Genomic DNA, 57,671 nt, shown 5'->3' with positions numbered 1-57,671 from the left:
AGCGGCACCACCGAATTTTACGTGGCCGACCCCGAGGATCCGGTGATTCAGACCTGGGAGCGGATTTTCCCGGCCCTGTTCAAGCCCATGTCGCAGATGCCCGGCGACCTGCGCCAGCACATTCGCTATCCGGAAGATCTGTTTCTGATCCAGGCGGACATCTATCGCACCTACCACATGACCGACCCCCAGGTGTTTTACAACCGCGAGGATCTGTGGGGATTTCCGCGTGAGAACTACGGCGACCAGGTCATCGCGATGCAGCCTTACTACGTAATCATGCGGCTGCCGAGAGAGACCACCGCCGAATACATCCTGATGCTGCCGATGGTGCCGCAGGGGCGTGACAATATGATCTCGTGGCTCGCAGCGCGCTGCGACGGGGACGACTACGGCCATCTCTTCGAATACGCATTTTCCAAAGATCGATTGTTTTACGGGCCCTATCAGATCCAGGCGCGTATCAACCAGAACCCCGAAATCTCTCGGCAGTTGTCGCTGTGGAACCAGATGGGCTCCAAGGTAGTCTTCGGAAACCTTATCGTCATTCCGATCCAGGACTCGCTGCTATACGTCGAGCCGCTCTATATTCGTGCGGAGAATGGACAACTTCCCGAATTGCAGAGAGTGATCGCGTCGTACAGCGATCGCGTGGTAATGGGCGAGACGCTCGAGGCTACCCTGCAGGCGCTGTTTATCGCAGCACCGGCCCCTGCAGCGCCGGTGCTCGCCATGGCCGTGGCGCCCGCTACGGTGGCGGGCGCGCCGGCGGGGGCCAATCTCCAGTCTGCTTCGCAGCACTACAATCGTGCCATGGATGCTTTGCGGGCGGGGAACTGGACCGCGTTCGGCGCAGAGATGCAGACGCTCGGACAAGAGCTGGGGCAGCCCGCGCCTCAGCTGAATCACTAGAGTTGCGGGTGTGCTTGAAGGATCGGTCAGATGTTTTGACAAACACCGGGTGCGAGACTTAAATGGTGAGCACACGGTCTGAACTACCGTTCAGGAGGGTTCCGCGATGAAGCGAACCGGAGTGCATCATTTGGGATTGGCCACACTCGACATCGATCGCACCATTGAGTTCTACACCAAGAAGCTCGGTTGGGAAGTCGCCTGGGCGGACATTATCGAGACCGGTAAAGAGGGCAAGATCAAACACGTCTTTCTCAACACGGGCGACGGTTCGCTGGTCGCCTTCATGTGCCCGGAGAAGGTCCCGGGACTTCCCGCGGAGTGGGCGACCGATATCAACAGCGCGCAGGGCCTGCCGGGCGCGTTCTATCACTTTGCCTTCTGGTGCGACGACATGAAGGCGCTGGAAGAAAAGCGCGCGATGTTAAAGGAGCGCGGGGTCGATGTGACGCCAGTGGTCGACCACGAATGGTGCCGCTCGATTTACTTCCGCGATCCCAACGGGCTGCTGCTGGAGTATTGCGCGACCATGCGCGAGTTTACCGCCGACGACAAGATCATGAAGCATCATGACCAGCCCGGGCCGATGGTCACCGATCCGGAGGACGCCAAGAAGGTTCACCAGATGCTGATGGGTCCGCAGCAGCCTAAGGCCGCGCAACGGACGCCCGTATAGACGCGGCGCGTGGCTCTCATCGAGGCTTGCCAAAGCGGTCGGAGGTTGCTGCCGGCCGCTCTTTTTTTTCCGGGGGCGATCGCTGATACTCATGCCGCCCGAAACCAAGATTGGAGTGTTCCCATGGCAGAGTTCGGACTTTTTGAAGCGATCAACACCGCAAGAGCGCTACGCAGGTTTAAACCGGATCCCGTGCCGGACGAAGTGATCACCAAGATTCTCGAGGCGGGAATTCGAGCGCCGTCGGGGAGTAACGAACAAACCTGGCTGTTCGTGGTGGTCAAGGACCCCGACCAACGCCGGAAGCTTGGCGAGGTCTATCGCAAGGGAGGCGGAATCCTGATGGCCTTGTACGCCGACCGGGTCAAGCCCGCGCACATGGAGCAGAAGCAGTACGACAAGCTGATGGCGTCGGCCACCTACTTGATCGATCACATGGCCGAGGCGCCGGTGCTGCTGCTGGCCTGCCTGCAGCCAGGACAGGTCGGCGGGCAGCCGGCGAAGCTGCCGCCGGAGGCGGCAGCGGCGATGCGCAACCTGGCGCGGATGGGGGGATCGAGCATTTATCCGGCGGTGCAGAATATCATCCTCGCCTGCCGCGCTTTCGGACTGGGTACGGTGCTGACCACCATCCACATGTTCTACGAAGACGAGGTTAAGGCGATCGTTGGGTTGCCTGCCGAGGTACAGACCTACGCGCTGCTGCCCATCGGCTACCCGCGCGACAAGTTCGGCCCTATCCGGCGTCGTCCGGTCGGCGAGGTGGTCTGCCTCGACCGCTACGGCAATCGCTGGAAGGGGTAAGCTATTTTTCTGAGGCCAGGTCCCCACGCACTCGCGATGCGGTCTTCCTGACCGCATCGCGTTGCGCGATCAGAGCGGCGAGCTCCACGGGGTCGACGTGACCGCCGAGCCGGTATTCGTCTGCAGAATGGACGAACGCGGCGTACTGCTCAAGCAGGGTGCTGAAATCACGATAGGATAGTCGTTGGGCTCGGCTGCGCCGCATTGCCCTAAAGGCCTCGGCCTTGTTGAGTGCATAGTAGAACTCGCCCATCTCCTCCGAGGAAATCTGGCGGTCGTCCACCTTGAAACCCGCACCGCAGTAATCAGCCAGTTTCTCGGCGAGCCCGCTTAGCAGGTCGACGGTGGCCGCCATTTCCTTCCGATAACTGGTCGAGTAGCAGGCGGCGACCAGCGCCAGCGTCCCGGCCAGCATCAGATAGAAAACGGGCCGGCCAAGAGCGCCGGCCCGCGTGCTATCGGTCATGCGCCAACGATCCGCTCAGCCAAGGTTCTGCTTGAAGAACGCGATGGTCTTGGCAAAGGCTTCCTTGGCGTGCTGCGGATGATGCGACGGGCGATCGTCGCACATGAAACCGTGGTCGGCGTCGGCATACAGGACCACGTCCGCGGTCTTCCCTGAATTCTTCAGCGCGTCGCGGAACTTGTCGACCTCGGTCAGCGGTATGAACGCATCCTTGCCGCCAAAGAACGCGAGCACCGGGGCTTTGAGACCTTCCACGTAGGCGATTGGCGGTTTTTCGCTGGGCTGCCGAGAGCTCACCATCCCGCCGCCGTAGTAGGGCGCGGTTGCTTTCACGTCGGCATTGCGGCAGGCAGTAAGGAAACAGACCCGTCCTCCCATGCAGAATCCCACCGTGCCAAACGCTGGCTTTGCCTCCTTGAGGGTCTTTAGGTAGTTGATCGCTCCGGTCATGTCCGCGACGACCTGATCGTCGTTGAGCGATCCCATCAGGCGAAAGGCGCCCGGCAGATCGTTGTACGCGACCACGTTGTTGGGTTGGCGGAAGTAGAGATTCGGGGCAATTGCCACGAAGCCTTCAGCCGCGAAACGCCCGGTGATGTTCTTGATGTGATCGTTGAGCCCAAATGCCTCCATCACGACGACTAGACTCGGATAGGGACCGCCCGACGCCGGACGTGCCAGATGACAAGGCATTTTCTCGCTCCCGACGCTGACTTCCTGCGAGACGATTTCCATCGCAATACCTCCTGAATGATTGCCCGTACCGCGCACGATTGCCGGCGGCCAATGCGCCGGATGCGCAGGTAAGCCCCACGACGTGAGGCCGTCTTCCTATCTCGCATACAAGTTGCCGCTGCTCAAGCGCACGTCTCGCGCATCGCTATCACTAACCGCTAGCATACGGCGCGGTGCTGCGATGGGTGCTGGTGGATGATCCCTCTGCGTGACAGCTCGACGAAACGCCGCTTCACGCCGATCAACACGCTGCTAATTCTCGCGAACCTGGCGGTGTTTGCCTACGAATTCTCGCTCGGTGGGCAAGTCGAAGGTTTTGTGCGGCGCTATGCGATGATTCCCGCCCAGGTCGGCGCGTCGCTCGATGTATTTCACTGGGGAGCGGGGCCGGACGCACCGAGCGCGGGCCTGCGACCCATGCTGACGCTCGTCACCTCCATGTTTGTGCACGGCGGAGTTCTGCACGTCGCAGGCAATATGCTCTACCTGTTCATTTTTGGGGCCGGCGTCGAATGGCGCCTGGGAAGCCTACGATTTTTGGGTTTCTACCTCGCGGCCGGAATTGCCGCCGCGGTGGCGACCATTTCGATCGCCCCCCAATCGGAGATTCCAGTTATCGGCGCATCGGGGGCGATCGCGGGGGTATTGGGCGCCTATTTCATCTTCTATCCGCGTGGCCGTATCACAACCATCCTGCCGGTGTTCATTTTTATTCAGGTGATCGAGGTTCCCGCGGTCATCTACCTGCTGCTTTGGTTCGCGGTGCAACTCTACGCGGGCCTGATGGGCGGGTCACAGGGGGCTCCTGCGGGAGGGGTTGCCTGGTGGGCGCATATCGGTGGATTCCTGTTCGGCATCGCGCTCGGACCACTGCTGGCACGGAGAGAACCGTCTCGTCGGCGGGTTCGATGACCTGTGGATATCCTGTTCAAAACGGTTGGGATAAGATGTCAATTGATAAAAGACTCTTGAAGGCGACCCGTGGTTTGCGAATAATCCCGACCTTCTGAAATCGACGTGCGGGTCCGGAAGGTGGTGGTACGGTGGCGGCTGTTGCGGACGACATTCTAAGGCGCGTTCCCCCTCAAAATCTCGAAGCGGAGCAGTGTGTGCTCGGAGCGATCCTGCTCGACAACGAAGCGATCAACCACGCGCTCGAGATTCTGATTCCCGAGGATTTCTACCGCGACTCACACCGCGAAATTTATCGCGCGATGATCGAACTCACGGATCTGCCGTCGCCGGTCGACGCGATCACGCTGAAAGACTGGCTTAAGAAAAACGGCAAGCTGGAATCGATCGGTGGTCCTACCTACATCGCCGAGCTAGCCTCCATCGTTCCGACCGCCTCCAACATCACCTACTACGCGAGAATGGTGCGCGAGAAAGCCATCCTGCGCAGCCTGGCATCGGTCTCCACAGAAATCGCGGCCGGCGCGTACGAGGGCCCGCCCAACGTCGACGAGTACCTGGACGAGGCCGAGCATCGTGTTTTTGAAATTGCGGAACGGCGAATCCGGCCCTCGTTTCACTCGATGAAAGAAATCACCCCGATGTCGATCGCACTGATCGAGCGGTTGTACGAGCGCAAGGAACTGGTCACGGGGGTGCCGACCGGCTTCATCGACCTAGATCGGATAACCGCGGGGTTGCAACCATCGGAGCTGATTATTCTCGCCGCACGACCGTCGATGGGGAAAACCGCGATGGCCCTGAACATCGCCGCGCACGCGGCCATGTATGCAGATCCGCCGGTCGGAGTCGCCTTCTTTTCCCTCGAAATGGCCAAGGAGCAGCTCTCCTTGCGCATGCTGTGCGCCGACGCGCGGGTGGACAGCGCCAAGGTCCGGACCGGCTACCTAAAGCACGACGATTTTCCGAAGCTGATAAGCGCTGCCGACCGCCTAAGCCAGGCCACCATCCTCATCGATGATTCGACCGACATCACGCCGATTCAACTCAAGGCCAAGTGCCGCCGGCTCAAGCGCGACCGATCGTGTAATCTCGGACTCATCGTGGTGGACTACCTGCAGTTGATGCGCGCGTCACGGCCGGGCGAATCGCGCGAGAAGGAAATCTCGGAAATCTCGCGATCGTTCAAGGCGCTTGCCAAGGAGTTGGGAGTGCCGGTGCTCGCGCTTTCGCAGCTAAACCGGCAGGTCGAGACGCGACCCGACCGTCGACCCCTGCTCGCCGACCTGCGCGAATCGGGCGCCATCGAGCAGGACGCCGACGTAATCGGCTTTATCTATCGCGACGAGATGTACCATCGTGACACCAAAGAGCCGGGCGTTGCCGAAGTTATCGTGGCCAAGCAGCGTAACGGTCCCACCGACACCGCCAAGCTGACCTACCTAAGCCAGTACACAAGATTTGAGAACTACACGCCCGACGTGGGAGCGTTCGAGGATACCGGCGGGTAGTATCGCAAGGTCCCAGACCGGGGTTGTCGCCCGGCCGGATTGGCACGCATCATTCTGCCCCAAGCCCAATCTCATCGCATGCGCGTGAGACGACGCGACCCACTCCGCCATCGTGCTCCACCAGGACAGCTCTCACTATTTCCCCGGGTCGGGTTTTTGAACGGGAAGTGCTTCGCTGGTTTCGAGATCGAGGTTGCTTGGAGGATTCGCACATTCTGCCGGCTGCTCCGCGTCCGGGGGATGGGTCTCGATGCTTTCTACCGGACCTGCCTCAGCCTGTTCGACAGCGCGGTGGATTTCCTGGAATTCCTTCAGGTCGGGCAGGCCCTCGAGGTCTTTAAGTCCGAAGGTCTCCAGAAATTCCGGCGTCGTTGCGTAGATGATGGGCCTTCCCGGCGCTTCCTTACGACCGGCTATCTTGATCAGGCGTCGCTCCAGCAGAGTTTCGAGTACCCCACCGGAATCGACGCCGCGGAGGTGTTCCAGTTCGGGACGCGTTATCGGTTGGCGGTAGGCGATGATCGCGACGGTCTCCAGCAAAGGCCGGCTGAGGCGCGGCGGCCTCGCGGCGAGCAGCTTGCGAACGTAGGGGGCGTGTTCCTTCAAGGTGCGCAGTTGGTAGCCACCCGCGACTTCCTCGAGCCTGAGGCCGCGATTTTGCGCAGCGTACTCAGCGCTCATCGCGGTGAGCGCCTGCTGGATTTCGCCACGGGGCGGATCGTCGAGCGCAGCCTGCAGGCGCGCCAGGGAAACCGGCTCGCCGGCAGCGAATAGAAGACTTTCGAGAATCGATTTGAGGCGTTCCTCTTCCACCGGTGTTCCTTTAAAACTCGCCCGGTACCCTAACCCTGCACCGAGCTTGCGCGCCGAAAATCCCCTCCCGGACACCCGCTCTGCAATGGAGAGGCTGGAGACCGCCCCGGGGACACGACTCGTTTCGGGAGGAGCGAATCATGTGGCTTGCCCGACTTGTTGAACGCGACGTTCCAGCATGATCGGGCCGAAGCGAACTTCCTGCCACGCGCCAACTTCGCCGCGGCGCATCAGTTCGAGCAACGCCATGAACGTGGCGATGATGCGCGGGCGATCGCGTAAGTCCTCAAACAACTCGGTAAATTCGACGCGCGCGTGTTGTTCCAAGCGGGTCAGGATGGTTGGGATGCACTCGGCAATCGGGATGTCGCGCAATGTGATACCGCGCGGGGTCTTGTCGGCGAGGCGCTTTAGAACCGCACCCATGGCCTCGACCAGGTCGAACAGCGCCACGGTGAGGCGCGGTGGGTTGCCATCAGCTTCGGATGCCGGCTCGCCCGGCGCCGCAAAAACATCGCGACCCAGGATCGCGCGACCGCCGAGTTTCTCTCCGGCTTCGCGATAGCGTTGATATTCCAGAAGCCGTTCGACCAGATCGCGCTTGAGTCCCTCGGCGTCCTCGGTATCCGCCAGCTCGGGATGGGGCAGAAGTGAGAACGACTTGATCAGCAGCAGCGTCGCGGCCATCACCAGGTACTCGCCGGCGACATCGAGGTTCAATTGATCGAGCAATTCCAGATGGGCGAGGTATTGTTCGGTGATGATGCGCGCGGTTACCTCGTGGGGATCGAGTTCCGCCCGCTTCAGCAGGTGCAGCAGAAGGTCGAGCGGGCCTTCGTAGATAGGCAGCTTGAAGCGCGGGGTCGCTTCAGCTTCGGGCCGGGGTTGCGTCTCGCTCATAGCAGCATCCGGGCCAGCGTATTGATGATCGGGTTGATCACGGCTTCCACCGAGTCCGTATATAGCAGCACCAGCAGGATCAGAAATCCATAGGGTTCCGTCCGGGCGAAGGCGCGGGCGGCGGGCAGGGGAAGCAGGCCGGTGAGCACTCGTCCGCCGTCGAGCGGAAGGAGCGGAAACAGGTTGAATACCCCCAGAGCGATGTTGACCAGGACCGAGTACTTCATCATGTAGGCCAGCGGCACCACGATTGGCGCCTGCCACGGCCCACCGGCAAACCGCAAGATGCCGCGCAGCGCGAGCGCGCTCGCAATGGCCAGGGCGAAATTAGTCAGCGGTCCGGCCGCGGCCACCTCCATCATTCCGGTTCGTCCACTTCTCAGTCGCGAAAAATTGACCGGGACCGGTTTCGCATAACCAAACACAGGAAGATGCAGAAACATCAGGATGACCGGCAGGACGATCGTGCCGAAGGGATCGATATGTGAAATTGGGTTCAGAGTCAGGCGTCCGGCGCGAAGCGCGGTGTCGTCGCCCAGTCGCAGCGCGATAACCCCGTGCATCACCTCGTGCGCGATGATCGCGAACAGGATCGGCAACGCGGCGATGAGCAGGGAGGGAATGAAGTCAGCAAGCTTTTCCAATTTCAGTCGGCGTCCATGGCGGTCGCGCGGGTCGCGCGGGGGTGATAGGTGCGGTGAACCTTGCGCAGGTGGCTCCTGGACAGGTGTGTGTAGATCTGTGTGGTCGAGATATCGCTGTGGCCGAGCATCTCCTGCACCGCGCGCAGGTCGGCGCCGCCTTCAAGCAGGTGGGTCGCAAATGAATGGCGCAGTGTGTGCGGGCTCATCCAGCTGAGCCTGCGGTCGGTGGCTGCCCACGCTTTGAGCGCCTTGAAGAATCCCTGTCGCGTCATCGGCCCGCCCAGGCGGGTGATGAACAGCGCTTTGGTCCTGCGAGCTGGCTTCAGCGAGTCGCGGGGGCTGTTGTTGGTTGTGGCGCAACGCAACTCCTCCTCGCGACGCTTGAGGTATTCGGCGATTGCGTCTGCCGCAGACCGGCCCAGGGGAACCATTCGTTCCTTGCCGCCCTTGCCGGGGACGATCACCAGTCCGGCACGCAAATTGACGTGGGGCACCTGCACCCCGACCAGTTCCGACACGCGCAGGCCCGAACTGTAGGCGAGCTCCAGCATCGCGCGGTCACGGAGGCCGCGGATCATCGAGGTATCGATCGTCTCGAGTAGCGTCTCGATGTCGCGGCGCGACAGGGTCCGCGGCAGCTTGCGGCTCAAGGTGGTTAGCTTTCCTGACAGGAGCGGGTCACGGGTGATTACGCCGCGATCGACCATCTCGCGCGCGAGTCCGCGTACCGCCGAGAGATGGCGCCGCTGACTGGTCGGCGCAAAGCCCCGGTCGGCCAGCGATTCCAGGTATCGCGTGAGGACGCCACCGTCGAACTGGGGCGGCTCGATCCCGTGCACTCGGCAGAACTCCTGAAGGCTTCGCAAGTCGCGCGAGTATGCCTCGAGCGAGTGGGCGCTGAGCCCGCGCTCCACGCGCAGCCGCACCAGGTGGGCGTCGATGAGCGCGTCCCAGTTGGTTTGCGGGGTCCTGCGCGTGCTCAAGCGATGCTACCTTCGGCAGGATGCTGCTCCAGTTTTTCCAGCAGCGTGTCGCGCAACTCCCGCAACCGCGCCAGGTCGGTAACTTTTTCGCCGTTGCGGTCGCTGATGTAAAACACGTCGAGGGCTTGGTCGGCGTTGGTCGAAATCCGCGCCAGGTGAATCAGAAAGCCGAGCTTGAACAGCGTGTGCGTGATCGTGAATAGCAGGCCGACCCGATCTTGCGTGAACACATCGACCACCGTGAATTGTTCGGAGGTGCGGTTGTCGACGGTGACCTCGGTCCGCACGCGACGCACGAACTTGCTCTTGGCGGTGCGGACGTGGTGGGCCGACGCGACCAGCGCGCCGATCTCCTGCTGGCGCATGATCACCTGTTCCAGGTCGCGCTGGACGCGGTCCCAGCGATCTTCCTCCATCGCCATCGCGCCGGCGCCCATCAGGTGCGATACACGGAACACATCGAGCGCGACTCCCGAGGCGCGGGTCGTGATCCGCGCTGACAGGATGTTGAGGTTGTTGGCGGTAAGCACGCCCGCGATCATGGAAAAGAGGCCCGGCTGGTCGGGCGTGACGACCGTGAATTCGCTGAACTCCAGGTCCGGAAAATGACGAATGCGCGCAACCAGCGGGTGATCTCCGAGCGCGCGCGTGAGATCGAAATGCATCACGATGTCGGATTCCGGGACCGTGAAGAAGTAGCGCTCCGGCATCTCGGCGAGAAACGCTTCGATTTCCGCCTGTGGCGCGCCGGTCGGAGTAAGCTGCTCGCGGACGGTGCTCTTGACCGTAGTCAGGCGGCGCGCGGGGTCGACCGCCTCGCGATTGCCCTGTTCCATCAATTTCAGCGCGCGCATGTACAGATCGCTGAGCAGCATGTCGCGCCAGTTGTTGTAGACATTGGGTGCGACCGCGCGCATGTCCGCATAGGTCAGCAGATAGAGCGCCTTCAGCCGATCGATCGAACCCACGGTCCGCGCAAAATCATCGACCGTGCGCTCGTCGTCGATGTCACCCTTTTGCGCAACCTGTGACATCATCAGATGGTTGCGGACCAGGAACACCACCAGGTCGATCTCTTCGGGGTCGAGACCCAGGCGGCGCGACACGTCCGCGGTTAGCGTTGCGCCGCGCTCGTGATGGTCGTGACCATGGCCCTTGCCGATGTCGTGGAGCAGGAGGGCCAGGAACACCAGCGGCAGACAGTCGAGTTGGCGCGCCACTTCGGTCAGGAGCGGGGTCGCAACCTTAAATTCGCCGGTTCGCAAGCGCTCGAGCTCGCGCACCGCGACTAGCGAGTGACGGTCCACCGTATAGATGTGATACAGATCGTGGAGTACCCGCGCGTATAAATTTCCGAACTCGGGAATGATCGCACCGAGCACCCCGGAGCGATGCATAGCCTCGAGCGTATCGGCGACGCGCTCGCGCCCGGCGAGGATCTTCATCAGCGCAGCGCCGGTGGCGGGACTATTGCGCGCGGCCTCGTCGATCAGGCCCAGTTTGTCGCGCACCAGCTGATAGGCGCTGCCCGACAACTTGACGCCTTGCGCCTGGTAATCGGCATAGATGGCGATCAGGTTGAGCGGATCGCGGTCGAACAGCTCGGGATCGCCGATGGTCAGCAGGTTCTGCTGAATCACTACCCCGGGACGGATCTGCCGCAGCGGAGAGCGCCGGAAAAACCGACCGCTCGGTGGTCCTTCGACGACCCGCGCGATCAGCCCTTCCGCGAACTGATAGATGGTGGTGGCGTGCTGATAGTAGGTCTTCATCAGGGCGGATCCCGCCGGTTGACCCTCGACCGGCTTCAAGCCCATGAGTGACTCGATTCGTTCCTGCATCTCGAAGGTGAGCTGGTCGAAGTGTCGTCCAGTGAGAAAGTGCAGCGAGTTGCGAACCCGCCAGAGAAAATCGCGCGCCGCGCGGACTTCGGTCACCTCCTGGTCGGTGATGACTGCCTTCTGGACCAGCTCGCCCAGCGAGTGAACCTTGTATTTCACGGCCGCCAGCCACATGGCGGTGTGCAGATCGCGGAGACCGCCTTCACCCTCCTTGAGCTGAGGTTCGAGCAGATAAATCGAGTCGCCAAAGTGGGCATGTCGCTCGCGGCTTTCCTCGAGCTTGGCCTTGAAGAATTTCTGCTGGTTGCGGTTAAGAACCTCGGCCACCATCAGTTTGTCGAGCTCGGTGTAGAGCTTTTCGTCCCCACCCAGGAACCGCGCATCTATCAGCGCGGTCTTCTCCTTGAGATCCTCGTTGGCCAGGCGGACGCATTCACGCGCCGTGCGCAGGCCGTGTCCCACGGTCAAGCGCGCGTCCCAGAGCGCATGCAGGATAAGTTCGGTGACCACCTCTGCATACGGACCGCGTTTGTAGTCATGCAAAAAGAGTAGGTCGATATCGGATTGGGGATTCAATTCGGCGCGGCCGTAACCGCCGCGCGCCACGATGGTGATGCGCTGATTAAGCTTGGGAAAGCGGCGACTATACTCGGCATCGGCGTAACGGAACAGTGCGCGCAGCAGATCGTCGACCGATGCAGTGTACAGGCGGACGATCTCGGAACCGGAGGCACCACCCATGTGGAGCTGCCTAAGCTCCTCGCGGACCGCTTCCAGGTACAGACGCGCGGTCGCTCCGGGAGTTCGGATGGCTTCAAATGCCTGAACCAGCGCATCCTCGCCACGGAGGCGATTGAGAGCCGAGGCTGACTCGGGGGACAGGGAAGGGGTGCTCGCGCTCACAAGTTGCCTACCGCGACGTCGGCATTGAAGTAGTGAGTGATCGCGGTAGCGATACCGTCGGCGAGTACTTCCTGGTAAGAGGCCGATTCGAGGCGTTGCGCCTCGCCGAGGTTTGAAAGGAATCCGGTTTCGACTAGCACTGCCGGCATATGGGCGCCTACCAGCACGTAAAACGGTCCCATCTTGGCGCCGAGCGCATTCACGTTGGTTCCCAGTCCCGCGTCGAGGGTTGCGACCGCCTGCGCATCGACCATGCGCGCCAATGAGGCCGCCTCGTTGGCCTTATACTGCTGACGCAGGTCGGTCAGGATGTAGTTTAGGTTGGGTCCGGTGCCGGCGCCATAGGTGGCCGGCGCACCTGCGTTTTCCATCCGCGCGAGACGAATGGTCGCCCGATCGGTGGTGTTGTTCAGGTAGTAGACCTCGATGCCGCTGGTCATCGTGTTGGGGCTCCAATTCAGGTGAATCGAGACGAATAGATCGGCGCCTGCACGATTGGCAATTGCGGTGCGCTCCGGAAGCGGCACGAAGACGTCGTTCGTTCTTGTCATCTCCGCCCGCAACCCGCGCTCGGAAAGCGCGTGCTCAAGCCGCCTTGCAATCGCCAGCGCGAGATCCTTTTCCTGGACCCCCGACGCGGAACTGGTGCCGGGGTCATACCCGCCGTGCCCCGGATCGATCATTACCAGCGGATATTCAATCGCGGTCCCGCTACCCTCGGTCGCCAGGGCGAGCTGGCCTTGCGGCCTGGTGGGCGCAGAGATCGGTCGCTTTTCTTGCGAGGGCAAGGCGGATGCGACTTTCTGGGCCGCTGGTTGGAGCTCAGGGGCGTGCGGTTGGGTGGTCGGGGGAGGCGCGGAACGATCGTTATCGTTGCGCACCAGGATGGGAGCCGCGAGATTGGGTATTGTTCCGGCCGCGGCGAACCTCAGCACGATTTCGCGCTGCAAGCGCGCGATTGCATAGTCGGTTTTCCCCTCCACGTCGATCGCGATCTGGGCCTGCCCGCTTCCGATGTCGCGGATGCGCACGGTCGTGATCGGTGCGACTTCCTGACCGAACAGCGGGCGGGGAGGCAATTCCGTGGTGGTGGCGGAAAGGTCGAGTATTAATTCGCTGTGATGCGTGCGCAGGCTCCAGCTTGGCGCCGGCCCACGGAAGCCAAAGTGGAGCTCGACCGCGCCGCCGTGTTGCTCGACACGGGCGAAGGCGAGCGCTACCGCTGGGGTCGGGGCCGACGAGGTGGCACCGAGTGCGCACAGCACGACGGTCGTGCTCGCCACCATTATCCGTCCCACCGCCTTGCCCACTCCACTCATGACGAAAGTTTTATGCGAGGTTCAGGTCGAATCCTTTTTGATACGGGTTTTAAACGCCGCGAGGGTGGCCAGAGCTTCGACCGGAGTGATGCGATCGATGTCAAGTCCGCGCAGTTCATCGACGACGCGGCTCTCGCCCGGAGAGAAGAGGCTCATCTGCTGGCTGAGTCTCTCATGATGATGGGCGTGCGCCAATCGGGCCTGGCCCGAATCGTCGAATTCGCCTTGCTCGAGGTTGAAAAGAATCTCTCTGGCACGGCCGATAATCGAGTCGGGAAGACCCGCGAGCCGCGCCACTTCGATTCCGTAGCTGCGCGAGGCCGGCTGCTCGATGACCCGGCGAAGGAACAGCACCTCCCCGCCCCATTCGCGCACCGCCATGCTGAGATTCTTCACGCGCGGACGCTCGCGTGCAAGGTCGGTCAACTCGTGGAAATGGGTCGCGAACAGCACCTTGGCGCGGGTCGAGTCGTGCAGATACTCCGCAACCGCCCATGCGATCGCCAGCCCATCGAAGGTACTGGTCCCGCGACCCACTTCGTCCAGCAGTAGCAGACTGCGTTCGGTCAGTCCGCTGAGCAGGCGTGCGGTCTCGCTCATCTCCACCATGAAGGTGGATTCGCCGCGGCGCAGTTCATCGCGTGCCCCGATGCGGGTCATCACCCGGTCGACAACTCCGATCGAGGCCTTGGTCGCGGGAACGAAACTGCCCATGTGCGCCATGATCACGATCAGGGCGACCTGGCGCAGGTAGGTCGACTTGCCCGCCATGTTCGGCCCGGTGATGAGCAGGAGTTGTCGGGAATCCGGGTCGGCCTCAAGGTCGTTGGGGACGAATTCGCCCGTGCGCATGCCAGCCTCCAGCACCGGGTGGCGTCCATCGCGAATCCGGATGCGGCGGGTGGAGTTCATCGCGGGCCGCACGTAGCCGCGCCGCCGGGCAACCTTGGCCAGCGAGGCGAGCGCATCGAATTCTCCGACCGCCCGCGCGGTCTGCAGAATCGTCAAGCTTTCGGCCTGCAAGTCGCGCACAAGCTTGGTGAATAGCTGCAACTCCAATTCCTTCAGGCCCGATTCGGCGGAGAGAATCTTGCGCTCGAGTTCTTTGAGACCCGGGGTGGTGAAGCGCTCGGCGCCGACCAGCGTCTGTTTGCGCTCATAGTCCGACGGCGCGCGTTCGAGGTGCGCCTTGGTGATCTCGATGTAGTAGCCGAATACGTTGTTGTAGCGGACTTTGAGGGAGGAAATTCCGGTCCGTTCACGCTCGCTCGCTTCGAGCTTCGCAATTACCTCGCGTGCTCCCGAGGCGAGGCCGCGGAGTTCATCCACCTCGGCGCTAAACCCGCGCCGGATTACGTTTCCTTCGCGGGGATTGACGGGAGGTTCCTCGCTGATAGTCGCGTCGATTTCTTCTACCAGCTCCGGATTCGGTGAAATTCGCGCCGCAAGATGTTGGATAAAAGCGCTCCTGCGATCGGCCAGCCACTGGCGCAGGGTCGCGACCGCCCCGAGCGCTTGCGCAAGCCGCAGGCAGTCGCGGGGCGAGGCACGCATTGCCCCCACTCGTCCCGCCAGCCGCTCCAGGTCGCCGATTTGCTTGAGCGCATCGCTGACGGTGCCGCCGAGGTCGGCATCGAACAGCTCCTCGATAGCATCGTGGCGCGCGCCGATTTCATCGAGGGCGAGCAGCGGATAGGTGATCCAGGTTGCCAAAGTACGCGCGCCCGCAGCGGTTACGGTCTCATCGAGAATCGAGAGCAAAGAACCACGACGCGAGCCGTCGCTCGCCGCGACCAGTTCCAGGTGCCGTCGGGTGGTCTCGTCGACCATCATGTATCCCGCGGCGCGATAAAAGACCGGTGCGTTCAAATGGGCCAGGTCACGTCCAAAGTTCTCCTCGACGTAGCGCAGTGCTGCGGCGGCCGCTGCCGCCATCACGTCGTCCAAGCCGGTGACCGCTTCCTCGCCAAACCGCCGTGTCAGCGCGCCACGGTCTTCGAGCGGATCCGCGCCACGTTCCAGGGCGCTGACGGACGACCAGTCTTCAAGTAGTGGTTTAAGTTCGGGATGGGTCCCGACCAGCAGGATTTCGCGGGGGGCCAGGCGGGCGAGTTCCTCTTGCAGCGCCCGGAGGTGAGCGAGGCGGGTCATCAAAAACTCGCCGGTGGACACATCCAGCACGGCAACCCCGAACCCCTCGGCGCCATCGGGCGTGATCGCGGCGAGGTAGCTTTTCTCGCCCGCGATAAGGACGGTTTCTTCACCGACCGTGCCGGGCGTGATCACCCGCACGATCTGGCGCGGCATGATCCCGCGGGCTTTGCCGTCCAGAGCGCCCTGTTCGCAGATGGCGACCTTATGGCCCGCCTTGATTAGCTTGGCGATGTAGGGTTCGGAGGCGTGATAGGGAACGCCGCACAGCGGAACCCCGTCTTTGGAGCGCGAGGTGAGCTGGATGTCGAGGACGCGAGCTCCGACTTCCGCATCTTCAAAGAACATCTCGTAAAAGTCGCCGAGCCGGAAAAACAGGATGGCGTCAGGCACGCGCTGCTTGACCGACAAATACTGCACGATGAGCGGTGTCTGTTTGAAAGTCACTGGGGGTTGCGAGCCAGAATAGCCGCCCGGACCCATGCTGGCAAAATCGCGCTTTGCTCATTCGGGCGCGATTCATTAACATTTTTCTGTTGAGCAGGCGTTCGATCGTTCGTCTTTCTTTTCGCGGCGGACACCCGAGCGAGTGAGGCCAGGCCACAACCATTTTTTCTTGAGGAGATTGTTCTATGGGAGCAACACCTTCTGTCGAGAGTGCCGCTCGCGGCGCCAAGTCGAGCGGCGTGCTCGAATTTCTGAAAAGCGGTCCGAAGAAACTCCTGATCGGCGGCAAGTGGGTGTCGTCCAAGTCGGGCAAGACTTTTGAGACCCTTAACCCCGCCAACGAGGAAGTGCTGTGCCTCGTTGCGGAGGGCGACAAGGCGGACGTCGATGAGGCGGTAAAGCATGCTCGTAAGGCTTTCGAGCAGGGCAAATGGCCCTCGATGAACCCCCACGGCCGCACCCACATTCTGCTCAAGATAGCGGAGCTGATCGATCAACACGCCGAGGAACTTGCCGAGCTCGAGACGCTCGACAACGGCAAACCGATCTTCGAGTCCAAGAACATCGACATTCCCGGCGCGGCGGAGACCTTCCGCTACTACGCAGGGTGGGCCAGCAAAATCTACGGCGAGACCAACCCCTCGGAACCCGGGATGTTCAACTTCACGCTGCGCGAGCCGGTTGGAATCTGTGGACAGATCATCCCGTGGAATTTCCCCCTATTGATGGCGGCCTGGAAGATCGCACCCGCGCTCGCCTGCGGCAACGTCGTCATCCTGAAACCCGCCGAGCAGACGCCACTCACGGCACTGCGGCTGGGCGAGCTCATCCTGCAATCCGGATTACCCGAGAGCGTGGTTCAGATCATCACCGGGTTCGGCCCTGGCGCGGGAAGCTCGATCGCCGAGCATCCCGACATCGACAAGGTCGCGTTCACCGGTTCGACCGAAGTTGGCAAGCTTATCCTCAAAGCTTCCACGGGCAACCTCAAGCGCGTGTCGCTGGAGCTGGGCGGTAAGTCACCGAACATCATTTTCCCCGACGCCGACATGCAGGCAGCCGCATTCGGCTCGATGCTCGGAATCTTCATGAACCAGGGGCAGGTGTGCTGTGCCGGGTCCCGCGTGTTCGTGCAGGAGTCAATGTACGATCAGTTCACCGATACGCTGTCCCAGATGGCGCAGAGCATCACCCTCGGCAATCCGCTCGATACGAGCACCCGCATGGGTCCGCTGGTATCGAAGGAACAGCACGAGCGGGTACTGGGCTACCTGGATATCGGCAAGAAGGAAGGCGCGAAGGCCAAGGTCGGCGGCGAAGCGGGCAAGCAGGAGCGCGGGTATTTCGTGCAACCTACCGTGTTCACTGACGTGAAAAATTCCATGCAGATTGCGCGCGAGGAGATCTTCGGCCCGGTGGCGGCCGCGATCAAATTCAAGGACGAGGGCGACGCGGTGTTCCAGGGCAACGACACGACCTATGGTCTGGCCGCGGCGGTCTGGACCAAAGACATCAGCCGCGCACACAAGATCGCACGCTCACTGAAAGCGGGAACCGTCTGGGTCAACACCTATGGACAGATCGATCCGATGTCGCCGTTCGGCGGGTACAAGCAATCAGGCTTTGGCCGCGAGCTCGGCAAGCACGCGATCGAGTTGTACACGCAGATAAAGTCGGTCTACGTGAAACTGTAGGACTCTATTCCGTCAACCTGAGAAGGGGCACTCCAAACCGGGGCGCCCCTTTTCTTTAGCCGTCGTGGCTTTGGCGGCCGGCCCGCCCCGGCGCCTGAACTGCACTTGCCGGACTACAAAAAGTCGCTCGGTGCTCGCGCTTCGGTGCGCGCGAGATATCGTTGAATCATGAGATTTCCATTACCGGCGGAATTAGCTCACCATGTCAGCGGAGCAGTGACACCGTCCCGATCACAGACCAATGTCTTGTGAAAAAGAGCGCCACCGTGAGGGCGATACTCAACCGAATTCCACTGGATTGAGTGAACCGCACCGGGAACCAGTCCGCCAAAGCAACCAAGCTATGATCTCACCGCCGCAGCGCGCTATGAGGACGCCGACCGTACCAGGTCCATTCGTTTCACCCGCGCTTCGCGCGCGTCTCGAGGTCCGGCCAGTCGGAACGCAAACCGGATTCAGGGAGCTCGCGGCGCTACATCGTCGAACATGGAAGAACCTGAATGTCGAGGAGAAGCGGGTGCACATGATCCTGTGGCCGCTCGCGCTCCACTTTGGCCTCTACGAGATCCGGCCGGGTGAGGACAAGAAGCGGCCCCGATTAATCGGCGCGTTCTGGGCGCGCTGCCTCGCTGATGCCCCTCTGACGTTGGGGCATCTTTATCCGGCATCGCTGTTCAAGGGGCTTGATCCCGGCGACGTGTGGGAGTTTGGCGGGATGGTCATTGAGCCTAACTACCAGGGCAAGGGACTGGTCAAGATGATGTCGGAGACGGCCAAACTATTTCTCTTTTCGCGCCGCCCGAAACTGATCATCACAAACCCGGTGGAAGCGCTGTACCATCTGTACCGGCAGTTCGGACTCAAGGCGGTCGGGAACAGACCGATCGCACATCCCCACGCTTATAACGTGAAAGTTTGGCTCATGTACGGCGAGTTCGAGAAGCTCGCCCAGCCCTACTTCATGTAGCGCTTTAGTTTTTCCATTTGGGCGTCGGCAGTGCACGAGGAATTCTCCGCGATAGTGCTCGCAGGAGGACGCAGCTCCCGGATGGGCCGTCCCAAGGCCGAGCTCAAATTCGGCGCGACCACCTTGCTCGAGCGCATAGTTGCCGAACTGCATCAAAGCTTTCCCGAAATCGTACTGGTGACCTCTCCGGCGGGCTTGGCCCAAGCAGCGCGCTTGGGTGACGTCCGAATCGTTCGGGATGAGCGCGAGTATGAGGGACCGCTCCCTGCGCTTGCGCTGGGCCTGGCGGCGATTCGAAATGACTACGCTTTTGTGTGCGCGTGCGATTCACCCTTCCTGCGTGCCGACATCGCGTCATCGCTCTGCGGGATGCTCGAGCAGTACGACGCGGTGGTACCCGAAATCGCCGGGCTCGTCCAGCCGCTACATGCCGTTTACCGGAAGCGCTGCGTTGTCGCCATCAATTCGATGATCGCGATGGGCGAGGCGCGCCTCGCACAAATTGTGGAAGCCGTGTCGGTGCGCAAAGTAGGGGAGCAGGAATTGCGCGCGCTCGATCCTGATCTGCTCAGTTTCGTAAACCTCAATACTCCGGAGGACTATCAGCGGGCGCTTCGGCTGGTCTCCGCAACGAACTAGCCAGACCCCACCCGCGCGCACCCGGGTGCGTCCGCCGAAAATCCTCCCGTCGCCGAGAAAGAATGCGGACGGGGAACGCTCTCAATCCGGCTTTGCTTGCCAGCGCAGGATGGGACGACGAGCTGCCTCCGCTTCATCGACGCGTGACAGGCGTAGCGTGTGGGGAGCCTTCTTTACGGTTTGCGGATCGTTGAGGGCCTCGTCATGGATGCGCTCCATGGCGGAGATGAAGTGGTCCAGTACCTCTTTGCTTTCGGTTTCGGTGGGTTCGATCATCAGGGCGCCCTTTACAACCAGGGGAAAATAGATGGTCGGCGGGTGGATTCCGAAGTCGAGCAGGCGTTTTGCGATTTCGAGAGTGGATACACCGGTGCGGCTTTCGAGGTCATGCTCGAGCACGCACTCGTGCATCGACGGTTGCGGCGACGCGCTCGGAAAGCAGTGTTCCAGCCGCTTGCGAACGTAGTTGGCGGCGAGGATCGCATTGCGGCTCGCATCGGCCAGCCCGTCCCCGCCCAGGGAGAGAATGTACGAGTAGGCGCGCACCAACATCCCGAAATTTCCATGAAATGAGCGCAGCCGGCCAATCGAGTCGGGCCGCGACTCATCGAAAACCCATCCGCGCTCCGTGTGCTTGAGGCGCGGGCCGGGAAGAAACGGCGCCAGCATCTGCTTCACCCCGATCGGCCCAGCTCCCGGGCCACCGCCACCATGTGGAGTCGAAAAGGTCTTGTGCAGGTTCAGTTGCACGACGTCCGCGCCCATATGGCCGGGCTTTGCAACCCCCATCAGCGCGTTCATGTTGGCGCCGTCCATGTAGAGGAGCGCGCCCTGCTCGTGGAGAAGATGCGCGATTTCGCAAATCTCGGGTTCGAACAGACCAAGCGTATTCGGATTGGTAACCATCATGGCGGCAACATCGGGGCCGGCCAGCCGCCTCACCTCGTCCGCGTCGAGAAAGCCGCGCGAGTTGGATCGCGCCACTAGGACCTCGAACCCGGCAAGCGTGCAGCTGGCCGGATTAGTCCCGTGCGCCGTGTCGGGGATGATGACCTTGTGCCGATTCTCGCCGCGCTTGCGATGGTACGCACGCATGACCAGCAGTCCGGTGAGTTCGCCCTGCGCGCCTGCCGCCGGATGCAGCGAGATCGCATCCATGCCGGTAATCTCGGCGAGGGCTGCTTCGAGCCGGGCCATCAACTCCAACGCGCCCTGCGCGAGATGAGCGGGCGTGAGCGGATGTATTGAGGCGAAGCCCTCGAGTGCCGCCATTTCGTCATTCACCACCGGGTTGTATTTCATCGTGCACGACCCGAGTGGATAAAACTGCAACGCCTGCGCGAAGTTGGTCTGCGACAAGCGCAGGAAGTGGCGCAGGACCTGCGGTTCGCTGAGTTCGGGAAATCCCACCAGATCGGTTCGGCAGAGCTCGCTACCGAGGATTTCGGCGCCCGACCTGCTGCCTGCGGTTCGCGCACCCAGGTCGGTGCCGCGCCTGTCCTCGGTGGAAAGTTCAAAGATCAAAGGAACCTCGGTCGGTTGGGTCGCTCTGGTGGGTTCCGTCTTCGGCTTCATTGCTACGATTGGTGTAATCCTGCCCGCCGTCGCCATCACCGCCCCTCGGCCAACACGTCTGCCAACCTGCGCAGCTCCGCGCTGCGATTCATTTCGGTGACCGAGATGAGAATGCTGTCGCCGAGCTCCGGGTAGTAGGGTTGGAGCGCGATTCCGGCCAGGATTCTTCGCTGCTCGGCCCAGGCCAGGGCATTCGATGGGTGGGGCAGCGAGAGCGCAAACTCGTTAAAGACGGGACCGCTGAATCTCCGCCGCAGGCCACGTGCTGCGAGCGCGTCAATGGCCTCGTGCGCGAGCTCGACATTGCGCTCCGCCAACTCGCGTAGTCCCTGCCGTCCCAGCAGCGACAGGTACACAGTCGCGGCGAGCGCGCAGAGCGAATGGTTGGTGCAGATATTCGAAGTCGCGCGCTCGCGCCGAATATGCTGCTCTCGGGTGGCAAGGGTCAGGCAGAAGGCGCGGCGACCGTCACGATCGCGAGTTTGCCCCACCAGCCGCCCCGGCATTTGCCGCAGATGTTCGGTGCGCGCCGCCAGGAAGCCAACGCCGGGGCCACCGAACTCGACCGCAAGCCCGAAACTCTGGCCTTCGCCTGCGACGATATCCGCGCCCAGCTCACCCGGCGCCTTGAGCAAGCCAAGCGAGAGTGGCTCGGCGGTGGCGGACACGACCAGTGCGCCGGCGCGATGAGCGATTTCAGTCGCGGTGCGGAGCGGTTCAATGACGCCGAACACGTTGGGGTATCCGAGCACGACGCACAACAATTCTTCGCCGGCGATATCGGCCAAGGCGCCCAGATCAACCATGCCGGTGTGGTTGTCGAACGGCAGCTCCAGGAACTCGATGCCGCTCAGCGCGCTAAGATAGGTGCGGATGGTCTCGCGGTAGTCGGGCCACAACGCGCGCGAGACTGCGATGGTCTTGCGCTTGGGCTTGAGCCGTCGCGCCATCAAGACCGCCTCGGCCGTCGCCGACGCGCCGTCATACATGCTGGCGTTGGCGACGTCCATGGCGGTCAGCTGGGTAATCAAGGTCTGGAACTCGAAGATGGCTTGGGTCGTACCCTGGCTCGCTTCAGCTTGGTAGGGCGTGTAGCTGGTGGCGAACTCGGCGCGCGAAGCCACCGCGCGTACGGCCGCGGGAATGTAGTGGCGGTTGTAACCCCCGCCCAGAAAGCTGGTGTAGTCGGAGGCGCCCTGGTTGCGCGCGGCAAGCGCGCGCAATTCGGAAACCACTTCAGCTTCGCTCCGGCCCGGGTCGAGTTTGATCTCCGCCAGTTCGCGGAGCCCGGCCGGCACATGGCTTATCAGATCCGTAACGTTTGCTACTCCGATGGTTTCTAACATCGCGGCGACTTGAGCCGCGGTGTGCGGAATGAATCTCATTGGTTAGAAACTCCCTCCTCCCAGTCCGTTGCTTTTGAATTCGAGGTCGATGCGCTCATAGATCTCTGCTCGCGCGTGGTCGCCGATAGAATGGAAGCTTGACGATGGTCGCGGGCGTCTGCCGATTGCGTATTTCAACCTCTACACCTGTTGCGTCGACGGGCGTGGAAGGAGACATCGCACCGGCGCTCAGGTAGGCCATTGCTACCGGCCGCCCGACGCTTGGACCCATCGTGCCACTGGTGACAATTCCCATTTCGCGGCCTGCGCGGAAAACCCGATATCCCCGGCGTGCAATGCTGCGCGCATCGTCGGTTTCGATGCCGACGAGCCGCTTGCGAGGGCCATGGTCGCGCTGCGTCCGAAGCGCGGCCTCTCCCACGAACGGCCGGCCGAACCTGATGAAAGCATTCAAACCCGCTTCCACCGGGGAAGTCGCGCGGTCCAGTTCATGACCATAAAGGGGAAGGCCGGCTTCCAACCGCAAGGTGTCGCGTGCGCCAAGTCCACACGGTGCCAGTCCGGCAGTCCTGCCAGCATCTAGAACCGCGCCGAAAACTTTTTCTCCCTCATCCGACGAGACGAAAAGCTCGAAACCGTCTTCACCCGTATAGCCGGTGCGCGCAGCAATGCATCGCGCTCCCGCCACTCGTCCTTCGCGGAACCCGAACCGCGCGACTTCCGCAATCGGAAAATCCGCCAGCGTGGTGAGTATTCCAGGTGCTTTCGGGCCCTGTACCGCGACCAGTGCGGTCTGCTCGCTGACATCTCTAAGGCCGGAGCCGACGGCGCGATTAAGTTGTGAGAGCCATTCCCAGTCAGGCGCAATGTTCGAGGCATTGACGCAGAGCAGGTAGTCGTCCGCAGCCCGCCGATAGACGATCAGATCGTCGATCGTGCCGCCGTCTTCGGCGCACATGATCGTATATTGCGCCTGCCCATCGTGCAGACGAGCTGCCGAGTTGGTGAACGCACGCTCGAGCAGTTCCGGGGCATGCGGCCCGCGGACTTCGAACTCGCCCATGTGGCTCAGATCGAAAACCCCTGCCGCGGAGCGGACGGCCAGATGCTCGGAGATGATCCCCGCGTAGCTGACGGGCATCTCGAAACCACCGAAAACTGTCATGCGGGCAGCGAGTTTCTGGTGGAGGGCGAACAGCGGGGTACGCTTGAGAGCGTCCATGTTTAGCTGATTCTAACAAACCGAAAAAACCTCAACGAGACAAATCGCAAGTGGATGCCCACAAACGCGGGACGCTATCCACAACGCCTTGCCCCACTTTCAAGCGTGCTATAGTTCGAGTGAAGCACAATGAGTGCCGTGATCATTGATGGACGAGCGTTGCGGGAGAGGCTCATGCCTGAGCTGCTCGCCCACGCCAAGGAGCTGCGCGAGCGCCACCGATGCGTTCCGTCGCTTGCGGCTATCCTTGTCGGAAATGACCCCGCGTCGCGCCAATACATTCGCAACAAGGAGCGGATGGCCGCGGACTTAGGCTTTCACAGCCAGGTGATCGCAATCGATCCGGCGGACTGCACCACGGATTCACTGCTACAGGTGATTGGGCAACTCAATTCCGATGCCAAGACTACCGGCATCCTGATTCAGCTCCCTCTTCCCGGTACGGTCGATCAGTTTCGACTATTCGATGCACTGGATGCGCTCAAGGATGTCGATGCCGTCGGCGCATCGAGTGTTAGCGGCTTCTACCGCGGCTCATGGGGTCGCTTCATTCCCTGTACGCCGCGCGGGATCCTCTCGCTGCTCGACTTTTTTAAGGTGCCGGTCGATGGTGCCCGTGCGGTCGTGATCGGAAGAAGCGATATTGCCGGAAAGCCGGCTGCTTTGATCCTGGGGGGCAGGCTGCGCAACGCCACCGTGACCTGGTGTCATCGGCATACGCGGGATCTGGCTGGGGTCTGTCGCGAAGCCGATCTGCTGGTGAGCTGCGTTGGAGCCGAGGTGGGACGTCCGTGGTTGATAACCGCGGACATGGTGAAACCGGGGGGCTGCGTGATCGACGTCGGATTTAGGCGGGTGCGGCCGGGTCGGTTTGCGGGCGACGTGGACTTTGAGGCGGTCAAAGAAGTGGCGGGCTGGATAACCCTCAATCCTGGTGGAACCGGTCCGACGACGGTCGTAGCCTTGATGCAGAACCTGATCGACGCGGCGCGCTACCAGCTCGGACTTGAACGCGCCAAGTACTCTGTGTGATGGATCGTCGTGCGCTCGATTTTGCGCGCACCTTCGCGTTTCGCCTAGTTTGGCAGTTCGGACATCCGGAATTCACCCGCGATGGAATCGCAACCGCGCAAAACCACTTCCGGCGGGGCTGCCACCCTTAGCGAACGGATCATTGGCCCGCCGCGTGATGTCCGGGACCCCGGGACTTTCAGAAGCCTCTCGTTGATCGCATTTCTGGCCTGGGTAGGCCTGGGGTCCGACGGCCTGAGCTCGTCGTGCTATGGACCGCAAGAGGCGTTTCTCGCGCTGGGGCCCCACCAGTACCTGGCGATCTTCCTGGCCTTGCTGACCGCGCTCACCGTGTTCGTGATCTCGGCGTCGTACTCGCAGACCATCGATTTGTTCCCCAGCGGGGGCGGCGGTTACCTGGTTGCCACCAAGCTTCTGGGTCCTGCTGCGGGAGTGCTGTCCGGATGCGCACTGGTCATCGACTACGTGCTGACCATTTCGGTTTCGATAGCCAGCGGGGCGGACGCCATCTTTAGTTTCATGCCGGTCTCGATCCTGTGGCTCAGGTTCTGGGTGTGTCTCCTGGTGGTTCTGTTCATGATCGGTATGAACCTGCGTGGGATCAAAGAATCGGTCATCTCGCTGCTGCCCGTCTTCCTTGCCTTTGTGGTTATGCACGTGTGGCTCCTGGGCTACATATTCCTGAGCCGGGCAACCAAATTGCCAGCAATCTTCGGCGCGGCGGTGCACGAGACACGCGGAGGGATCGATACACTCGGCTTGATTGCGATGGCGGTGATTTTTTTCCGCGCGTACAGCATGGGCGCGGGAACCTACACCGGGATCGAAGCGGTCAGCAACGGGCTGCCGATTTTGCGTGAGCCGCGGACTGTCACGGCCAAGCGCACGATGCTGTACATGGCGTTCTCGCTGGCGTTTATCGCGGGTGGAATCCTCGTCGGCTACCTGCTCGAGAGCGTACAGAAGACCGAGGGCATGACGCTCAATGCAGTGATGTTCCAGAAGGCCACCGCAGAATGGACGCTGGGCGGGATCTCGGTCGGCGGTCCGATCGTCACGCTTACGCTTTTGACCGAAGGCGCTCTGCTCTTCGTCGCGGCGCAAACGGGGTTTATCGACGGGCCGCGGGTCCTGGCGACAATGGCCACAGATAGATGGCTCCCCAGGCGGCTTGCGCACCTGAGTGGGCGGCTGGTGACCCAAGACGGCGTGATCGCGATGGGTGGTGCGGCGATCCTGATTCTGATTGGTACCGAGGCGCGGGTGGGCCTCTTGGTGATTCTGTACGCGATCAACGTATTTATCACCTTCACGCTCTCACAGCTGGGTATGAGCGTTCATTGGTGGCGGGTGCGCGACTCCGAGTCGCGTTGGAAGCGCAAGCTCGCGATCAACGGTCTGGGGTGCATCTTCACTTTTTCGATCCTGATACTCACTCTCACGCTCAAATTCGACGAGGGCGGGTGGGTGACGGTGCTGATAACCGGCGCGCTTGTCAGCGCCTGCTTTCTGGTGCGACGCGATTACAATCGATTCGCGGCGGCTCTCAGACAATTGGAGGCCGATGTCACTCCGCTGCTCTACGAGGCCAGGCGCGAGCCCGCGAAGGAACCCGATCCTGGAGCTCCAACCGCGGGCATCCTGGTCGACGGATTCAACGGGCTCGGTCTCGCCACGCTGCTCACGCTGACTCGTCTTTTCCCGAACGAATTCGAGAATGTCGTGTTTATTGGCGTGGGGGAGGTGGATTCCGCACTGCTGAAGGGGCCTAAGGAAATCAACGAGCTGGAGCAGCGTGTCGCGGACGATCTAAAAGAATACTGTCAATTCGCGAGCGACCTGGGTCTACACGCTTCCTTCAAATTCGCGATCGGGCCCGATGTGGTGCTGGAAGTCGTCAGGCTCTGCTGCGAGCTTACTCACCAACATCCGCATTTGGTGTTTTTCGCGGGCAAGCTTATCTTCTCGGCGGAAGTCGATGGCTACCTCGGGCGGTTTCTGCATCTGCACACTACCCTCGAAGTCCAACGTTATTTGCAGATCGAGGGCCTTAGCCTAGTCATTCTGCCCGTGCGCGTGACACCTCCAGAACCGCAACCGGTCCCATCGACGAAGCCGAGCGTGCCGGAACCGACACTCCCTTGACTGCGCGTGCCGCTGCTGGCGTAACTGCTCACAATCATGTCGGAGTTGCTGGAGTCGGTTCCCGACAGCGGCGGCGGACTAGCGGGAGCCGCGATAGTCCTGCCTGCGGTCGAGGGGATGCGCTGGGAGGTCTGGTCCCTCGCGTGGCCGGTTATTCTGTCCTTCGCGCTCGACTCGATTCTGGGACTGGCTGCGATGCTTATGGTGGGGCGACTGGGAGCGGAGGCGGTCGGGGCTGTCGGGTTGGCGACTCAGATTCTCGGAGCGGTGCGCGCGGGAATCGCGGCGGTCGGAACCGGAACCATCGCGCTGGTCGCGCGCTACACGGGCGCGAACGAGCGCGACGACGCCGAAGAGGTACTCAAACAATCGGTGATTTTCGGAGTGCTGGTCTCCACCCTAATCGCAATTCCGGTGATCGTGTTCGCCCCCCAGTTGATGACGTTGTTCAGGGTCAAGGGACGGATGGCCGCGATGGGCGCACGTTATCTGCAAGTGGTCATGCTGTCCGAACCGTTTCAGGGCATCTTCCTGATGTGTGCCTCGGCGCTGCGCGGCGCCGGAGATACTCGCACGCCACTCTGGATCGGCGGGATCATCGACGTGCTCGCGATCGTTCTGAATTACGTGTTGATCTTCGGGAAATTGGGATTGCCCGCGCTGGGCGTCGACGGCTCCGCGTTCGCGACTTTAATCGCGATTGCGGTGGGCGGTGTGCTGTTCTTCTGGGCGCTGTCGCTCGATGGGATGCTGCTCAACTTCAAATGGGAGCGGTTGTGGCCTGACTGGAACATGGGGTGGCGAATTCTGCGGGTGGGCAATCCCGCCGCCATCGAGCAACTGGTTATCCAGTTCGGGTTCGTGGCGTACGTCGCGTTTGTCGCGTCCTATGGGGAGAAACAAGTGGCAGCCTACTTCATCGGAGTGAGGATTCTCGCGCTTTCGTTCCTGCCCGGGTTTGGATTTTCATCCGCTTCGGCAACCCTGGTTGGACAGGGGCTGGGCGCGGAGGATCCCGAGTTTGCGCGCAAGGCAGGATGGGTCTCGACGCGGCTTGCGATCCTGCTGATGAGTGGCATGGGCCTGCTGTTCATCGTGTTCGCGCGCCAGATCGCGGCAATGTTCATCGACGATCCGCAAGTCATTGCCTATACGGTCGCTTTCATGTACGCGCTGGGCGCCGCGCAGCCGCTGATGGCAATAGACTGGACGATCACGGGGGCGCTGCGCGGAGCGGGGGACTCGCAATTTCCGATGTTCGGTTCGCTGGCCGGATTCTATGGGGTGCGGTTGTTCGTGACCATCCTGATCGCGTGGCATCACGGGCCGATCGTCTGGATCTGGTGGTCGCTCCTGGTCGACTACATCGTGCGATCATCGATCAAAAGCTGGCGTTTTCAGACCGGCAAATGGATGACGGTGCAGGTCTAATATGATGAAGTTTGCAGAGTCGACCGAGGATGGTGGCAAGCAGTTAGGGATGAACAGAGCCGCAGCGCTGACGATCATTTGCGCGATAGCTCTCGTGCTGTGCGCCTGCTCGGTCACGCCCGGCGGTTCCAGCGCACCTGACGCCAAAATCGTACAGCAATTTCAGTCCAAGGATTTGAGCAGCCATGCCGTGCGGTCGATCCGGCAGGTTGAGGTGAACAACCTCGCGATCATGCCGATAGTTGCGGCGGTTCCTTTTGGCGGAGATCCGCTTGCGCCGGGAGCGGCGGACACGATTACCGCAGACATTTATCGTCTGGCCTCGGGAACCTGGAAGCTGTTGCCGCAAGGGGCGGTGATGCAGGCGGTGCAACAAACCCAGTCCGGTGCCAACCTCGACGACGCCGCGATCCAGGTTGGGCAGGCGACCGGCGCCGACGCGGTGTTGTACGGAAGCGTCGAGCGCTACGTGGAGCGAGTCGGCGCTGAATATGCGGCCGACAAACCCGCATCCGTGGCTTTCTCGCTCAAGCTCTTGGACATGAAGAGCAAGCAGGTGGTGTGGAGCGCGAAATTTTCGAAAACTCAGCAGCCGCTTGGGACCAACTTCTTTAATCTGCCGACCTTCCTGGAGAACAAAGGACAATGGGTGCTCGCCAGTGAATTGGCGAGCGACGGCGTCGATCAAGCGGTCGAGAATCTGCGCAGCGGTCTTGGCATCGCGCCGATTCACCCCGCCGCCTCCGCGGAACCCTGACACACAGGAGCCGCGGGGCCCAAGGTCTCCGGGCGCTCTCGACGTCGCCTGCTCGCCAGAGCAGCCACCTGCTGCGCCCGCCGCACGCAACGCTCTTTTTCGACCTTTGCTCAGTTCGACTGATGAACCCAAATCAGCGTTCGCGCGACTGTTAGCATTTGCGGCTGCGCTACTTTACGCGCTTTCGCGGGAGCGCAATTCTTGGGCTATGACCGGTACCCCACAGGTCGAGACGATGGTTGAGGGCACGCTCGACCATGTCCTGTACGTTAACGAAGAGAACGGCTATGCGGTCGCGGTGGTCAGGACCTATGCTGAGCGCGACGACTCTAGGACCGTGACTATCGTGGGGAGCCTGGCCGGGCTGGAAATCGGCTCAGCAATTCGCGTGCGCGGCCGCTTCGAAAAACATCCCAGGTTCGGCGAACAGTTCAAAGTCGAAGACTACGAGACCCTGCGGCCCGCCGGCGCGTTCGCGCTGGAGCGATACCTGGCAGCGGAGATTCACGGTGTGGGGCCGTCCCTGGCCCGGAGAATCGCCGAGTATTTCGGCGACGATTTGAGAGAAGTTCTCGATAATGCCCCCGAGCGGATGCGCGAAGTCAGCGGAGTCGGTCCCGTGGTCGCAAGCCGGATTGCGGCAGCATGGAAGGATTCGTCAGGACTGCGCGAGCTCGTCGTGTTTTTGCGCGGCCACGGAATCGGGGCGGGCCACGCCCGGCGCATCCACAAGCGCTTCGGGAGCTCCTCGCTCGAGGTAGTCCGGCGGGACCCCTACGTGCTGGCTCGTACCATCCACGGAATCGGGTTCCGCACCGCAGACTTGGTAGCTGCCAAGCTCGGAATCCCCAAAAATTCGATCGAGCGGGCGCGCGCGGCGATTCTGTTTCTGCTCGAACGGATGGCCGATGAAGGACACGTCTACGCGCCGCGCGAGTATCTCGAATGGCAATTCCAGTCCGAGCTCGAGATCGGTGCAGACTGGGTGTCTCGCGCACTCGAGGAACTGGTCGCGGGCGGCGAGGTGGTCGTGGAAAAGGCCGACGAGCATGTGGCGGTCTATCTGGCCGAGTTGCATGCCGCGGAAGTGAACGTGGGCCGGCGCGTGCGCGCGCTCAGCGCCGGACGACCGATGTCTCCGCAGGTCGCGGAGCGAGCGCTCAAGAAAGCGGAGAAGGGCGGCGGGAGCTTCACCCTCTCCACCGAGCAAATGCGAGCGCTTAAGACTGCCTTGTCGAGCGCCGTGACGGTGATTACCGGGGGGCCTGGAACCGGCAAGACGACCATTCTGCGGTCGTTACTGGTGGCGCTATCCGAAGCGGGCCTCAAGCCGACTTTGGCCGCTCCGACCGGACGCGCGGCACGCCGCCTCCAGGATACAACCGGGCGCGACGCACGGACGATTCATCGATTGCTCGAGTACTCGCCGGAGACGCTGGGCTTCGTGCGCGATGAAAATTTCCCATTGCGCACCAATTACCTGATCGTCGATGAGGCCTCGATGATGGATCTCGAGCTCGCCTCGAGCCTGCTCTCGGCGCTGGTGCCCAACTGCTCGCTGGTGTTGGTGGGAGATCGCGACCAGTTGCCCTCGGTCGGACCGGGCAGCGTGCTCAAGGATGTGATCGCCTCCGATCTGGTCCCGGTAGTACAGCTTCGCGAAGTATATCGGCAGGCGCGCGAGAGCCGCATCATCGCGAATGCGCATGGACTGAACCGCGGCTATTTCCCCGATGTCTCCAACGATCCCGACGGCGATTTCTTTTTTATCGAACGCGCTGCTCCTGACGAGGTCCTTGCCACCATCAAACAGCTCGTGCACGAACGGCTGATCGGCAAATTCGGCGTCCGCGGACCCGGCGACATACAGGTGCTGACTCCCATGAATCGCGGACCCTTGGGCACGCAAATGCTCAACCGCGAACTCCAACAACTCCTGAACCCAGCAGGACGAGGAATTCGTGCGGGCGAGCGCGAGATTCGCGAGGGTGATCGGGTAATCCAGCTTCGAAATGACTATGAGAAGGGAATTTTCAACGGCTCGATAGGCCGGGTGGGGTCGGTCGACGTGGAGCGCGGGCGCGTCACCGTCGCCTTTGAGGAAGGTCATGCTGATTACGACCAGTCGGAGTTGGACGAGTTGGGGCTCGGCTATGCCATCTCGGTGCACAAAAGTCAGGGAAGTCAGTATCCGGCCGTGATCGTCCCGGTCCATCCAAGCCATTACCTGATGCTGCGGCGCAACCTTCTTTACACTGCCATGACGCGGGCGGAACGAGTTTGCGTGCTGGTTGGAACGAAAGCCGCGTTGCAGCAGGCGGTGCGCAATCAGGACGAACGTCGGCGCGCGAGCAGACTGGCAGAGAGACTGCGAATCGATTGATCGATTGCGGGTCGCGCCCCGGCGCTAGTTGACCCCCGTCTGCGATGCGGTCTAGGGCAAAGTCGTGGCACTTAACGTCTGAGAAAACGCGGCCAAAAGCCTTGCGAGAAACTGTCGCCACGTGCAGAGGACTCAATAAGACTAAATCAGCGCAGCCAGCTCTTCAGAACTGAACGTCGGCGCGGCAAGGTGCAACGTCCACTCGGGAACCTATTATCTGAGGCAGAGGAGAGTTCTATTTTCGCGATTTCCACTTCGTTGAAGGCAGGTTAACGGTTCACCTCATCAAGCTATCGCCACGGCGCTGTGTGACAAGCCGCCCGTGAAATACGCGACGAGCAGGATCAAAACCGTCAGGGTCGCGATCATCAGCAGAATCGCCGCGAGCGCGCGCCACGCAGAGAAACGATTTACCTCGCCGATGCAGTTAAGCTGCACGGCTACACCCCAGCCTATAAGCACCGCGTTGACGATCATCAGCTCGATCGTCGAACCGGTCATCACCGGCAGTCGGCTATGTTTGAACTCGAGCGGATTTACGGCGCCGAATAAAACCAAAGCGATGCTGACACTGGCCGCGGTGATTCCGGGAACGTGCGACCACGCCAACGCCGCGCGCATCTCGATTGCAGATGAGACGCCGCCGAGAATGCGACAAAAGATGCCGACTAGCCACGCCCCAGCGTATAGACCGATAACTCCGAGGATAGCGCCGAGGACTACTCCGAAGGCGACGCCCACGGGCCACAACGGGCTCACGGGGGTCCGCTGCGACAAGGCGCTGAACCAGGCAATCTCGAGCCTTCCCAGTGCCCCACGGAGCATCGCCAGCCCGATTACGTAGCGAGTCGGATCAGTATCGACCAGACGCCGGATGGTTTCACGCGGCGCAATCCACAGCGAGAAAAAGGGCTTGAGGGATTCGATCACAGCTCTGCAGTCTACTCAACCAAACGTCCTGTCAGAACGCCCTGCAACTTCCCCCGGGTCTCGAACGTCTCATTGGCAGTGAGTGGGTCCTGCAGCCTCCTCGTGGCGGGGAGACCGGGCGGTGGTCCCCCAAAAAGCGCGCGGCCCCCGCCACCGTTTCAGAGGCAAATGCCCGTCCCCTGCCCCCTCTTGGGAGAATCTGCTGGGTGCTTCCCGGCGAGCTAATCAGCTACCATCGCGAAGTTAGGAGGAGATCGCGATGGCAGAGCCGGTTGGCACACTCGATCACATAGGTATTGCGGTAAGAAGCGTTGGGGAAGCGCGGAAATTCTTTGAGGGAATTCTCGGGGCGCGGTTCATGTACGAAGCGGAAAGCGAGCGGGCTGGCTACCGGTTAGCCGAATTCGATCTAAACGGTCTCACGGTGGAATTACTCGAACCCCTAGGCGCGAACTCTTTCCTCCACAAGTTTCTCGAGCAGCGGGGTGAAGGTATGCATCATCTCACCTTCAAGGTTCCCGACATGAAAGGGAAGGTCGCGGAACTGAAGGCGCAGGGCGTTCGGGTGGTTGACGAAATCGAATGGTCTCCCACCTCGTACGAGGCCTTCATCTCGCCGCGCTCAAGCCACGGCGTCTTGATCCAACTCGGCAACGGCCACCCGACCCTGTCGAATGATCCCGAGTGGTTCAAGAAGAAAGACTAGTTGCGGTCCTATCCGATCAGCCCCGGATTCGCACCGCCATCGATGGTGATGTTCGCGCCATGGATGAAGGCGGCACGCGGGGAGGAGAGGAACGCGATCAGATCGCCCACCTCCTCCGGCTGGCCGGGGCGCTTAAGCGGCGTCATCCGCGCGTAGATTTCATCGAGGTTGCGTCCGCCCGCGCTGCGCTCGGTGAAAAGCTGGAGGCGTTCGGTCAGAATCGGACCCGGATTGATACCGACCACGCGCACGCCATGTTTCGAACCTTCGTCGGCCAGCGCTTTGGTGAAGTGATTGAGCGCCGCGTTTGCCGCCCCGCCGACCATGTAGCCGGCAGTCGGCCGCAGACCGCCCGTGCCAATAACATTGACGATGACGCCGCTGCGCTCGCGCGCCATGTGCGGCATGACCTCGCGCGCCATCCGCACGTAGCCGAAGAACTTGAGTTGGAAGTCGTCCTGCCAGACCTCGTCGCCGAGCTTCAGGAACTCTCCTGGACGCGCGCTGCCGGCATTGTTGACCAGAATATCAACCCGTCCGAACGTGCGGACGCCCTCGGCGACCACACGCCGAATGTCATCGGCCCGCGTCAGGTCTGCCGGCACAGTGAAGACGCGCGCGCCTTCCACAGCTTTGCGCGCGGCCCCGGCGGTTTCTTCGAGGGCGTCCCGGCCACGCGCGCAGACCAGGACCGACGCACCCTCTTGCACGAAGCGCAACGCGGCGGCGCGGCCGATTCCCTTGCTGCCCCCGGTTATGATTGCAGTTTTGCCTCCGAGTCCCAGGTCCATGGAGTGCAGGCTTCCATTGAGATTGCCTCTAGGTCAAGAGCAGCAAAACACTCACCCGCTCGCGGTCCTTTTTGCCGAGATAAGTAAAGAGCCACGCCTCTTTTCTCCCCCGCGCAAAACGAACGAACCACGGCAGGTAACGGTAACTGCACTTCTGCCTTAACAGCTGGTCCGCTATCTGGCACGATTATTAAGCTTGGGCCGCCTCACATGAACGAAATCGTAGTCTCGATTCTGAGCGCCGCCATCGATCGCGCGTGCGCCGAAGGTAAACTCGCATCAACTCCGTATACGATTGGAGTCGAAGCACCCAAGGACGCCGCGCACGGCGACCTTGCATCGAACGTGGCGCTTGCCATGGCGCGCACCGAGGGCAAGCCGCCGCGCGCAGTCGCCGAGATAATTCGCGACAGCGTGGAACTTCCTGCCGACGTCGCGGAAATTACGGTGGCAGGCCCCGGGTTCATCAATTTCCGCATGGCTCCGCACTACTGGCACAAGCAGATGCGCCGGGCGATGAGCGAAGCGGCAAACTACTTCCGGCCGCGCCGCTGGGAACTGCGCCCGGGAGCGAACCATCGAGTGCAGGTCGAATATCTCTCGGCCAATCCGACCGGGCCCTTGACCGTCGGCCACGGGCGCAATGCGGTGCTCGGCGACACGATTGCGAGGCTGTACGAGGCGGCCGGCTTCCAAGTTACCCGCGAGTATTATTTCAACGACGGTGGCCGGCAGATGAAGCTGCTCGGGGAATCGGTACGAGCGCGCTACCTGCAAGAGCTCCGCCGCGAGGCGAAACTGCCCGAGGACGGCTACCAGGGCGAATACATTCGCGAGATTGCGCAACAGCTAATCGCGGCGAACGGGGACGAGCTGGCTGATGTGCCCGACATCGACGTATTCCGCGCTGCGGCGGTCAAGGCAATCTTTGCCGACATCAATAAGACCTGCGCGCGGCTCGGAATCACCTTCAACGTCTTCGCGAACGAGCTCGACCTCATGAAGGCGGGCAAAGTCGACGAGGTTTTACGCGGGCTCGCCGATCGCGAATTGCTGGTTGAACGTGACGGCGCCCTGTGGCTGCGTGGCGCTCCCCTCGGCCTGCCCAAAGACGAGGTACTGGTACGGTCCGGTCCTGAGCGCCAGCCCACCTACCGCACTCCGGACATCGCGTACCATATCCAAAAGCTTGAGGCCGGCTATGACCTGATAATCGACGTGTTCGGTGCCGACCATATCGCGGAACATCAACAGGTGGTCGCCGCCGTCAAAGCGCTCGGGCATGACGTCACTCCGGTACGCGTCATCATTTACCAGTTTGTGACGCTCACGCGCGGCGGCGAGAAGGTCAAGATGTCCACCCGCAAGGCGACCTATGTCACCCTCGACGAATTGATCGATGAAGTCGGGGCGGACGTCGTGCGATTTTTCTTTTTGTTCCGCAAGTCGGACAGCCATCTCGACTTCGATCTCGACCTCGCACGCAAGCAGGCGCCCGAGAACCCGGTCTTTTACGTGCAGTATGCGCACGCGCGGCTGTCGAGCATTTTTCGGGAGGCGGACAAGGCCGGCTTCGAACTCCCAGGCGATTCCGAGTCGATCAAGCTCGAGCTGCTCACGGGCGAGGAGATCGAACTCGCGAAACGGGCGATCGGGCTACCGGCGGTGATGACGGCAGCAGCCGAGCTCCTCGAACCGCATCGGATCCCCTTCTATCTTCTAGAGCTCGCCGGAGAATTCCATCGCTATTATAACAAGCCTACGAATCGTATAATTGGCACGGATCCCGACTTGAGCGTCGCCCGGCTCTTTCTCGCGCGGCTGCTCAAAACGGCGATCGCCGCTGGGTTGGGACTGCTCGGAGTAGGCGCTCCGGAGCGGATGTGAGGTGGGGAGATGCGATTCGAGATCAGGGCAGGGGGAATTTTCGTAATTCTGATCGGGCTGGTCGTGCTTTCGGGGGCGGTCTTTTTTCTCGGCGTGATGGCAGGAAACGAGATCGCCAGACAGAACACTCCAGACCAGTCGCAGGTCTCGTCGATGTTCCCGTTGCCGAGTCCGCCCGCGATGGCGCCGACGCCGACTACCGCTCCGCTTGCGGCATTAAATCCCCCGTCTGTTCCGGCCGCGGCTCCCGTGCTCGCTCCTCATACTTCTGCATTGCCCCCCATCGCGGCTAGTTCACGCGCCGCCAGTGCCGCTAGCGTCAGGGCGGCGGCGCCGGCAAACACGCGCGCGGTCGCAAGCGCCTCGACGCCTGCGGCCCCTTCGGCGCACAAACATCCGTACACCATCCAAATCGAGGCGGTGATGGATCGCGACGGCGCAAATCAGATGGTCCGTCGACTCCAGGACCTGGGTTATCCGGCTGCGGCAGAGACCACGGATATCGACGGGCAGACCTGGTATCGGGTCAAGGTTGGTCCGTACGACTCGCAGGAAGAAGCGGAAGAAGCGCAGGACAAACTTCGCGCCGCCTACAAGGCGCAATATATCCGCCACTAGCCCCCGGCGGGCTTGGCGCCCTCCATGTTGAGGATCATCATCGCTCGCCAAGCGCGAATGCTTTGATCAAGTGATGGGCGATGGCGATTGGCGGTGGCACCATGATGCCCTCGACGCGTTTGCCTTCGATCAGCTCGCGTGCGACTTTCCGCTCGATCCAGCGGACCTCGGCCAGCTCGCTCTGGTCGACTTTCACGTCGCGACTTGTGGCTTTGGCGAAGCATCCGATCATCAAGGACGAAGGAAACGGCCAGGGCTGAGTCGCCCAGTAGCTGACCTCGCCGACTTTGACCGATGCTTCTTCCATCAGTTCGCGGCGCACCGCCTCCTCGATGGTCTCGCCGGGTTCGATAAATCCGGCCAGTGCCGAAAACATCCCCTGCGGGAACAGCTTGCCCCGTCCGACCAGGCATGCGTCCCCATTGGTCGCAAGCATGATTACGACCGGATCCACGCGCGGGAAATGCTCGGAGTTGCATTTGTCACACAGGCGCCGATAGCCGGCATCCATCAGCCTGGTCGGGGCCCCACACTTGGGACAGAACCCGTGACGCTGATGCCAGTCGATGAGCGCCTTAGCCTGCGCGATGATCGCGGCCTCCTTGATGGAAACCATCTGCCCGGCGGCCCGCGCGTCGCGGAAGAAACCCAGCCCGGCAAGCGGACCCTCTTTGGCGGGGTTGTCGGCCGCGGAGATGTCAAGCGCGAACACGGCGCGATCGCCGTCGAGCCCCAGGAAGATGCAAGGAGCCCCGTCGGCGGCCAGGGCATCCGTCAGTCCCGGCTTGAGCAGACCCAGTTGAATCGGCGGCGCCGAGTTTTCAGGTCCGAGCAGGAACGGCTCCAGGCGCCACATCGGGAATATCAGGGAGGATGGATCGTGCAGCCTCGATTCGATCCAGTTGGCCTCCAGGCGTTTTTCGCTTGCTCGATTGAGAGGGTTACCTGCAAAAGGAATCATTCAGCTTCTCCGAAAGAGGCCCAGAAAAATGGCTGCTTGTCTTTGTGCCGCCCAAACTAGCCCTTTTTTGCAATGGATTGCACACACGATAATCAGGCGGAAGGCTATGTGGCCACCGTATCGATCTGCCAGAGAGCAGCTAGACGGTTGACATCGGCTGAACGCGCGTAGATCATGTAGAGCCGATGAAGAACTGCACGAACCAGAAGGCTTGGGCTTGGCGCTGGCACGTCGCCGCACCCGCCTGCGCGCTGGTTTTGTAGTCTACACACGAAACCAAGTTCAAACGGCCGCAGGCGAAGAACCTGCGGCCTTTTTTTTGGTTACCGAATGCTTGGAGCTGAACGACAGGCACATGAAGATTCCCGGTCCGGAAAAAAAACCTTCTTTCCGACCTCGCCCGCGGAGAAGTCGAACGCCTCGTCGGAGAGTGGGTCGGCAAACCTTTCGGAGTTGAGGGGCACTACGATGCTGTATCCGACCGAGCGCGAATTCGAAGACTTGCGCAGCCAGGGTTACAACCTGATTCCGGTCTCGCGCGAAATTGCTGCTGATCTGGAAACCCCGGTCTCGGCGTTTTTGAAAGTCGCGCGAGGCGACTACGCGTTTCTCCTGGAAAGCGTACGCGGCGGAGAGAAGTGGGGCCGCTACACCTTTTTGGGCTCGGAACCCTCAATGGTCATTCGCGCGCGCGGGAACCGGATGGACCTTATCCGGCCGGGCCGCGGCATCGAGGTTCGTTCGATTAGCAACGCGTTCGATGAACTCGGTGCGGAGGTGAAACGCTTTCGCGCTCCCGAGCTTCCCGGACTGCCGCCGTTTTTCGGCGGCGCGGTGGGCTTTCTCGCCTACGACGTCGTGCGCTGCTTCGAGCGGATTCCACAGACCGTCGAGGATGATCTGGGCGTGCCGGACCTCTACATGATGTTCACAGAGACCATGTTGATGTTCGACAACGTGCGGCAAACGCTCAGGGTAATCGCGAACGTCCCAGTCGAGGACTTCCCGTCGACGCGCGCGGCGTATCGCGGCGCCGAGACCAAGATCGACGAGCTGATTCAACGGTTGCGTGCGCCGGCGGTCCCGCCGCGGCTCGAGGGCGCAGCGGCGGTCGCGAACGATTCAACCATCGTTTCGAACATGACCCGCGAGGGGTACATGACGATGGTAACGGCAGCCAAGGAGTACATCGCCGCCGGTGATGTTATTCAGGTGGTTCCTTCGCAGCGCTTTGAGTCGCCGCTCACAGCGCATCCCTTCAACATCTACCGGAGCCTCAGGACCATCAACCCGTCACCGTACATGTTTTACCTGCGGCTTGGCGATCACACTTTGGTTGGCGCCTCGCCGGAGGTCATGGTGCGGGTCGAGGGCCGCGATATCACGCTCAGGCCGATCGCCGGGACACGACCACGCGGAGCGAATGAAGCCCAAGACAAAGCGATGGAACGGGAACTGCTCGCGGATCCGAAGGAGCAGGCCGAGCACGTGATGCTGGTTGACCTCGGGCGCAACGACGTGGGCCGCGTCTCGGAAATCGGATCGGTCAAAGTTACCGAGTACATGGTCGTCGAGCGTTACTCGCACGTGATGCATATCGTGTCGAATGTAGTCGGGAGGCTGCGCGACGACTGCGATGCGTTTGATGCTTTCCGTGCCACCTTCCCGCAGGGAACCGTGTCGGGGGCGCCGAAAATCCGCGCCATGGAGATTATCGACGAAGTTGAGAGCGTACGCCGCGGCATTTATGCGGGCGCGGTCGGTTACTTCAGCTACACGGGCAACACCGACACCGCGATCGCGCTCCGCACCCTGCTGGTCAAAAACAACCGCGTGTACATCCAGGCGGGCGGCGGGGTGGTTGCGGACTCGGATCCCGGTGCCGAATTCGAGGAATCGGTGAACAAGGCGCGTGCCGTGGTTCGTGCCCTGCAGGCGGCGCGCGAGTTCGAGAAGTAACCGAGGCAGGCGGCCATGAGCGAACTAAAACCCAAACTGCTGATGATCGATAACTATGATTCGTTTACCTACAACCTGGTTCAGTACCTTGGCGAGCTGGGCGCCGCTGTAGTCGTTAAGCGCAACGATGACATCGATGTAGCGGGCGCACGTGCGCTGTCGCCCGACGCGATTGTCATTTCGCCGGGGCCGTGCACGCCAAAGGAGGCCGGTGTTTCCTTGGCGATTCTGCGCGAGCTTTCGGCGGAACTGCCGATTCTCGGTGTCTGCCTGGGCCATCAGTGTATTGGGGAAGCGTTCGGTGGGCGTGTCGTGCGTGCATCGCGGCTGATGCATGGCAAGACCTCGCCGGTGGTGCACGACGGCAAGACGATCTTTGAATCCATCCCGAGCCCGTTCGATGCGATGCGGTATCATTCGCTGCTGGTCGAGTGGGATACGGTGCCGGACTGTCTGGAAATCAGCGCGCGCACGGAAGAGAACGAGATCATGGGCTTTCGCCATAAGACCCTGAGAGTCGAGGGCGTGCAGTTCCATCCGGAATCGATCGGCACGCCTCAGGGCAAACGTGTGCTGGAAAACTTTCTGCGGCGGATTGCCACGTGAACGCCTTGCCTGCCGCCTTCGAGGATGTGCTCGCGCGTCGTTCGCTTGATGTAGTCACGGCCGAGCGCGCGTTTGGCGAGATTCTCGACGAGCAGGCGCCGGAGGCCCTGATCGCGGGATTTCTGGTCGCGCTCAAGCTGAAGGGTGAATCTGCGGCGGAGCTCAAAGGCGCAGCCCGCGCGATGCGCGCACGCGCACGCGCGACCAACCTCGATGGCACGCATCTGGTCGACGTCGTGGGCACGGGCGGCGATGGTTCGGGCAGCTTCAACATTTCAACGGGCGCGGCCCTGGTCGCCGCCGCCGCCGGCATCCCGGTCGCCAAGCACGGCAATCGCGCGATAAGCGGCCGCGTCGGCGCCGCGGATGTGCTGGAACAGTTCTTCGTCAAGATCGACCTCGACCCGGCGGGCTTGGCGTGCTGTCTGCGCCGCGCGGCGTTCTGTTTCATTTTTGCTCCCGCCTATCATCCGGTACTGGCGCGGCTTGCGCCGTTGCGCCGCGCGCTCGCAACCCGCACGATCTTCAATTTGCTTGGGCCGCTCTGTAATCCGGCGACGCCGCGTTGCATGGTGGTGGGAGTCGGAGATGCCGAATTATTTCGCCCGATGGCCGAGGCGCTGGCAGCTCTGGGGGTCGCGCACGCGCTGGTGGTGAACGGAAGTGATGGTATGGACGAGATTACACTGTCCTCTGCCACGCGGGTTGCGGAGATTCGGGGTGCAGAACCGGTTCGGGAATTTGAGATCGCGCCCGAAGAGTTCGGCATGAAAAGGGTAGCCCGCGACACCCTGGTGGCCAACGATGCGCCCCACGCTGCCCGAATTCTGCGCGCAGTTCTTGCGGGAGAACCGGGTCCCGCCCAAGATGTGCTCGCGCTTAACGCCGGCGCCGCGCTTTACGTGGGCGGAAAAGCGCAATCGTTGCACGGCGGGGTGGTTAAAGCGCGCAAGCTCATCGAAGCAGGCCACGCGCTCAGGATCATCGAAAGGCTCGCGGAGGCGAGTTACGCCACCGGCCAATGAGTTCTATCCTGGAGCAAATCTTCGCGGCCAAGCGCGAGGAACTGATGGCCACGCGAAACCGCGTGTCATTTGCGGAGATTTGCAACGCCGCAGCCGCCGTGCCGGCTGCCCGCGACTTCGAGGCTGCGCTGCGCGCGCGGCGGCCAGCGATAATCGCCGAAGTCAAACGTGCCTCACCCAGCAAAGGCGATATTTCCCCAGGGCTCAACCCCGGCGCGGTTGCGCGCGAGTACGCGGCGGCGGGCGCGGCCTGCATCTCGGTCCTGACCGACAGGCATTTTAAAGGAACACTTGAAGATTTGCAGACGGTGCGCGCGGCGGTCGAACTGCCACTGCTGCGCAAGGATTTCATGTTCGATGCGTATCAGGTGTACGAGGCGCGCGCCGCGGGTGCCGACTGTATCTTGCTGATTGCGGCTATGCTGGACGGGTCGGTGCTGCGTGAGCTTGCCGCCATGGCGCGTGAGCTCAAGATGGCCGCGCTAGTCGAAGTGCACAACGAGGCAGAGTTCGCGACCGCCCGAAAGATCGGCGCTACGCTGGTCGGAATCAACAATCGTGACCTGCATAGCTTCGTTACCGATATCGCGGTCACCGAACGGCTGCTCTCGCGGCAGCGGAGCGACGCACTGATCATCTCGGAGAGCGGAATCGATGCTCCCGAGGACATAGTGCGACTTGACCGCGCGGGTGCTCGAGCGTTTTTGATCGGCGAGAGCCTGCTGCGCGGAGGAGAGCCGCGCGCGAAACTGGCCGCGTTGCTGGATTCCCTGCCAGGCAGAGACTCGCGATGACGGTGCGGGTCAAAATATGCGGCGTGACCTGCATAGAAGATGCCGAGGCCGCCATTCTGGCTGGTGCGGATCTGATCGGGTTGAACTTTCATCGGCCGAGTCCTCGCTATCTCGACCGAGCCGGTGCGCGCGCGATTCGCGAGGTTATCGGACATCGAGCCCAGGTCGTGGGTGTGTTCGTCAACGAAGCGCGCTCGGTGATAGGGGACTGCGCACACGATCTCGGTCTCGACATGCTGCAGTTCCATGGCGACGAAGAAGAAGGCGCGCTGTCCGGTTGGACGCTGCCGGTGATTCGCGCGCTGCGGGTACGCACCGGTGAAGCACTTGTCGCAATTTCTCGGACTCACGCGGACTACGTCTTGTTGGATACATTTAATTCCGCGCTCTACGGTGGCAGCGGAGTCGCGCGCCCTCTCGAAGAGCTCAAGCAACTCGATCTTTCAAGAGTCTTCATTTCCGGCGGGTTGAACGCAGCCAATGTCGCCGCGGCTGCCGCTCTTGGCCCATACGGGGTCGACGCGGCCAGCGGCGTGGAGTCGACACCCGGCATCAAGGACCATCTCAAGCTCAGGAGTTTCGTTGCCAATGCAAAATCAACCAGATAGCCGCGGACACTTCGGCGAATTCGGCGGGCGGTACGTGGCCGAAACGCTGATGCCCGCGCTGCTGGAACTAGCCCAGGCCTACCAGCAGGCGCGGCGCGATCCGAAATTTCGTTCCGAGCTTGAAAAATATTCGCGCGAGTATGTGGGACGCCCTACGCCCCTGTTCTTCGCCGCCAACCTGACGGCGAAACTGGGCGGCGCGAAAATTTATCTGAAACGCGAGGACCTGTGCCACACGGGTGCACACAAGGCGAACAACGCGCTGGGCCAGGCGCTGCTCGCGGTCAGGATGGGCAAGGAGCGCATCATCGCCGAAACCGGAGCAGGACAGCACGGAGTGGCCGCCGCAACGATGGCGGCGCTGTTCCGGCGTCAATGCGAGGTATTCATGGGCGCGATTGACGTCGAGCGGCAGGCGCTCAACGTGTTTCGCATGAAGCTGCTCGGCGCCAAGGTCCAGCCGGTGGACTCGGGGAGCAGGAGTCTGAAGGACGCGATGAGCGAGGCACTGCGCGACTGGACCGCGTCGGTGCGCAATAGCTACTACTTGATCGGCTCCGCCGCGGGCCCTCATCCTTACCCGATGATCGTGCGCGATTTTCAGACCGTGATCGGCAAAGAGACGCGCCGCCAGATTGTCAAGCTGGAAGGACGGCTGCCCGATGTTCTGATCGCCTGCGTTAACGGCGGGTCTAACGCGATCGGGCTGATGCACCCCTTCGTGCAAGACCGTGACGTGCGCATGTATTTCGTAGAGGCTGGAGGCCTCGGGCTCAACGGCTGGCAGCACGCGGCGACCCTTACGGCGGGCCACCCGGGCGTGTTGCACGGAAACCGGACGCTGCTCTTGCAGGATGAACTGGGCCAGATTCGTGAGACTCACTCGGTCGCCGCCGGCCTCGATTATCCCGGCGTCGGACCCGAACTCGCATATCTCAAGGAGAGCGGGCGCGCCGAATACGCGGTGGTAACCGACGCCGAAGCGGTGGCGGCCTTTCAGCTCTTATGCGGGACCGAGGGCATCATCCCCGCGCTGGAGAGTTCGCACGCGATCGCGCATGCCGCCAGGCTCGCTCCAACCCTGCCCAAAGAACGGATCATCATCGTCAACCTCTCGGGACGAGGCGACAAGGACATGAACACGGTCGCGCGCGCGTGCGGCGTGACGCTGCGGGAGGGTGCGTAGGATGCCACACGGCGGAAGGATCGCGCGCAAGTTCCTCGAGTTGCGCGCTCGCAACGAAGCGGCGCTTATTCCGTTTATCGTCGCGGGAGATCCGGATATCGCGACCACACGCCGGCTGGTCCTCGAACTTGAGGCGCGCGGCGCTGACTTGATAGAGCTTGGGGTGCCGTTCTCGGATCCGATGGCGGATGGACCGGCGAATCAACGCGCCATCGCCCGCGGGCTTGAAGCGGGCGCCTCGCTACCCGCAATTCTCTCCCTGGTCTCCGAGCTCAGGCAGGCGACGCAGATCCCGCTCATCCTGTTCGGTTACTTCAATCCTTATTTACACTACGGATGCGAGCGGTTCTGCCGTGACGCAGCCATCGCCGGCGTAGATGCGATTCTGGTGATCGATCTGCCGCCCGAGGAGAGTGCGGAGTTGCTCAAGCCGGCGCGGGCCAACGGCCTCGACCTCATCTATCTGCTCGCACCGACCACGCCGCTGGAGCGCAGCCGGCGAATCGCGCGGTCGGCGAGCGGGTTCTTGTATTATGTCTCGGTGACTGGAGTGACCGGGGTGCGCAGCGAAGTGGGCAGCGACGTGGAAAGCAAAGTGCGGGAGCTGCGCACGGTGAGCGACCTGCCTATCGGCGTAGGCTTTGGAATTTCCACGCCGCAACAAGCGGCAAAGGTCGCGAACTTCGCGGATGCCGTGGTGGTCGGCAGCGCCATCTCGACCCTGATCGAGCAACAGATGGCGTCTGGCGATGCGGTCGCCGCGGCTGGCGGGCTGGTCGGTTCGCTCAAAGACGCGATGCGCGCCGCGCACCGAACCATAACGGCGCCGGCGGTTAGTTAAACGGAGGAATTGAGCAATGGCGCAAAGCACCCAACCTCCGGCCGTCTCTGCGCATGCCGCGCCGCCGCCGGTAGCCAGCGACGAGAACATCTGGACCAAATGTCCGACCTGCAAGGAAATCTCGTTTCGCAAGGAAGTCGAACGCAATCTCAATATCTGTCCCAAGTGCGCGCACCATTTTCGTCTGACCGTCAGCCAGCGCCTTGCGATCACGGTTGACCGCGGATCATGGCGCGAGATGTTCGAAAACGTGGCGATTGGCGATCCACTCAAGTTTGTCGATTCGCGACCGTATCCCAAACGGATGGCCCAGGCGCGCGAATCGAGCGGACGCAATGATGCGGTAGTAGTGGGCACGGCAGCGATCGAAGACCGCACGCTGGCGCTCGGCGTCATGGATTTCGAATTCATGGGCGGGAGCATGGGAGTCGTGGTCGGCGAAAAAGTGGCGCGGCTCTTCGATTTCGCCACCCGTAGGGGGCTCCCGGTGGTGGTCTTTGTCGCTTCGGGCGGGGCCAGGATGCAGGAAGGTGCGCTGTCGCTAATGCAGATGGCGAAGGTGTCTGCGGCGATCGCACGGCTTAGAGACGCGCGGTTACCCTACATCTCGGTGATGTGCGATCCGACCACCGGAGGCGTCGCGGCATCGTTTGCGATGCTCGGGGACCTCAATCTCGCCGAGCCGGGCGCGCTGATCGGTTTCGCCGGCCGGCGCGTGAGCAAACAGACCGTAAATCAGGAACTGCCCGAAGACTTTCAGCGTGCGGAGTTTCTGCTCGCGCACGGCATGCTGGACGCTATCGTGCCGCGCCATCAGATGCGTTTCACGTTAGGCCGTCTGCTTCCAATGCTGACGCGGCATCGTTCTGCGAGGCGTTCCAAAAAGTAGGGTGCTGCTGCGAACTCCCCGCCGCGGCCGGCGTCCGCGGGTCGAGCATTGCGGGATTTTGCCAGCAGACCCAGGCGCAGCTTAGGGTGCAAATCGGCAACAGCCAGTCTCGGTGAAAAGTCCAGTCACCTCCTTCGAGTGCCGGGCTGCGGCGGCAAGTGAGCTCGTCGCGCTGTGGCTTGCCAGTATTCGCGAGGCCGGGACGGCCTTTCTCTCGTCGAAAAAGAAGACCCCGACGTAGGTTTTTCTGAATCATTCTCGTTCTGGCGCAATTGAGGAAGAAAGGTGCAGACCGAGCGGACATTCGGAGCCGCGACAGCCGGGGGCCGCTGATTTCACTCGCCTTTCGTGGCAAGTGGCTCAGAGATAGACTCCGAGTTTGCAGTGGAAGAGCGGCTTACAAGGACTCTTGACTGGCTCTATTCCCTCGAGGCCCGCGGGGAAATTTACAAGCTCGAGCGGATGGAGAACGCCCTTGCGCTGATTGGCAATCCGCATCGCAAACTGCGCGTAGTGCACATAGCTGGCACCAAGGGGAAGGGTTCGGTGGCCGCGATGCTCGACGCGGTGCTGCGTGCGGCGGGAATGCGGGTCGGTTTGTACACCAAGCCGCACCTGGTGAATCTGGCGGAGCGCACGCGCATCGACGGGGCGGAAATGCCTGCACGGCGAATGCTCGAGTACATCGAGAAGCTGCGCGACGCCTACGATCGGGCAGGGCTCGCCCTGACGTTCTTCGAGTTTACGGTTGCCATGATGTTCCTTTACTTCGCCGAGGAACACGTCGATATCGCGATAGTCGAGACCGGGCTGGGTGGCAGGCTGGACTCTACCAACGTGGTGAGACCGATTCTGAGCGTTATCACGCCCATTGGGTTCGATCACATGGAGTATCTCGGCTACACGATTCCTGCGATCGCCGCGGAAAAGGGTGGAATCATCAAGCCCGAGGTGCCGGTTGTAATCGGGGCGCGCGATCATGAGGCGCGCGCCACGCTGAGCTCGATAGCCGCACAGCGCCGCAGTGCCACCCGGCTGGTCGATCGCGACTACACCTTTCGATCCCTCGCACCGCAACATCGCATTGACTACCAGGGCCTGGCGCTCTCGCTGAAGGACGTCGAGCTTGGCCTTGCCGGACCGTTTCAACACGAAAATGCCGCGATCGCGCTGGCCACGATCGAGGAGTTGCGGGCGCAGGGACATCCGATCGCGGAGGATGCCGTGCGGCGCGGTCTTCGCGAAGTCTGTTGGCCGGGGCGCTTCGATATCGTGTCGCACCACCCGCTGGTCATCTTGGACTGCGCGCACAACGAGCTGTCGATTTCGGCCCTGCTCGAGACGATTAGTGTGGAGCTGAATCCGGACGTCAGGCCGCATCTGGTGTTCGGTTGCCTGGCCAGCAAGCAGTGGGAGCGGATGGCGGCGATGCTGGCGCCGCGGGTCGCCGACGTCACGCTTGCCAAAGCCAAGCCCAAAAATCCGCTCGATCCCGAGCATCTCCTCCCAATATTCACCGCACACGTGCCAACCCGGATCGAGCGCGACCCCTTGGCGGCAATTGAACAGGTTGTTAAGGAAACGCCTCCTTCCGAAGTGGTGCTGGCGACCGGTTCTGTGTATCTTATCGGCGAGATTTACCCGTACTTCTTGGCCCGGACTGGGAGGAGAGGGCTGTTTCCTGAGGCGCCGGCCTAAATTATTCACACTCGCGGTTGTAGCCGCGATGCTTTTGGGCCTGGGGCGCTTCGCGCTCGCGGTGAAGCTCCCGGGGGGTACCACCACGGCGCGCTCCGAAGGCTCGCAGCCCATCAACGTCACCGGTCACGAAACGATCTACGACTCCAAGGAAGACACTTTCACCGTCATCGGCGACGCAGTGATGACCGAGGGCGGGAGCGTCATCAAGGCCGATCAGATCAAGCTTTATCGCCAGCAGCGTATCGCCATCGCGACCGGCAACGTCCATCTGATCGATCCGGACGTGGAGATGTGGGCCACGAGGGCCAAGCTGGACATCGCCAACGAAATCTTGGAGCTGGACAACGCGCGGGTTCAGGCTAGAAAATCCACCTATCGCCTCGACGGCAAGAAGATCGTCAAGCTCCAGGGGCAGAATTATCAGATCACGAGCGGGTTTTTCACGACCTGCACATCCTCGAAGCAACGCGCGCCCGACTGGTCGATTAGCGGGGACCAGATGAGTGTAGATATTGGCAACACCGGGACCGCCAAGGGTGCCTCGTTTAACATCCTCGGTTATCAGCCCTTCAAAGTTCCCTCGCTGACATTTCCCGCCGATACCGATCGGCATAGCGGCTTCCTGTCGGGGCGCCAGGGACAATCGGGCTTGCGCGGCTTTCAGTTGCTGCAGCCATACTACCTTGCGATCAACAAAACCCAGGATGCGACCGTCGCGCTTGATATTGAAACCCGCCAACGCGTCGGCGGTCTCGCGGAGTACCGTCTGACCAACGGGCCAGACGACTATTTTTGGGTGAATGGCGCGTTTTATAACGAATCGATTCGGAGCAACGCGAATCGCCACGGCGACATCGTCGACACTCAGGTCAACGACCCGTTCATCCCGGTCAATCGCTACGGAATCATCGGCATGACTCGCCAGCACATCACGGACAACCTGATGGTCTATGCCGATACGGTTTCAGTCAGCGACGACTTTTATCTGCGGGAAATGAATGTATGGACCCTGTCGAACGGCTACGGCAGCAACTGGGGATCGTTGCGCAACGCTATCTCCCATTGGGGAGTGCTGGACGAATTCGACCATGGCTACGCGCAGATGCAAGGCACTTGGAACCAGGACTTGATTCAGGCAAGTCCGTTCGCGCTGCAGGAACTGCCCAAGCTCCTCGTGAGCGGGCGGCAAGACCTCGCCGGCGGACTGGCGTTTCTCGACTACGATGCGCAGGGGACCAATTTCTACCGCGAATCAGGATTGGACGGGCTGCGGTTTGCAGCGACTCCCAAGCTCACCATACCGTGGCGCTTGGGTGATTACCTCTATGGCTACGGGGCGGTTGGCGTGCAAGGAAACATGTACGACACCTCCGGACACAATATTAACGTTACCCCCGTAGGGTTTCCGTTCGCCGGACTGCCACCAAAGGCGAATGGGAAGCCGGGGGTCCTCCTCTACAACAACGGCCTTTCAGTCGGACCACTGGCACAAGGTGGATTTCAGGGCATCGGAGTTCCGTCCCTTTCAACCGGGGTTGCGAGCGAGGTTGAGCGGGTTTGGGACGTAAATGGCACTCTGGTCGAGAAGCTCAAGAACACTATCGAACCCTTTGCGACGTATGCGTACGTGCCGCGCATCTACCAGGGGAATCTGCCGCTCTTCGATCAATACGATCGGGTTAACTCGCGCAGCCTGTTTACCTACGGCGTAACCACGAGGCTGTTTGCGAAGATCGCGCCGCAGTCAGCGGACCTGCCCGCCGATACCGAAACCGACGAATCGACCGGAGCCCCTGGCCCGACCAACCAGGGCTCGTCGCCCTCGGAGACTTTCATGCCGGGTGGCGCGTCCGCATTCAGCCACGGCCAGGAAGTCCGCGAGCTGGCGCAGGCTACCTTCATGCAAGCCTACGACGTTTCGCATGACTTGGGGCCGTTCGGCGACCGCGTTTCGGACTTTCAAAGCAACCTGACGGTCTTCGCGACCTCCTTTGCGGCGCTCGGCTCGCAGGTGGACTACAATCCGCGCAACCACGCCGGCATCACCTTCGCCAACGTGTTCCTGACGCTGCAACCGCCGTGGTCCCAGGTTTCCAACGTCTACATGGGCAAAGAGTTGCAAGGATCTTTTGTGCAGTTATCGTACAACTACGTAAACCCGAAAACCGCGGTGCTGCCGACCACTACCGAAAACAACAGCCAGTTCGCGACGATTAGGGCTTACAGCGACCTGGGTGACATGCTCGGCGTGTACATCGCGCCCAGCTACAATTTTTCCACCAATCAGCTACAGTACGCGGAGTACGGCGCGCGACTGAAATCAGCGTGTGATTGCTGGTCGGCCGACATGGGACTGACCGACTCCTTCAACCCCAACGAAGTGCAGGTTCAGTTCCAGCTGACACTGGGCGGTCTGGGCTCGATCGGACAGAGCCCCTTCGGCCGGAATCCCTTCCAGACCTATGGACTTGCAGGCAATCCGCTCGGCGTGTTGCCGCGCTGAGCTGGTCTAGAAATAGAGCAGCAGGATGTCAGCCGCGATCCAGAGGATCACAGCGAGCAGCAAGGGCATATCGCGGGTCAGCAATCGGGCGGGGTCGCCGCCCTCGTTGCGCTCATCGATCAAGTAGAGATAACGCAAAATTCCAAAGGCCACGAAGGGCACTGTCAGATACAAGTGTCGGGTGCCGAGCTTGGCTTCGACTTCGGCGGATGCGGTGTAGATCATGTAGCTGACCAGTGTCGCGCCGGCGACGATCGCGATCATTTGATCGATCAGCCGGATGCTGTACTGGGAAAGCGCGTCACGATGCACCGCTGCGCCATCGCCCAGCGCGACGAGCTCATGCCTGCGCCGCCCCAGGACTAGCAACAACGCGAGCACGAAGGTAATGAAAGCGAGCCAGGGAGAGACCTCGGCATCGATGGCCGCTCCGCCAGCAAACGCGCGCAGCACGAATCCGATCGCTACCGCGACGACGTCGATCACAACGAACTGCTTGGCCCACAACGAATAGGCGAACTGCAGTGCAATATACAGCACTGCGATCGCAAGGAAGGCGCGGCCGAGGGCCAGGCTCAAGATGAACGAGACGAGAGCGAGGGCGACTGCGAATAAGGCTGCTTCAGAGGCGCTCAGATCACCGCAGGCTAACGGCCGATCACGCTTCTCAGGATTAAGACGGTCAGCTTCGCGATCGGTAATATCGTTGAGCACGTAGGCCAGACTCGAAAGAGCACAGAAAGCGACAAACCCAACCCCGGCTAGCGCCGCATCGCGCGCGATGAAGAGCCGGTGACTGAACACGAGGGCCGCCAGGACCAGCCCGTTCTTAAGCCATTGTCGCGGGCGCGCCAGTGCGAACAGAGCTGAAGCCCGGCGCCGCTTCGTGTGGATGCCTTCGACCGAAGCGTTCATAAGAGATCGGTTTTACCGGCGCGCGCTTTCATCGCGCAAGGTCCGCCTCGCGGACCACGCGTGGAAGGGCTTTGTTGACAGGACGATCGGTCTTGACCAGGCGCCAAAAGTGGGAAAAAGAATAGCGGTTATGAGCACTGTCTCGCAGGAAAAAACCGGACCGAATGCCACCGTCGATCTCGTGGGGCTGCGCAGATTCGTAGCCGACCGCAAGCTTGGCGACCCGTCCGCGCTCCGCTCGGAGAACATCTCGTTTGGCCATTCCAACGAGGTGCACCTGGTGCATTTCGACGGTCGCTCCTGGGCGCTGCGGCGCCCGCCGCGGGGCCCGCTGCTGCCGACCGCTCACGACATGATGCGGGAGTATCGGGTGCTGAGCGCTCTGCAGAATACGCCGGTGCCCGTGCCGCGAGTGTTTGCCGCGTGTGACGACCCATCTTATATCGGAGCCCCTTTCTACCTAATGGAATATATGCAGGGCGACGTGATCCGCGCGGATACCTCGCGAACCTTTGCCAACACCCCGGAGCGGCGGCGCGCAGTCAGCGAAGCGATGATCGACCTGCTTGCGGCGTTGCAGGCGGTCGACTGGAGCGCGGCGGGTCTCGAGGGCTTTGGACGCCCCGACGGGTACCTCCCGCGGCAGCTTAAGCGATGGACCGATCAGCTCGATCGCGCGCTGCAGGTAACCACCTCAATTCGCCCGCTGCCGGTGATGAGCAAGGTGCGTGAATGGTTGGAGAAGCGAATTCCCGAATCGCCGCCCGCGACCATCGTTCACGGCGACTTCAAGCTCGACAACGTCATGTTCGATGGCAAGGCTCCCGGTGCCAAAGTGATCGCAGTGTTCGATTGGGAAATGTCGACGATTGGAGATCCGCTGGCGGATCTCGGGTGGCTGCTCTCCTATTGGTTGGAGCCATCGGACAGTGCCGAGCGCAAGGGCGTGACCACGGCGGTCACGACCGAGCCTGGATTCCTTTCGCGGCAGGAAATGGTTGACCGCTACGAAGCAAACACCGGACGCAAAATGACGGATTTCGCCTTTTACGAGGCATTCGCAATCTTCAAGCTCGCGATAATCATGGAAGGGAGCTATTCGCGCTTCGTGCGCGGGCAGACCGACGATCCCCTATTCGTGGCGATGAAAGAACGCGTACCCGCGCTCGCGGATGCAGCCTGGAAGGTCTGCAGCGCTGGCAAAAGTTGATACCTAGGTTGCGAGTGAGCTGGCCAGGGAGGTTGCCATGAGTGCATACCGCTTTATTGAGGTTGATGATCCTGAACCGGGAATCCGGCGCATCGCGCTTAATCGGCCGGACAAGCGCAACGCGCTTTCCAACGCTTTGCGCGGGGAACTGTTTGATGCGCTGCGTAAAGCCGATGCCGATCCCAGCATCGGCGCTATTATCATCAAGGGCAAAGGCAAATGCTTCAGCGCCGGCTACGACCTGGCGCAATCGCCCAACGAGCCGCTGCCCCGGACGGTCTCGCCAGGCGAAGGAGTCTGGCCGCGGCACCTGGTTGACGGCTGGTTCGAGATGTGGGACATGGCCACGCCGATCATCGCGCAAGTGCACGGCTATTGTCTGGCGGGAGGGACAGAGCTCGCGACCGCCTGCGATCTGGTTTACACGGCCGAGGATGCGCAAATCGGCTACCCGCCGGTACGAGCGATGTCATCGCCGGACTGCGCGTACCATCCATGGCTGATGGGCCTGCGCAACGCGATGGAAATGATGCTGACGGGTGATTCGATCAGCGGAATCGAAGCTGCGCAAATGGGGTTCGCCAATCGCGCTTTTCCCGCCGACCAATTGGAGGAGGCGGTCCTCAACGTCGCGCGCCGGGTCGCCAAGATTCCCCGCGACTTGCAGGCGCTCAACAAACGCGTGGTCCATCGCGCGATGGAGGTGATGGGCGCGCGTGCCGCGATCCGTTCCGCCACGGAAATCCAGGCGCTGTGTTTCCATCAGCCTTCGTCGCGCGAGTACATGAAGAAGATGCGCGAAAATGTGACACGCGCGCTTGACGAGCGCGACGCAAAATTCCAGGACTACCGCACCGCAGAGCATCGGAAGAAATAAACCGATATCCTGAACTTATGAGCCAGGATCGCCTACTGGTGGAACTCGCGCGCTTCATCGAGCGCGTGAATGCGGTTGCTCGCACCGGCCTCGCATTCAAGGCCGAAGGATTCGATGCGGAGCGATACGAAGAGCTGCTGATGGATGCGGCACGAATGCAGGCAGCGGCGGTCGACGCGACAGTTGAAGATGCAGAGACGATTCGGCGCGGATGGCGCGATGCGGTGATCGCTGGCTATGAGGGTTACGTTACGCCGGCGGTAGGCTGCGGAATCGTGGCGTTCAACGAGCGCAATCAAGTGCTGATGATCCAACGGCCCTCCGGAAAATGGTGGTTTCCAACCGGCTTTTGCGAGGTGGGCATTTCGGCTGCAGAGAACGTGGCGAAAGAGGCCATGGAGGAAGTCGGGTTGAGGGTGGAGCCGCTGCGTCTGATGGCGCTCATAGACAGCCGGAAGACCGGCGACCCATGGCGGCACATATACGCGATCTTGTTCTATTGCGGGATTGTCGGTGGTGAGCTGCGACGACATCCGCTGGAAGTGAAGGACCTGGGCTTCTTTACCCTCGATTCGTTGCCGCAGCCACTGCACGGAAAGGATCGAAAATGGATCCAGCTCGCGCGCGAGTTCCATTTCGACGGACGAGTGGAGCCATACTTCGACCGCGTGTGAGTCTGCTCGCCGACCAGCCCAGGCGAACCTCCTGATTTTTCCCCGGTGATCCGCGAGCATCCAGCGGTCGGAGGAGAAACCCGGGGACAATAGGTTCCGAAAGGGTCGCGGATCGCCAAAGGGCAGCGACACCCTCTCCGCCATTTCCGGTGAAGTTTTGCTTCCCCCTCCGAGAACTGTGGAAGTAAAAGTCCCTTCGACCAGACTATACGGACGCGCGGCGGGCGACTCGGCTCGCAAGCAGGAAAGCCCCCAGAGCGAAGGCAACTGCTATGGCAGCGGATGTCTTGAAGTGTGTGTACGAACAGAACGCGCCGGGTTCGGCTAGGTAAAGTCCCCGTCGCAGCGCCGTCATTCCATAAGTCAGCGGATTAAGCTTCATCGTCCAGCGTAGCCACAGAGGCGCGCCGTCGGCAGGGAAGAACGCGCCTGAGAGCAACCAAATCGGGATCAGGATCAGGTTCATGATGGCGTGAAACCCCTGGGTCGATTCGATGCGCCACGCGATCACGAGCCCGATGTTGGTGAGCGCGAATGCGATGATCGCCATCATCGCGGTAGCTACCACGACTGCTTCCGCGTTCAGATGAATTCCTGCCAGCGGCGCGAGCAGGAGAAAAATGATTCCCTGTAACAGAGCTAGTGTAGTTCCGCCAAGCGCCTGGCCCAACACCACTGAAGCGCGCGAAATGGGAGCCACCAGCACGCCCTGGAGGAAGCCCTCGCGCCGATCCTCGACAGTTGAGATGGTAGCGAATATCGCGGTGAACAAGAGCACCAGCACGATCACACCGGGGTAGAAGTACTGCGCGTAATTGATACCCTCGGGCATTCCGCTTGGACGAAATGAGGCGCGCAACCCCGCGCCGAGCAGCAACCAGAATACCAGAGGCTGGAGGATGGCGCCGGTCACGCGGCTGCGTTGCCGCACGAAGCGTGCAATTTCGCGCCACCACAGCGTACCTACTTGTAAACCTGCTTCTAGCATCAAGACTCACGAGCCGTGACGGCGGGTTCCGGCTCGGTGAGAAAGCGATGGCCGGTAAGATGGACGAAGACGTCTTCAAGCGTCGGCTTACCCAACGAGATCGATTCAATCTCGTCCGAAAAGCCGTCCATGACCTCGCGGACGATTTCATGAGCGCGTGGCCGCTCGATCCTGATTGTGCCGTCGACTATCTGACTCTTGAGCTTCAAGCGTTGCAGTATTTTGCGCTGTAATTGCTCGGGCGCGGCGGCGTGAACGACGAGTACGTCGCCGCCGACGCTGGCCTTTAACTCGCCAGGGGGTGCCATCGCGACCATGCGGCCGTCATCGAGAATCGCGATCCGGTCGCAGCGCTCGGCTTCTTCGAGATAGTGCGTAGTTAATACGACCGTAACGCCATCGCGCTCGCGCAAACTAGCCAGATAGTTTGAGAAGTCGCGGCGCGCTACTGGGTCCAGGCCCGTACTCGGCTCATCCAGAAGCAGGAGTTTCGGGTCGTGCAACAGAGCCTTGGCGAGTTCTACGCGCCGGCGCAGTCCGCCTGAGAGGGTCTCGACCAGATCGTTGGCGCGAGCCGAAAGACCCAGGCGGGCTAGTGCGGCCGAGCTCTTGTCGCGGAGCGTGTGTCCCCGGATTCCATATAGATGACCATGGTGAGACAGATTTTCGGCCACCGTGAGCTTAAGGTCGAGACTCGGATGCTGAAACACGACGCCGAGTTTTCGCCGAACCGCGGTCGTGTCCCCGGCGAGGTCGTAGCCGAGCATCGCGGCGGCGCCGGATTGGATAGGCACGAGGGTAGAAAGAACCCGAAAGAGCGTGGTTTTCCCCCCGCCATTGGGTCCCAGGAATCCGAAGATTTCGCCACGTGAAATGGTAAAGCTTACGTCGTTGAGCGCCGCGCGGTCGCCATAGCGAAAGACTAACGAGCGCGCTTCGACTGCGGCGGGGCGCTCTGCGACCTGCCCAACAATCGGATCGACGGCGGAAGTCGAACTCATGGGAATGGATTCAGTCGATGATTATCTCGCGGCTAGCGAACGCTATCAAACCCAAAGAAGCCGTGAAACAGCGCGGAGAGCACAACCTGTAAATGGTGCGCCGCACCAGAGTTCTCCAGGCGTCAGCTGCGCAGGAGTGGCAGATGGAGCCTTTGAGCGTCCGCTCACCGGTGCCGTTCCTCGAAATCGCTCTCAAGAAGCTACAGGGCAGAAGCCGCGCGGGTACGCGTCAATTCGTTACGGCGCCGCGTGAGGCTGACGAGACGACTTCCGCGTACTTGGCCATCACGCCGGATGTGTAGTGCGGTTTTGGCTTCTTCCACTTCTTCAGGCGTTGTTTGATTTCGGTGGCTTTCAGTTCCACATCCAGCCGGCGCTTGGCGACATCGAAAATGATGATATCGCCGTTACGCAGAGCGGCGATCGGACCGCCAACCGCCGCCTCCGGTGCGACATGTCCCGCCATCAGGCCGTGGGTGGCGCCCGAAAAGCGCCCGTCCGTGAGTAGGGCAACCTGGTCACCGAGGCCTTCGCCCACGAGCGCAGCGGTGACGCCGAGCATCTCGGGCATTCCGGGAGCGCCCTTCGGCCCTTCATAGCGGATCACAACGACGTCGCCGGGTTTGATCTGACGCCTGGATACCGCCTTGAACGCATCATCTTCCGAGTCGAACACGCGCGCGGGGCCGCGATGGGTCACCCGCTCATGGCCGGCAACCTTGACCACGCATCCCTCGGGCGCGAGGTTACCATGCAGGATAACAAGCCCGCCGGTGGTCTTGAGCGGATCTTCGACGCTGTGCACGACCTCCTGACCCGAGGTCTCCGATGCTGCATCGGCTTCTTCGCCGATCGTGCGCCCAGTGACCGTAGGCTCGTTGGCGTGGAGCAGGCCCGCTTCCTTGAGTCGCTTCATGATGAGCGGAATTCCACCAGCGGCGTGCATATCGGCCGCCATGAACTGTCCGCCGGGTTTCAAGTCGGCCAGCAGAGGGGTACGTGAGCTGATGCGATCGAAGTCGTCGATGGAAAGCTTGCGTCCTGCCTCGTGGGCGATCGCGAGCAGATGAAGTACGGCGTTGGTCGACCCTCCAGTCATTGCTACGGCGGCAATCGCATTTTCGATCGCGCGTCGCGTTACAAGGTCCTTTGGGCGGACGCCTTTCCTGAGCAGATTCATCACCATTTGCCCTGCCCGATAGGCGGCCTTGGGTTTCTCTGGATCGGTCGCCGGAATCGAATTGACACCGGCAGGCGAGATTCCCAGCATCTCCGAGGCGGTCGACATGGTGTTCGCCGTGAACTGACCGCCGCAGGCACCCACGCCGGGGCAGGCAACGCTTTCGAGGTTGCGCAGCTCCTGTTCGGTGATCTTGCCGGCGGAATGCGCGCCGACGGCTTCGAAGACATCCTGAATCGTTACGTTCTGATCGCCGTAGCGGCCAGGTTGGATCGATCCGCCGTAAATCATCAGCCCAGGTAGATTGAGCCGCAGCAGCGCCATCACTGTGGCAGGAATCGTTTTGTCGCATCCGGAGAGTGCCACGATGCCGTCAAAGAGATGGCCGAGGCTGGTCAGTTCGATCGAGTCGGCGATTACTTCGCGGCTAATGAGCGAGGCGCGCATACCGTGGGTGCCCATCGAGATCCCGTCGCATATCGCGATCGTGTTGAATTCGACCGGCGTTGCACCCGCATCGCGAATGCCGCGTTTAACGTGCTCGGCCAGGTCGCGCAGATGATAAGTGCACGGCATGATTTCGATCCAGGTGTGTGCGACACCAATGAGTGGCTTGGAGAAGTCTTCGTCGGTATATCCGACCGCCTTCATCATCGCGCGCGCGGGAGCGCGCGAAGGCCCGTCGAGGAGGGTGCTGCTGTGGGATCGCAGAGATTCATTTGAATTCGCCATGGTTTAGTCCTGAGTCCATCTGGTTCTAAAAGTGCCGCGCGGCAACATACAAGCCTTTACGTCCTTTTAATACAGGCTTGCGCCGGAACAAAAGGTCTTTTGGAGGCATTCGCGAGAGCTGGGCTCGATTTTAAGTGAAGAGTGCCTCAATGATCGGCTACGATTAAAGAGAGAAAGCAAAGGAAGTGGCTGCCATGACGTTGGTGGACATTGTCGTCATACTGGTAATCGCAGGTCTCCTCATGTGGTTGATCAATACCTACATTCCGATGGCAGCAGCGATTAAGAGCTTGCTCAACATCGTGGTCTTTGTTGTTCTGCTAATCTGGGTTCTACAGTCACTGGGGATTATCGGCGAGGTCGCGGGTATTCGGATACCTCCCCTCAAATGAGTCTCCTGACACGATTGCGGCCGAGAAGGCTATGAAATCCATCACCTGGTTCGGCGCGATTCTCGCTCTCCTGGGAATTGTCGGACTGGCAATCCCCGAATTTACCACCTCGCAGACCAAGGACGTGGCAAAGCTGGGCGATCTAAAGCTCCAGAGCACCGAGCACTCAACTCATGTGGTGCCGCAAGCTCTTAGCGGCGGCTTCCTCATACTCGGAGTTGTTCTTATCGGCGTGGGGGTTTTTCAGAAACGCTGACGCAGCCAAATAGTGGTGTTTTTTGCCGACTTAACGAAGGCTGTCTAATCTTTTCGCTTGGTGTTCGATCCTTTTCAGCGCACCCACAAAGATCGAAACGGAATAAACACTGAGCTTTGTGCATCCGATGCATGCTGCTGATATGTAAGAAATCCGGATCTGAGGTACACGCTGTCGTCCGGCGGCCAGCATGTCGTCTTCCCTACGCATGGAAACAGTAAAAAACCACTATC

50 protein-coding genes (1 of these 50 running past the window's edge) are annotated in these 57,671 nt (G+C 61.4%); 31 read left to right on the top strand and 19 right to left on the bottom strand.

All coding sequences use genetic code 11. The features are described from left to right. The 3 genes from VGI36_05830 to VGI36_05820 all read left to right on the top strand — a co-directional run. Window positions 1–912: the end of a UPF0182 family protein gene (locus VGI36_05830; protein HEY2484646.1), read on the top strand. 1,830 nt of this gene lie to the left of the window's left edge; the window shows 912 of its 2,742 coding nt (coding positions 1,831–2,742); the start codon falls outside the window, past its left edge; the stop codon is at window positions 910–912. 106 nt (window positions 913–1,018) lie between these two features. Continuing rightward, on the top strand, window positions 1,019–1,588 hold the full coding sequence (locus VGI36_05825; GenBank protein ID HEY2484645.1) for a VOC family protein: 570 nt from the start codon (window positions 1,019–1,021) through the stop codon (window positions 1,586–1,588). A gap of 123 nt (window positions 1,589–1,711) precedes the next feature. Beyond that, on the top strand, window positions 1,712–2,392 hold the full coding sequence (locus tag VGI36_05820; protein HEY2484644.1) for a nitroreductase family protein: 681 nt from the start codon (window positions 1,712–1,714) through the stop codon (window positions 2,390–2,392). 1 nt (window position 2,393) lies between these two features. On the opposite strand, the gene VGI36_05815 is transcribed toward VGI36_05820, so the two are convergent. Both VGI36_05815 and VGI36_05810 read right to left on the bottom strand, forming a co-directional pair. Next, window positions 2,394–2,858, bottom strand: a complete 465-nt coding sequence (locus tag VGI36_05815; GenBank protein HEY2484643.1) for a hypothetical protein — start codon at window positions 2,856–2,858, stop codon at window positions 2,394–2,396. A 15-nt stretch (window positions 2,859–2,873) separates the two neighbouring features. Beyond that, on the bottom strand, window positions 2,874–3,593 hold the full coding sequence (locus tag VGI36_05810; GenBank protein HEY2484642.1) for a dienelactone hydrolase family protein: 720 nt from the start codon (window positions 3,591–3,593) through the stop codon (window positions 2,874–2,876). 195 nt (window positions 3,594–3,788) lie between these two features. Here VGI36_05810 and VGI36_05805 point away from each other — a divergent pair, with 195 nt between their 5' ends. Together VGI36_05805 and dnaB are read left to right on the top strand one after the other, a co-directional pair. Further along, window positions 3,789–4,505, top strand: coding sequence for a rhomboid family intramembrane serine protease (locus VGI36_05805; protein HEY2484641.1), 717 nt, complete (start codon window positions 3,789–3,791; stop codon window positions 4,503–4,505). A gap of 131 nt (window positions 4,506–4,636) precedes the next feature. After that, on the top strand, window positions 4,637–6,016 hold the full coding sequence (gene dnaB / locus VGI36_05800) for a replicative DNA helicase (protein ID HEY2484640.1): 1,380 nt from the start codon (window positions 4,637–4,639) through the stop codon (window positions 6,014–6,016). 135 nt (window positions 6,017–6,151) lie between these two features. Here the strand turns inward: dnaB and scpB are convergent, their stop codons facing one another. The 7 genes from scpB to mutS all read right to left on the bottom strand — a co-directional run bounded on the left by scpB (window position 6,152) and on the right by mutS (window position 16,017). After that, the gene (gene scpB / locus VGI36_05795; protein HEY2484639.1) at window positions 6,152–6,829 is read right to left on the bottom strand and encodes an SMC-Scp complex subunit ScpB; all 678 of its coding nucleotides are present in this window, start codon (window positions 6,827–6,829) and stop codon (window positions 6,152–6,154) included. Window positions 6,830–6,967: 138 nt separating this feature from the next. Beyond that, entirely contained in the window at window positions 6,968–7,729 is a 762-nt protein-coding gene (locus VGI36_05790) for a segregation/condensation protein A (GenBank protein ID HEY2484638.1), read from the bottom strand. Continuing rightward, window positions 7,726–8,373 carry a site-2 protease family protein gene (locus VGI36_05785; protein HEY2484637.1) on the bottom strand — a complete coding sequence of 216 codons (648 nt, stop codon included), beginning with the start codon at window positions 8,371–8,373 and terminating at the stop codon, window positions 7,726–7,728. The genes VGI36_05790 and VGI36_05785 overlap by 4 nt, the downstream gene beginning before the upstream one ends. A 2-nt stretch (window positions 8,374–8,375) precedes the next feature. Further along, window positions 8,376–9,356, bottom strand: coding sequence for a tyrosine recombinase (locus tag VGI36_05780; GenBank protein ID HEY2484636.1), 981 nt, complete (start codon window positions 9,354–9,356; stop codon window positions 8,376–8,378). After that, window positions 9,353–12,100 carry a [protein-PII] uridylyltransferase gene (gene glnD, locus VGI36_05775; GenBank protein HEY2484635.1) on the bottom strand — a complete coding sequence of 916 codons (2,748 nt, stop codon included), beginning with the start codon at window positions 12,098–12,100 and terminating at the stop codon, window positions 9,353–9,355. Before glnD ends, VGI36_05780 begins: the two co-directional genes overlap by 4 nt. After that, entirely contained in the window at window positions 12,097–13,419 is a 1,323-nt protein-coding gene (locus tag VGI36_05770; GenBank protein ID HEY2484634.1) for an N-acetylmuramoyl-L-alanine amidase, read from the bottom strand. The genes glnD and VGI36_05770 overlap by 4 nt, the downstream gene beginning before the upstream one ends. 21 nt (window positions 13,420–13,440) lie before the next feature. After that, window positions 13,441–16,017, bottom strand: a complete 2,577-nt coding sequence (mutS, locus tag VGI36_05765; GenBank protein ID HEY2484633.1) for a DNA mismatch repair protein MutS — start codon at window positions 16,015–16,017, stop codon at window positions 13,441–13,443. 185 nt (window positions 16,018–16,202) lie between these two features. Here mutS and VGI36_05760 point away from each other — a divergent pair, with 185 nt between their 5' ends. The 3 genes from VGI36_05760 to VGI36_05750 all read left to right on the top strand — a co-directional run bounded on the left by VGI36_05760 (window position 16,203) and on the right by VGI36_05750 (window position 19,317). Continuing rightward, window positions 16,203–17,711, top strand: coding sequence for an aldehyde dehydrogenase family protein (locus VGI36_05760; GenBank protein HEY2484632.1), 1,509 nt, complete (start codon window positions 16,203–16,205; stop codon window positions 17,709–17,711). Between the two features lie 367 nt (window positions 17,712–18,078). Then, window positions 18,079–18,678 (top strand): hypothetical protein, encoded by a 600-nt coding sequence (locus VGI36_05755; GenBank protein ID HEY2484631.1) that lies wholly within the window; start codon window positions 18,079–18,081, stop codon window positions 18,676–18,678. Window positions 18,679–18,708: 30 nt separating this feature from the next. Further along, complete coding sequence (locus VGI36_05750; protein HEY2484630.1) at window positions 18,709–19,317, top strand: molybdenum cofactor guanylyltransferase; 609 nt, start codon at window positions 18,709–18,711, stop codon at window positions 19,315–19,317. Window positions 19,318–19,398: 81 nt separating this feature from the next. On the opposite strand, the gene gcvPB is transcribed toward VGI36_05750, so the two are convergent. Genes gcvPB through gcvT form a run of 3 tightly spaced genes read right to left on the bottom strand, consistent with a single transcriptional unit; the run spans window position 19,399 to window position 23,460 of the window. Then, window positions 19,399–20,892, bottom strand: coding sequence for an aminomethyl-transferring glycine dehydrogenase subunit GcvPB (gene gcvPB, locus VGI36_05745; protein HEY2484629.1), 1,494 nt, complete (start codon window positions 20,890–20,892; stop codon window positions 19,399–19,401). A gap of 35 nt (window positions 20,893–20,927) precedes the next feature. After that, window positions 20,928–22,277, bottom strand: a complete 1,350-nt coding sequence (gene gcvPA, locus VGI36_05740; protein HEY2484628.1) for an aminomethyl-transferring glycine dehydrogenase subunit GcvPA — start codon at window positions 22,275–22,277, stop codon at window positions 20,928–20,930. A 55-nt stretch (window positions 22,278–22,332) separates the two neighbouring features. After that, the gene (gene gcvT, locus VGI36_05735; GenBank protein ID HEY2484627.1) at window positions 22,333–23,460 is read right to left on the bottom strand and encodes a glycine cleavage system aminomethyltransferase GcvT; all 1,128 of its coding nucleotides are present in this window, start codon (window positions 23,458–23,460) and stop codon (window positions 22,333–22,335) included. 129 nt (window positions 23,461–23,589) lie between these two features. Here gcvT and VGI36_05730 point away from each other — a divergent pair, with 129 nt between their 5' ends. From VGI36_05730 to VGI36_05710, 5 genes are all read left to right on the top strand, one after another. Then, window positions 23,590–24,492: a bifunctional 5,10-methylenetetrahydrofolate dehydrogenase/5,10-methenyltetrahydrofolate cyclohydrolase gene (locus VGI36_05730; protein ID HEY2484626.1), complete on the top strand. Its 903-nt coding sequence runs from the start codon at window positions 23,590–23,592 to the stop codon at window positions 24,490–24,492. An 81-nt stretch (window positions 24,493–24,573) separates the two neighbouring features. Further along, window positions 24,574–26,637 (top strand): APC family permease, encoded by a 2,064-nt coding sequence (locus tag VGI36_05725; GenBank protein ID HEY2484625.1) that lies wholly within the window; start codon window positions 24,574–24,576, stop codon window positions 26,635–26,637. 36 nt (window positions 26,638–26,673) lie between these two features. Continuing rightward, on the top strand, window positions 26,674–28,068 hold the full coding sequence (locus VGI36_05720; GenBank protein HEY2484624.1) for an MATE family efflux transporter: 1,395 nt from the start codon (window positions 26,674–26,676) through the stop codon (window positions 28,066–28,068). Window position 28,069: 1 nt separating this feature from the next. Continuing rightward, a complete protein-coding gene (locus VGI36_05715; protein ID HEY2484623.1) occupies window positions 28,070–28,825 on the top strand; it encodes a hypothetical protein in 756 nt (251 codons plus the stop codon). A 208-nt stretch (window positions 28,826–29,033) separates the two neighbouring features. Continuing rightward, window positions 29,034–31,208, top strand: a complete 2,175-nt coding sequence (locus tag VGI36_05710; GenBank protein HEY2484622.1) for an ATP-dependent RecD-like DNA helicase — start codon at window positions 29,034–29,036, stop codon at window positions 31,206–31,208. A gap of 285 nt (window positions 31,209–31,493) precedes the next feature. Here the strand turns inward: VGI36_05710 and VGI36_05705 are convergent, their stop codons facing one another. Further along, entirely contained in the window at window positions 31,494–32,138 is a 645-nt protein-coding gene (locus VGI36_05705) for a YIP1 family protein (protein HEY2484621.1), read from the bottom strand. A gap of 259 nt (window positions 32,139–32,397) precedes the next feature. On the opposite strand from VGI36_05705, the gene VGI36_05700 reads away from it, so the two are divergent. Continuing rightward, window positions 32,398–32,844: a VOC family protein gene (locus VGI36_05700; GenBank protein ID HEY2484620.1), complete on the top strand. Its 447-nt coding sequence runs from the start codon at window positions 32,398–32,400 to the stop codon at window positions 32,842–32,844. An 8-nt stretch (window positions 32,845–32,852) separates the two neighbouring features. Here VGI36_05700 and VGI36_05695 read toward each other — a convergent pair whose 3' ends face one another. Beyond that, window positions 32,853–33,635, bottom strand: a complete 783-nt coding sequence (locus VGI36_05695) for an SDR family oxidoreductase (protein ID HEY2484619.1) — start codon at window positions 33,633–33,635, stop codon at window positions 32,853–32,855. Window positions 33,636–33,845: 210 nt separating this feature from the next. Between VGI36_05695 and argS the strand changes: the two genes are divergently transcribed. Beyond that, the gene (argS, locus tag VGI36_05690) at window positions 33,846–35,522 is read left to right on the top strand and encodes an arginine--tRNA ligase (protein HEY2484618.1); all 1,677 of its coding nucleotides are present in this window, start codon (window positions 33,846–33,848) and stop codon (window positions 35,520–35,522) included. Window positions 35,523–35,531: 9 nt separating this feature from the next. Continuing rightward, a complete protein-coding gene (locus VGI36_05685; GenBank protein ID HEY2484617.1) occupies window positions 35,532–36,140 on the top strand; it encodes an SPOR domain-containing protein in 609 nt (202 codons plus the stop codon). A 37-nt stretch (window positions 36,141–36,177) separates the two neighbouring features. Here the strand turns inward: VGI36_05685 and nudC are convergent, their stop codons facing one another. Continuing rightward, the gene (nudC, locus tag VGI36_05680) at window positions 36,178–37,101 is read right to left on the bottom strand and encodes an NAD(+) diphosphatase (GenBank protein HEY2484616.1); all 924 of its coding nucleotides are present in this window, start codon (window positions 37,099–37,101) and stop codon (window positions 36,178–36,180) included. A gap of 468 nt (window positions 37,102–37,569) precedes the next feature. On the opposite strand from nudC, the gene trpE reads away from it, so the two are divergent. From trpE to lptD, 10 genes are all read left to right on the top strand, one after another. Further along, window positions 37,570–39,060 carry an anthranilate synthase component I gene (gene trpE / locus VGI36_05675; protein HEY2484615.1) on the top strand — a complete coding sequence of 497 codons (1,491 nt, stop codon included), beginning with the start codon at window positions 37,570–37,572 and terminating at the stop codon, window positions 39,058–39,060. A gap of 15 nt (window positions 39,061–39,075) precedes the next feature. Then, window positions 39,076–39,666: an aminodeoxychorismate/anthranilate synthase component II gene (locus VGI36_05670; protein ID HEY2484614.1), complete on the top strand. Its 591-nt coding sequence runs from the start codon at window positions 39,076–39,078 to the stop codon at window positions 39,664–39,666. Then, complete coding sequence (trpD, locus tag VGI36_05665; GenBank protein ID HEY2484613.1) at window positions 39,663–40,691, top strand: anthranilate phosphoribosyltransferase; 1,029 nt, start codon at window positions 39,663–39,665, stop codon at window positions 40,689–40,691. Before VGI36_05670 ends, trpD begins: the two co-directional genes overlap by 4 nt. After that, on the top strand, window positions 40,688–41,485 hold the full coding sequence (trpC, locus tag VGI36_05660; protein HEY2484612.1) for an indole-3-glycerol phosphate synthase TrpC: 798 nt from the start codon (window positions 40,688–40,690) through the stop codon (window positions 41,483–41,485). Before trpD ends, trpC begins: the two co-directional genes overlap by 4 nt. Further along, window positions 41,482–42,093 (top strand): phosphoribosylanthranilate isomerase, encoded by a 612-nt coding sequence (locus VGI36_05655; protein ID HEY2484611.1) that lies wholly within the window; start codon window positions 41,482–41,484, stop codon window positions 42,091–42,093. Before trpC ends, VGI36_05655 begins: the two co-directional genes overlap by 4 nt. Continuing rightward, the gene (gene trpB, locus VGI36_05650) at window positions 42,074–43,279 is read left to right on the top strand and encodes a tryptophan synthase subunit beta (GenBank protein HEY2484610.1); all 1,206 of its coding nucleotides are present in this window, start codon (window positions 42,074–42,076) and stop codon (window positions 43,277–43,279) included. The genes VGI36_05655 and trpB overlap by 20 nt, the downstream gene beginning before the upstream one ends. 1 nt (window position 43,280) lies before the next feature. Beyond that, the gene (trpA, locus tag VGI36_05645; protein ID HEY2484609.1) at window positions 43,281–44,120 is read left to right on the top strand and encodes a tryptophan synthase subunit alpha; all 840 of its coding nucleotides are present in this window, start codon (window positions 43,281–43,283) and stop codon (window positions 44,118–44,120) included. A 16-nt stretch (window positions 44,121–44,136) separates the two neighbouring features. After that, window positions 44,137–45,009: an acetyl-CoA carboxylase, carboxyltransferase subunit beta gene (gene accD, locus VGI36_05640; protein HEY2484608.1), complete on the top strand. Its 873-nt coding sequence runs from the start codon at window positions 44,137–44,139 to the stop codon at window positions 45,007–45,009. Between the two features lie 384 nt (window positions 45,010–45,393). Continuing rightward, complete coding sequence (locus tag VGI36_05635; GenBank protein HEY2484607.1) at window positions 45,394–46,707, top strand: folylpolyglutamate synthase/dihydrofolate synthase family protein; 1,314 nt, start codon at window positions 45,394–45,396, stop codon at window positions 46,705–46,707. Window positions 46,708–46,735: 28 nt separating this feature from the next. After that, complete coding sequence (gene lptD / locus VGI36_05630) at window positions 46,736–49,213, top strand: LPS assembly protein LptD (GenBank protein ID HEY2484606.1); 2,478 nt, start codon at window positions 46,736–46,738, stop codon at window positions 49,211–49,213. Window positions 49,214–49,219: 6 nt separating this feature from the next. On the opposite strand, the gene VGI36_05625 is transcribed toward lptD, so the two are convergent. Then, window positions 49,220–50,128: a decaprenyl-phosphate phosphoribosyltransferase gene (locus VGI36_05625; GenBank protein HEY2484605.1), complete on the bottom strand. Its 909-nt coding sequence runs from the start codon at window positions 50,126–50,128 to the stop codon at window positions 49,220–49,222. A 130-nt stretch (window positions 50,129–50,258) separates the two neighbouring features. Between VGI36_05625 and VGI36_05620 the strand changes: the two genes are divergently transcribed. The 3 genes from VGI36_05620 to VGI36_05610 are packed head-to-tail and all read left to right on the top strand — an operon-like array spanning window position 50,259 to window position 52,889. Beyond that, window positions 50,259–51,338: a phosphotransferase family protein gene (locus tag VGI36_05620; protein ID HEY2484604.1), complete on the top strand. Its 1,080-nt coding sequence runs from the start codon at window positions 50,259–50,261 to the stop codon at window positions 51,336–51,338. A 37-nt stretch (window positions 51,339–51,375) separates the two neighbouring features. Then, window positions 51,376–52,215: an enoyl-CoA hydratase-related protein gene (locus tag VGI36_05615; protein HEY2484603.1), complete on the top strand. Its 840-nt coding sequence runs from the start codon at window positions 51,376–51,378 to the stop codon at window positions 52,213–52,215. Between the two features lie 17 nt (window positions 52,216–52,232). After that, window positions 52,233–52,889, top strand: coding sequence for an NUDIX hydrolase N-terminal domain-containing protein (locus VGI36_05610; protein HEY2484602.1), 657 nt, complete (start codon window positions 52,233–52,235; stop codon window positions 52,887–52,889). 205 nt (window positions 52,890–53,094) lie between these two features. Here VGI36_05610 and VGI36_05605 read toward each other — a convergent pair whose 3' ends face one another. The 3 genes from VGI36_05605 to ilvD form a co-directional block, all read right to left on the bottom strand. Further along, window positions 53,095–53,877 carry an ABC transporter permease gene (locus tag VGI36_05605; protein HEY2484601.1) on the bottom strand — a complete coding sequence of 261 codons (783 nt, stop codon included), beginning with the start codon at window positions 53,875–53,877 and terminating at the stop codon, window positions 53,095–53,097. Beyond that, window positions 53,877–54,878: an ABC transporter ATP-binding protein gene (locus tag VGI36_05600; protein ID HEY2484600.1), complete on the bottom strand. Its 1,002-nt coding sequence runs from the start codon at window positions 54,876–54,878 to the stop codon at window positions 53,877–53,879. Before VGI36_05600 ends, VGI36_05605 begins: the two co-directional genes overlap by 1 nt. A gap of 229 nt (window positions 54,879–55,107) precedes the next feature. Beyond that, a complete protein-coding gene (gene ilvD, locus VGI36_05595; protein HEY2484599.1) occupies window positions 55,108–56,790 on the bottom strand; it encodes a dihydroxy-acid dehydratase in 1,683 nt (560 codons plus the stop codon). Window positions 56,791–56,984: 194 nt separating this feature from the next. Here ilvD and VGI36_05590 point away from each other — a divergent pair, with 194 nt between their 5' ends. Both VGI36_05590 and VGI36_05585 read left to right on the top strand, forming a co-directional pair. After that, a complete protein-coding gene (locus VGI36_05590) occupies window positions 56,985–57,182 on the top strand; it encodes a Thivi_2564 family membrane protein (GenBank protein ID HEY2484598.1) in 198 nt (65 codons plus the stop codon). Between the two features lie 31 nt (window positions 57,183–57,213). Further along, on the top strand, window positions 57,214–57,438 hold the full coding sequence (locus VGI36_05585) for a hypothetical protein (GenBank protein HEY2484597.1): 225 nt from the start codon (window positions 57,214–57,216) through the stop codon (window positions 57,436–57,438). Window positions 57,439–57,671 lie beyond the last annotated feature (233 nt).

Source organism: Candidatus Binataceae bacterium (assembly GCA_036495685.1).
Taxonomy (GTDB): Bacteria; Desulfobacterota; Binatia; order Binatales; family Binataceae; genus JAFAHS01.
Note: the sequence above shows the minus strand (reverse complement) of the source record. Positions and strands in the feature narration are given on the sequence as shown.

Excerpts from the sequence above, each read along its gene's own strand:
- VGI36_05825 (HEY2484645.1), top strand. The coding sequence starts at position 1,019 with ATGAAGCGAACCGGAGTGCATCATTTGGGATTGGCCACACTCGACATC.
- VGI36_05820 (HEY2484644.1), top strand. The coding sequence starts at position 1,712 with ATGGCAGAGTTCGGACTTTTTGAAGCGATCAACACCGCAAGAGCGCTA.
- VGI36_05815 (HEY2484643.1), bottom strand. The coding sequence starts at position 2,858 with ATGACCGATAGCACGCGGGCCGGCGCTCTTGGCCGGCCCGTTTTCTAT.
- VGI36_05810 (HEY2484642.1), bottom strand. The coding sequence starts at position 3,593 with ATGGAAATCGTCTCGCAGGAAGTCAGCGTCGGGAGCGAGAAAATGCCT.
- VGI36_05805 (HEY2484641.1), top strand. The coding sequence starts at position 3,789 with ATGATCCCTCTGCGTGACAGCTCGACGAAACGCCGCTTCACGCCGATC.
- VGI36_05790 (HEY2484638.1), bottom strand. The coding sequence starts at position 7,729 with ATGAGCGAGACGCAACCCCGGCCCGAAGCTGAAGCGACCCCGCGCTTC.
- VGI36_05770 (HEY2484634.1), bottom strand. The coding sequence starts at position 13,419 with ATGAGTGGAGTGGGCAAGGCGGTGGGACGGATAATGGTGGCGAGCACG.
- VGI36_05760 (HEY2484632.1), top strand. The coding sequence starts at position 16,203 with ATGGGAGCAACACCTTCTGTCGAGAGTGCCGCTCGCGGCGCCAAGTCG.
- VGI36_05755 (HEY2484631.1), top strand. The coding sequence starts at position 18,079 with ATGAGGACGCCGACCGTACCAGGTCCATTCGTTTCACCCGCGCTTCGC.
- gcvPB (HEY2484629.1), bottom strand. The coding sequence starts at position 20,892 with ATGAAGCCGAAGACGGAACCCACCAGAGCGACCCAACCGACCGAGGTT.
- gcvPA (HEY2484628.1), bottom strand. The coding sequence starts at position 22,277 with ATGAGATTCATTCCGCACACCGCGGCTCAAGTCGCCGCGATGTTAGAA.
- gcvT (HEY2484627.1), bottom strand. The coding sequence starts at position 23,460 with ATGGACGCTCTCAAGCGTACCCCGCTGTTCGCCCTCCACCAGAAACTC.
- VGI36_05730 (HEY2484626.1), top strand. The coding sequence starts at position 23,590 with ATGAGTGCCGTGATCATTGATGGACGAGCGTTGCGGGAGAGGCTCATG.
- VGI36_05725 (HEY2484625.1), top strand. The coding sequence starts at position 24,574 with ATGGAATCGCAACCGCGCAAAACCACTTCCGGCGGGGCTGCCACCCTT.
- VGI36_05720 (HEY2484624.1), top strand. The coding sequence starts at position 26,674 with ATGTCGGAGTTGCTGGAGTCGGTTCCCGACAGCGGCGGCGGACTAGCG.
- VGI36_05715 (HEY2484623.1), top strand. The coding sequence starts at position 28,070 with ATGATGAAGTTTGCAGAGTCGACCGAGGATGGTGGCAAGCAGTTAGGG.
- VGI36_05710 (HEY2484622.1), top strand. The coding sequence starts at position 29,034 with ATGACCGGTACCCCACAGGTCGAGACGATGGTTGAGGGCACGCTCGAC.
- VGI36_05700 (HEY2484620.1), top strand. The coding sequence starts at position 32,398 with ATGGCAGAGCCGGTTGGCACACTCGATCACATAGGTATTGCGGTAAGA.
- VGI36_05695 (HEY2484619.1), bottom strand. The coding sequence starts at position 33,635 with ATGGACCTGGGACTCGGAGGCAAAACTGCAATCATAACCGGGGGCAGC.
- argS (HEY2484618.1), top strand. The coding sequence starts at position 33,846 with ATGAACGAAATCGTAGTCTCGATTCTGAGCGCCGCCATCGATCGCGCG.
- VGI36_05685 (HEY2484617.1), top strand. The coding sequence starts at position 35,532 with ATGCGATTCGAGATCAGGGCAGGGGGAATTTTCGTAATTCTGATCGGG.
- nudC (HEY2484616.1), bottom strand. The coding sequence starts at position 37,101 with ATGATTCCTTTTGCAGGTAACCCTCTCAATCGAGCAAGCGAAAAACGC.
- trpE (HEY2484615.1), top strand. The coding sequence starts at position 37,570 with ATGCTGTATCCGACCGAGCGCGAATTCGAAGACTTGCGCAGCCAGGGT.
- VGI36_05670 (HEY2484614.1), top strand. The coding sequence starts at position 39,076 with ATGAGCGAACTAAAACCCAAACTGCTGATGATCGATAACTATGATTCG.
- trpC (HEY2484612.1), top strand. The coding sequence starts at position 40,688 with ATGAGTTCTATCCTGGAGCAAATCTTCGCGGCCAAGCGCGAGGAACTG.
- VGI36_05655 (HEY2484611.1), top strand. The coding sequence starts at position 41,482 with ATGACGGTGCGGGTCAAAATATGCGGCGTGACCTGCATAGAAGATGCC.
- trpB (HEY2484610.1), top strand. The coding sequence starts at position 42,074 with ATGCAAAATCAACCAGATAGCCGCGGACACTTCGGCGAATTCGGCGGG.
- trpA (HEY2484609.1), top strand. The coding sequence starts at position 43,281 with ATGCCACACGGCGGAAGGATCGCGCGCAAGTTCCTCGAGTTGCGCGCT.
- accD (HEY2484608.1), top strand. The coding sequence starts at position 44,137 with ATGGCGCAAAGCACCCAACCTCCGGCCGTCTCTGCGCATGCCGCGCCG.
- lptD (HEY2484606.1), top strand. The coding sequence starts at position 46,736 with ATGCTTTTGGGCCTGGGGCGCTTCGCGCTCGCGGTGAAGCTCCCGGGG.
- VGI36_05625 (HEY2484605.1), bottom strand. The coding sequence starts at position 50,128 with ATGAACGCTTCGGTCGAAGGCATCCACACGAAGCGGCGCCGGGCTTCA.
- VGI36_05620 (HEY2484604.1), top strand. The coding sequence starts at position 50,259 with ATGAGCACTGTCTCGCAGGAAAAAACCGGACCGAATGCCACCGTCGAT.
- VGI36_05615 (HEY2484603.1), top strand. The coding sequence starts at position 51,376 with ATGAGTGCATACCGCTTTATTGAGGTTGATGATCCTGAACCGGGAATC.
- VGI36_05610 (HEY2484602.1), top strand. The coding sequence starts at position 52,233 with ATGAGCCAGGATCGCCTACTGGTGGAACTCGCGCGCTTCATCGAGCGC.
- VGI36_05605 (HEY2484601.1), bottom strand. The coding sequence starts at position 53,877 with ATGCTAGAAGCAGGTTTACAAGTAGGTACGCTGTGGTGGCGCGAAATT.
- VGI36_05600 (HEY2484600.1), bottom strand. The coding sequence starts at position 54,878 with ATGAGTTCGACTTCCGCCGTCGATCCGATTGTTGGGCAGGTCGCAGAG.
- ilvD (HEY2484599.1), bottom strand. The coding sequence starts at position 56,790 with ATGGCGAATTCAAATGAATCTCTGCGATCCCACAGCAGCACCCTCCTC.
- VGI36_05590 (HEY2484598.1), top strand. The coding sequence starts at position 56,985 with ATGACGTTGGTGGACATTGTCGTCATACTGGTAATCGCAGGTCTCCTC.
- VGI36_05585 (HEY2484597.1), top strand. The coding sequence starts at position 57,214 with ATGAAATCCATCACCTGGTTCGGCGCGATTCTCGCTCTCCTGGGAATT.